Genomic DNA, 57671 nt, shown 5'->3' on the forward strand with positions numbered 1-57671 from the left:
ATATTTTTAAAGGTCTGGTGCCTGAAAGATATTTGTTATTTTTACTCGAAAAAGCCGAAATAGACGCCGATGAAAAAGGTGATCATATTTCTTCCGAGAAAATACGCCAGTTTGCAAAGCTGTTAAAGCAATTCACATTTACAGTGAACGGCACCCTCTCAATTGAGAAGGCGTTCGTGACAGGCGGCGGCGTTTCGGTGAAAGAAATTGAGCCGAAAACGATGGCATCAAAGAAAATGCACGGTCTGTTCTTCTGCGGTGAAGTCCTTGACATCCATGGATACACAGGCGGATATAACATCACCAGTGCACTTGTGACCGGCCGTCTTGCCGGCTATAACGCTGCACAAATATAAAAAAGAAAGGTTGATCGTCTTCCATTCAGACGCATCAACCTTTTTATTTTCGATAAATGACCATTGCAGAGAAACAGTAAATCTGTTCTTCCTCTTCTTCTGCCATCGCAGCGATATGATATTTGATATCGACGATTTTCTTTTCATCCACTTTACTCAGAAAATAATTCATATCCTTCTCCAAATCCTTCTCATGTTCATAATCAAACACCTTCACCTGAATCATTCCGCTCCCACCTTTCTAAAACTATCACTAGTATTGTCAGATAATTAAATTTTCAAACAACTCAACTAAAAAAACACATCCCCGCTTTAAAGGGATGTGTTTTTTGGGAGCTCTATTATTTCTTAGGCGCAGTCTCTCCAGCCCAGTTCATCATGCCGCCTTCCATGTTTACCACTTTGTAGCCTTGCTCCTGCATAAAATGAGCTACATTTCCGCTGCGGTTGCCTGAGCGGCAGATAAAGATATATTCTTTATCTTTATCGAATTTGTCCAGTGACTCAGGGATTTCACCCATTTTGATATGGCGTGCCCCGGGAATCATCCCTTCCGCTACTTCCTCATCTTCACGGACGTCTACCAATAATAAGTCTTCGCCATTTTGAATCTTTTTGTTCAATTCATCGGTTGTGATCGTTTTAATTTCAGTCATTTTCTTCACCCTTTCACGGTAATCAATTTTGATTATATCAAAGGAATTCCCTATCACAAAAAAATTACACTTGCAGGGGTATCTGGGATGGGGGGATGTACCAGGTACAAAGAGGCTGCTTTGTACCTGGTACACAACTCTCGACCGATTGGTGGTGCCACGATTTATGGTGCCAGGCACAAAACCCCTCTTTTGTGCCTGGCTCAAATCAACCTTTTTGTGCCTGGCTCAAATCAACCCTTTTGTGCCTGGCACAAATTACTCCAATTGTGCCTGGCACAATTCCACACTTCTGTGCCTGGCACCAGCTCTCCATCCTTATCCCCACTCCCCCAGAAAAAACAATTAAAAAGGAACGGACCCTTAAAAAGTCCGTTCCCTCCCATTCAACATCAGTTAGCTACAATATTCACTAGCTTGCCTGGTACGGCAATTACTTTGCGTACTGTTTTTCCTTCGATTTGGCTCTTGATGTCTTCATTTTCCATCGCTGTCTTCTCAAGGTCGTCTTTGTTCATGTCGCGAGGGATCATGACTTTCGCTTTCACTTTACCGTTCACTTGAAGGACGATTTCGACTTCGTTGTCCACAAGTTTTGATTCATCAAATGATGGCCATTCCACGTATGTGATGGAGTCTTCATGACCAAGTTTTTCCCAAAGTTCTTCTGTCATATGTGGAGCGATTGGTGCAAGAAGCTTCACGAAACCTTCTACGTATGCTTTTGGAAGAGTGTCTGCTTTATACGCTTCATTGATGAACACCATCAGCTGGGAAATACCCGTGTTGAATCGAAGTCCTTCATAGTCTTCTGTGACTTTCTTAACTGTTTGGTTGTAAATCTTATCCAGTCCAGGGTTGGCAGTGTCAGACACTTTTCCAGATAACGTACCATCTTCCTCGATAAGAAGGCGCCACACACGGTCTAAGAAACGGCGGGCTCCGTCAAGTCCGTTCGTACTCCATGCAACGGATGCCTCAAGCGGCCCCATGAACATTTCATAAAGGCGAAGCGTATCTGCACCGTGAGATTCGACGATTTCATCCGGATTGACGACATTTCCTTTGGATTTACTCATCTTTTCATTATTTTCACCAAGGATCATACCCTGGTTGAAGAGCTTTTGAAACGGCTCTTTCGTTGGCACTACTCCGATGTCATATAGGAATTTGTGCCAGAAACGTGCGTACAGAAGGTGAAGTACCGCGTGCTCTGCTCCACCGATGTACATATCAACCGGAAGCCAGTCATCCATCTTCTTCGCATCGGCAAGTGCTTCCTCGTTATGAGGATCGATGTAGCGAAGATAGTACCAGCAGCTTCCTGCCCATTGCGGCATCGTATTGGTTTCGCGGCGGCCTTTTTTGCCTGTTTCAGGGTCTTCTACATTCACCCATTCACTGATGTTGGCAAGCGGTGATTCGCCTGTGCCCGATGGCTTGATTTCCGTCGTTTTAGGAAGGACAAGTGGAAGTTCGCTTTCCGGAACACCCGATGTCGTGCCGTCTTCCCAATGAATCACTGGAATCGGCTCGCCCCAGTAGCGCTGACGGCTGAACAGCCAGTCACGAAGGCGGTAGGTCACTTTCTTCGTGCCGATTTCTTTTTCTTCAAGCCAGCTAATTGCTTTCGTGATCGCGTCTTCTTTTCCAAGACCGTTAAGGAAATCGGAATTGACGTGTTCTCCGTCACCAGTATAGGCTTCCTTCTCAACGTCTCCGCCCGCTACCACTTCAACGATTGGCAGGTCGAATTGTTTTGCAAACTCATAGTCTCTTTCGTCATGGGCAGGTACGGCCATGATGGCACCGGATCCGTAGCTCACAAGTACGTAATCGGCAATCCAGATCGACATTTTGCTTCCGTTTGCCGGATTGATGGCATAAGCCCCTGTGAACACACCTGTTTTTTCCTTTGCAAGATCGGTACGTTCAAGGTCGCTCTTGGTTTTCACTTTATCAAGGTACGCTTCAACCTTCTCTTTTTGTTCTGGAGTCGTGATTTTTTCAACCAGTTCATGTTCCGGCGCAAGCACTGCATAGGTTGCACCGAAAATCGTGTCCGGACGTGTAGTGAAGACATCAAATGATGCATCATGTCCGTCAATGTTGAAGACGACTTCAGCTCCTTCGGAACGGCCGATCCAGTTGCGCTGCATATCCTTGATGCTTTCCGGCCAGTCGACATCTTCAAGGTCTTCAAGAAGACGATCCGCATAAGCAGTGATCTTCAGCATCCACTGTTTCATCGGGCGGCGTTCGACCGGGTGGCCTCCGCGCTCACTCTTCCCGTCGATGACTTCTTCATTGGCAAGTACCGTACCGAGTGCAGGGCACCAGTTCACCGCTACTTCATCCACGTATGCCAAGCCTTTTTCATAAAGCTTAAGGAAGATCCATTGCGTCCATTTGTAGTAGCCCGGATCCGTTGTATTCACTTCGCGGTCCCAGTCATAAGAGAAACCGAGCGCCTTGATCTGGCGGCGGAAGTTATTGATGTTCTGCTCCGTGAATTCAGCAGGATCGTTCCCTGTATCAAGTGCATATTGTTCTGCAGGTAGTCCAAACGCATCCCAACCCATTGGGTGAAGGACATTATACCCTTGCATGCGCTTCATTCTGGACAGGATATCCGTCGCTGTGTATCCTTCCGGGTGACCTACGTGAAGGCCGGCACCTGATGGATACGGAAACATATCCAGCGCGTAGAAGTTCTTTTTCGACTCGTCTTCGGTCGTTTTAAACGTTTTGTTCTCTTCCCAATACTTTTGCCATTTCGTCTCAACACTTTTATGATTAAAACTCATATTGAGATCCTCCTTTAACTTGATGGTAGAAAAGGTCTTGATGCAGTCTGGTGTCTGTATACAGCCGCTTTTCTTTTAAAAAATAAAAAAACTCTCATCCCAAATAAATATTTGGGACGAGAGTTGTATTTACATTCTCCCGCGGTACCACCCACATTAGTGTACGCGCACTCAGCTTCATTCATCCTTAACGCGGAAAACGGCAAGTCTTACTAATTGTTCACACTTGCAACTCAGCAGGCGAGTTCATGATGCTCCCGGTTGACTTTCACCACCCGTCAACTCTCTAAGACAGAAAACATTCACTACTACTCCCGATCAACGTCTGAAATATAAGAATCATTATATGTATTCACTATTTTAGGAGAAATTATTCAGGAGCGCAAGCCCAATGTTGTGGAATTTGGTAAATTTGAGTGGGATTTTGACAGAGACGGTACTTTGTTGATGAAGGAATGATGATGAAAACAATGAAACGGCCCATCACTGAGCCGCTTCCAGCATTCCCAAAATCATTGAACTGTATAGCCCCCGTCAAGTACCACAGCCTGGCCCGTCACGCCTTTTGCTGCGTCACTGCATAGGAACATCGTATAATCGGCGATTTCTTTTACGTCGAGGAGCCTTCTTTGCGGCACCAGCGGGTAAATGACCTCCTCAAGCACTTTCTCCAACGGGACGTTACGCGTCTTAGCCAGATCGCCGAGCTGATTCTGCACAAGCGGGGTATCAACATACCCAGGACAGACAGCATTCACGGTGACGCCATGTGCCGCTGCTTCAAGTGCCGCCACCTTCGTCAGACCGATGACGCCATGTTTCGCAGAGTTATAAGCAGCCTTGCCTGAAAATCCAACCAGCCCATTGATGGAAGCCATATTGATGATCCTTCCAAACTTCTGCTCTTTCATGATGGGCAAGGCATGTTTGATTGCCACGAAAGGAGCGGTGAGCATGACTTTCACTAAGAACTCAAATTTTTCTGTAGGGAACTCCTCGATCGGCGATACATGCTGAAGACCGGCATTATTGATCAATACATCCAGCCTGCCATAATGATCTACCGTCGACGAGATTGCATCTTTTAAGTCTTGCTCCGATGTAACATCACAACGGATGCCCAGAGCTTCATACCCTTCTTTTTTCAGGGAGAGTGCAGCTTCCTGCACTCCATCTTCTTTAAGATCCGTTAGTACCACTTTTGCACCGTTTGCAGCGAATTCCTTTCCGATTTCAAAACCGATTCCTTGAGCTGCACCCGTTACAAACACGACTTTATTTTCAACCATGATGATACTCCTTTCTTAGATACCTACTCCCAAGCTGAATAATAAGATGGCGATGGCCAATCCGATCAGCGGAACAATGACAGTCAATGCTCCAACTGCACCATAGGCTTCTCCGTGAGTCTCATTACAAATCGATCGAATCGTAGTGACGACATATCCGTTATGCGGAAGGGAATCCAGTGCACCTGAAGAAATCGCAACAGTCCGGTGAAGAGCTTCAGGATTAACACCCATATCGACGTAATGAGGAGCCAGGATAGGAAGGGCGATTGCCTGACCGCCGGATGCTGAACCTGTCATACCGGCAATGACACTGACCGCAATGGCTCCGCCGATAAGAGGTGAACCAGGAATGCTGGTCATGACATTAACAGCCGTCTCAAATGCAGGGACTGCTTTCGCCACCCCGCCGAATCCAACTACCGCTGCCGTGTTACCGATGGCAATCAGGGCTCCGATCGTACCCTCTGAAACCGCACTCCAAAATCCTTTGAAATATTTTCGATTTAAAGCATATGCAGAGATGACCCCGCCCAATAACGCAATGATCAGAGCGGACTGCTTTAAAGAGTCGTGGAAAATAAACGAAAGGATCAGCACGACTAATAACGGGATCAGACCCAGTAATGGATTTGGTAACGGTCTGCCTTCATCAATGACAGGATCTTCTTCGCGTGCTTGGAATCTTTCTCCTTTGTTGACCGCTTTGGCAATCATTCGCTTTAACCACCAGTAGCCGAACACTGCCATGAACACTGCCACGATCAAGCTGACTTCCCAGCCGGCGTATGGCGTTGTCCCTAAATATTCAATCGGGATCCAGTTTTGGATTTCAGGCGATCCGGCTGACGTCATCGTAAAAGTAACGGAACCGAATGCAAGTGCAGCAGGTATGAACCGCCGCGGCAGATCTGCCTGCTTAAATAGACTGACAGCCATCGGATATACCGAAAAGGCTACAACAAATAAGCTTACCCCGCCGTAAGTCAAAACAGCACATGCCAATACAATCGCAAACACTGCAAATTTCATACCCAATTTATCAACGACAAAACGCGAAACACTGTCTGCCGCTCCGCTATCCTCCATTACCTTACCGAAAATGGCACCAAGTAAGAACATTAAATACCATGCGGCTACGAAGCTTGTAAACCCTGACATATAGTTGGAGACCAGATTCGCTTCCCCTTCAGCAGCCAGCTGTGGAAACAGCGGCATTCCGCTCAGTACAGCCACAAATAATGCAGAGATGGGTCCGACAATTAATATGTTCATACCCCGCATTGTTAAAAAGATTAATAAAATAAGTCCACCAATGAGACCAATCATACTTAACATCTTGTAATCCCCCTTTTTTCAATAGAAATATCTCTCTCACCCATTTTGCAATCGTTTACATTTTTCCGTTTGGAAAATGCCTGCTCCTTTCTGTACCATCGTTCACTTACTATACATGCAATAATTGTGCCAACTTTCAGATTAATGGAATCAGCATTTGAATGGAGTGACAGTCCGGAAAACCGGACTCTTTTTAAAATCATTCACAGGATGTACACAATTGCATATCCAAAATAAAAAGTCCGAAAAACCGGACTACTTTCCAGAAATCCGGACTAATCCAGAAGCTGATATTTGTTTAACTTTTCATATAGAGTCGATTTACTTATTCCGAGTGCCCCAGCCAACTCTCGCTTGTCATGGTGAAATTTTTTCAAACTTTGTTCCAGGACACTTTTCTCAGTATCATCCAGGATTTCTTTCAATGTCTTAGATTCTACATTGTAGAGTGTCCCCGCTTTCATATACTCAGGCAGGGAACTCATAGGAATCTGATTTTCGTTCGATAAATAGGTTGAAGCATTGATCACGTTTTCCAATTCCCTTAAGTTACCCGGCCAGCTGTAAGACGTGAAGACATCCAATACGTCCTGCTTGAATCCCTGAATCCTTTTGCCGGAGGACTTCATCGATTTCCCCAAAAAGAATTCAGCAAGCATAGTGATGTCATCTTTCCTTTCCCTTAGAGGAGGTATGACAAATGGCACCACATTGATTCGATAGTAGAGGTCGCTCCTGAATCTTTTTTCTTCCATCATTTTTTCAAGGGGCCGGTTGGTGGCCGCGATGATCCTGACATTTACCTGATGCACACGGGACGATCCTACCGCTTCCACTTCTCCTTCCTGCAGGACCCTGAGAAGTTTTGCCTGCATATTTAGCGGCATATCACCGATCTCATCAAGGAAAAGGGTGCCTTTATGGGCAAGTTGGAATTTCCCTTTTTTCCCGCCTTTTTTGGCTCCGGTAAACGCACCCTCTTCGTATCCGAATAACTCTGACTCGAGAAGCTGTTCAGGGATCGCTGCACAATTCACCTTGATGAAGGGTTGACCGCTCCTCTCACTAAGCTGATGTATGCTGTGCGCGAATAATTCCTTCCCCGTTCCGCTTTCCCCCCTGATAAGAATTGAAATATCACTGGGGGCTATCATTTGAGCCTTATCTTTCAACTCCCTTATCCCCTCGGATTCCCCGATGATGTCATTTAAGTTGTACTTCACACCAGTATTGATATCCTGTATGTAGCTTTGAATCTTTGACATCATGTTTTTCACATGCGAACTCATCTGCATCCATTCACTTGTATCACGGAAAATGACACTTCCGAATGCTCCGATCACCTCACCAGCCACAACGATCGGGATCCGGTTTGCAATCATATAATTTCCCTTGATGTACTGTAGATCGGCCACTTCTTCCTTACCGCTCTCTACGACCTTGTGCATTCTTGTATTTTCAATCACGTTTGTCACATGCGTCCCGATCGCTTTTTCACGGTCCACTTCAAGAAACTTGCAATAATTTTCATTGATGTAAATGATATTCCCATCTTTATCGACTACAACCAGCCACTCAAAGGCATTCTCCAAGATGATTTCAATCATCTCGGCAGAGACTTTCTTCAACAGACTGCTCATCCCAATCCCCTTCTTTCTTGCTGAATGATCCCTTCAATAATTACTATCTATTCAAAATATCCTAACTATTATAGTAGCATATCGATTTGCCACTTAGGGAATTTCCAGAATATACAAAACAGGAAGAATCGGGTTTATAATTAAGCACGAGAGGGAATCTTTTTATATAAATACGAGGAGGTGATGGAATGGAAATTGATCGTTTAAACATTTATTATTTAGAAGATGATGGAAGCATCCCAAATAATCCAGATCTGCCTGTTCTCATCTACCGGCATGCAGTGGAAGACACGGATGAGATGGAAAGAATCTTTAATCATAATGAATGGCTGAACAGCTGGGTGAACGGCATCCATGATTATCACCATTATCACAGCAATACACATGAAGTGCTGGGGGTCATGGAAGGCGAAGCACTTGTACAGCTTGGGGGCGGGAAAGGAGTGGAACTCACGATTCAAAAAGGTGATATCATCATACTTCCCGCAGGGACCGGCCACAAAAAACTGTCCTCCAGTCCAGGCTTTAAAGTAGTCGGGGCCTACCCTGGCGGAGCAGAATATAATATGAAAGAAGGGTCTTTGAAGGAACGGCCGCAAGTCCTGATTGATATCAAAAGTGTGCCTCTCCCCGAACGTGATCCCGTTTATGGTGACAAGGGCCCGATCATTAAATACTGGCTGCAAAAGAAGACAAAAGTGAGCGAATGAATAACTGTAAAAATCAACCAGGTTTTTATTTCATAATAAATGATTGTTTTTGGGTTCATTCCATGTTATTCTATACAAGCGATGAGCTGAATTGTGTAAGTCGGTGATCACGCCTTCAAGGCAGCAAACTATGTGGAGTTTGGATCATCCGCCTCAATTTTTTGCAAGTGGGCTTCCATAGGAAATGGGAGCCCTTTTATTATGTAGAAAAGTAAAAAGCCAATGAAAAATTCATTGGCTTTTTATTATTATTGTACAGGCAATGATACTGGCGATTCCTTTTTCAGCGGCCGGTCATAAAGGCTTGAAAGTGTCAGGGATATGATGAAGAATCCAATCAGTGTCATGAATAATATCTGCATGCTGAACAAATCAACCAGCACTCCCCCGATGAACGGTCCGATCATTCTTCCGCCGGTTGCCGTACTGTTTACAATTCCTTGATAAAATCCTTCACGACCTTTTGGGGCAAGTGAATTGGCAATCGTCGGCACAGCCGGCCAAATCAACATTTCCCCGATTGTCAGGATGATCATGGAGATCGCAAACCACTCAAACGTATCCGAAACAGAAGCCACTCCAAAGGAAACCATGAATATGACCGTTCCAATTATGATCTGAAGCTTCAGGTTATCTTCAAACCGTTTGATTGCTTTTGATAAGAGAGGCTGTGCAAGCACGATCAATGCGCCGTTGATCGTCCAAAGCAGGCTGTACTGCTTTAAACTGATATTGATTTCCTGTGTATAGGTTGCAATTGTCGACTGCCACTGGACATAACCTACCCAGCACAGTAAATAGGCAGCACATATGATCAGAAGCGCAGTCAGCTTTGATTTGTTCCGTATGACTTTTTTCTCGCTCAATACAGAGGTCTGTGTGGCTGAATCAACCGATATATGACGGTAGCCGAAAAGAGCAATCAAGAAGAATGCAACATACATAAGTAAATTCGCGAGGAATATATAACTGAATGAAAAAGATGCCACCAGCCCGCCTAATGCCGCACCAACCGCAACTCCGATATTTTGAGCCACGTAAACGGAATTGAACGCCTTCCGTCCTCCTTCTGGCCACACAGATCCAGCCATGGCATACATAGAAGGAAACACAATCCCGGACCCAAAACCGACAACAGTCAGAAACACCACATAATATGGCCAGCCCTGCCAAACATTCATCCCGATCAGCGCTGCCAATGTAATGATGATCCCAAGTAATATGGAGCGGTAGCCCCCAAATTTATCGAACAGGTTTCCGCCAATCAGATTCCCGATGACACTGGCACCTGCGTTGATCATCAACACAAGACCGGCAACAGATAATGACTTTCCAAGATGCTCATGAAGGTAAATCGTATTGAGAGGCCATAAGAAGGAAGAACCTGTGACATTCACCATCATCCCAATGACAAGCAACCATAAAGATTTAGGCATTTTCTTCTTCCCTTTCTACCATTTATTTCGAGTCCCAAAAGAATTTTACTCCTTTTGATCGGGAGGGGCAAGAACAATTTTTTTGAATTTTTTCGGGTGAATTTATGGAGATTAAATACAAGGGAAACAGGACGGTTGAATTGTGCCTGGCTCAATTCGACTGTTTCGGCCCAGGCTTGGATGCACTAATCTGAACCCGGCTCAAATGACTTTTTGTTCCTTACTCGATTACGTGTCTGCTTACGGCATCTCACAGCCAACTGCCAAAACCAACAAAAAAACTAGGCACCATGAAAGCACCTAGTTTCTAACATCATTTGCCATTATTCTGCTTTGATTTGACCGGCTGCCCCTGTTTTTCGTAGTTTTTCTTGGCTGTTTTGACAGGGTTTTGTTCAGCTCCGAATTCTGTATCTAAATTACGGAAATCGCTTCTTGTTTTTTGCTCAGGATTATTTTGTTTAGAACGTTTTTTCAATGTAATTTTCCTCCCACTACCGTTGGGTCGTGTTCTAATAAAATCATCTCATTCTGAAGATTTTGCAGCTGAAGTCTCATCCTGTGCAGTTGTTCGCGCTGCTGGGCATTCGCACTGTGTGCCAGGTCAGCCACATCATTGACCGACTCTTCAATCTGCTGCATCGCTTTCGTGTACTCCTGATCGTGATAATGCTCCTGCTCCATTCCGGATTTGTATTGCTCTTGAGCGTAACGAATGGCATCTTCACATTTCTGAATACAGTCTTCAATGGATTGTCTTGTTGCCATGTCGACTACCTCCTGCTTTCTATGGTCTAAAGAAGAGAATATGCCTGCTCTTCTTCTTCATTAGTTTTAACCTGTTGACCGCATTCAGAAGTGGTAATCTTCACCTATTTAAAGAGAGAGGATACATTCACGATGCCATTCATGTTAAAATCTTTTTGATGAGGGTTAACATACATAATAGATGAAGAAATTAGGAGGTGTTTGTCATCATGGCAAACCCATTTCCGTATGCAGCAGATAATAAACGATATCATACATGGAATTATCACTTACGTAATCATTTTGGTCATAAAGTGTTCAAAGTGGCACTTGATGGCGGTTTTGACTGTCCGAACCGCGACGGCACAGTGGCTTACGGCGGCTGTACGTTCTGCAGCGCAGCCGGCTCAGGAGATTTTGCAGGGGACCGTGTCGATTCGCTTGAAAAACAATTCAACGATATTAAAGATAAGATGCATAAAAAATGGAAAGATGGCAAATACATGGCCTATTTCCAGGCATTCACTAATACCCATGCACCTGTAGAAGTCCTGCGGGAGAAGTATGAGTCCGTATTAAAACAGGAAGGTGTCGTCGGAATCTCCATTGCCACTCGTCCCGACTGTCTCCCGGATGATGTTGTCGAATATCTTGCTGAACTCAATGAACGGACATATCTCTGGGTGGAGCTCGGACTTCAGACCGTCCATGAAAAGACAGCAGACTTGATTAATCGTGCACACGACTATCAATGCTATGTTGAAGGCGTGAACAAGCTTAGAAAACATGGAATCCGTGTATGCTCCCATATCATTAACGGCCTGCCGCAGGAAAATGCAGAAATGATGATGGAAACTGCACGTGAAGTGGCAAAATTGGACGTGCAGGGGATTAAAATCCACCTGCTTCACTTGTTAAAAGGCACACCCATGGTCAAGCAGTATGAAAAAGGGCTCCTTGAATTCATGGACTTTGATGAATACGTGAAACTGGTCTGCGATCAATTGGAAATCCTGCCTCCTGAAATGATCGTCCACAGGATCACCGGGGACGGCCCGATTGAAATCATGGTTGGACCGATGTGGAGTGTAAATAAGTGGAATGTGCTGAACGCAATTGATCATGAATTGAAGAATCGCAACAGCTGGCAAGGAAAATATTATAATGTGGATGTGAAAGCATGAAATTGGAAAGAATCTTACCTTTTGCCCGAAAGCTATTGGAAAATGCAGTGAAACCGGGCGATATTACAATAGATGCAACACTCGGAAACGGCCATGATACATTGTTTCTCGCTCAACTCGTGGGGGATAACGGCCGCGTTTACGGCTTCGATATCCAAGAGGAAGCCGTGCAGAATACAAGGGATCAACTCGCCACACATGAACTCGCTCACCGTGTGACGCTGTTTCACCAGGGACATGAGACAGTCATGAATGTCATCCCTCCCGTTCATCACGGAAAGATTACTGGAGCCATCTTTAACCTTGGTTACCTTCCAGGTGGAGACAAAACGATTGTCACCCGACCAAAGACAACCATTTCCGCAATGAATCAAATTCTTGAAATGCTGGCTCCTGAAGGTATCCTCATCCTCGTTATTTACCACGGTCACCACGAAGGAGCCGTCGAACGGGACTATCTGCTCCGTTATGTAGAAAAATTAGATCAGAATTACGTACACGTTTTACGCTATCAATTCGTCAACCAACTCAATAACCCTCCATTCATCCTTGCATTGGAGAAAAGATAAAACCAGGGACGGGCCTTTAGCATACTAAAGGCCCGTCCCTCACTGTTTTAAAGCAATGCATCAGCGATGAGCTGGAATGATTTGAGTTTGTCCTGGAAATCGTATGTGATGCTGACGAGCATGATTTCGTCGGTTTGATACGCTTCACTGAGCTGAATGATTTCCCTTTTTACTTTTTCAGGGTTTCCGACAATCATGCGCTTCCGGTTTTCCCTCACCCGGGCAAGTTCGAATGAGCTGTATTGATAGGTTGCCGCTTTCTCCGGACTTGGCGTTCCGTTCGAACGCATGCCCTGCTCGAGCATGATCAATGACAGATCAATACTTGATGCCACTCTTTCCGCTTCCTCATCGGTTTCTGCACAAATCGTGAAGACTGCCACAGTATTTTTGGGCTTATCGAGGTACTGAGATGACACAAAGTTATTGCGATACGCCTCCGTATACTGCGGACCGCCTTCGCCATTGATGAATTGCGCGAACGTGTATGGCAGCCCTTTTTGCGCTGCAAGCATGGCACTGGATGGACTGGATCCAAGCAGCCAGACCTCAGGCATCGTCTGAATCATGGGTGCTGCCGTAAGGCCTTGATATGGATGTGAATCAGGCAGAGAGTCTGTCAGATAACCGAGCAGTTCATCAATCTGCTCGGGATAACGGTGAACATCCCGGTGTTTTCCTTCACTGAGAGCCATCGAAGCCATCGGCATCCCTCCAGGCGCCCTGCCCAGCCCGAGATCGATCCGGCCAGGATTCAAGCCTTCAAGCAGCCTGAAGTTTTCCGCTACTTTATATGAGCTGTAATGAGGAAGCATGACACCACCGGAACCTACACGGATCTTCGCCGTGTTCTGCGCCAGATGGGCAATCAATACCTCCGGTGATGATCCTGCAAGGCTCGGTGAATCATGATGCTCCGATACCCAAAAGCGGGTGAAACCCAGCTTTTCAACAAACTGTGCAAGTTCTACTGTATGATTTAAAGCCTCTTTGGGGCTCATTCCTTCTGAAATCGGTGACTGATCCAAGACACTTAATTTGATCGTCAATATTGGACATCTCCTTTAATTGATGTGAGTATTATTATCAATTCCTCGATAAAAAATGTCCAATAACATGCTTAAAGGGTGACGGCACTAAAGCCGTCACCCTTTACAATATCATTCTTATTTGAAGATCAATACCTTACCGACAGTGCCGTCTGCACTTTCACCAGTTACACGGAATTTCAATCCGTAGTCCGGAACATCACGTCCTGCATCTACAAGACCTTTGTTGCTGTAGTCCAGACTATCATCGAATAGTGGTGTTTGAGCAGTTTGATTATCCTTCATCGTCACGCCTAACAGCTGAGAATAATCAAGGAACATTTTTTCTGATTTATTCAGGCTGAATGCCGCATCATGTACTTGGTAACGAGTTGAACCAACCGCTCCGTCACTCCAGTAGTTTGTGCTTTGATCGGCATCGACCACTCCTACAAATCCTTCTCCTGGATGAATTCCTGTCCAGTTTTCACTGAACTGTTTATCAACATACCAAACCACTAGACCTTTATTGAACTGCATCAAGCTTGCACCACGGCGGATGTTCGCAAGACCTTTATCCACCCCGTTGTGGCTGCGCCATTCAAGCAGGTAGTAGTGATCTGAACGTTTAATACCATCATTTTTCGTGAATCCGTTTAATGTGAATTTGGCGTCACCTTCGGCATTATCGAATAGAACCTCTTCTCCGTCGACTACAACAGATAAATCATCTGCGAAGAAACCTGGGTTGGATACAGCAGCATCTGTTACATATTCAATCGCCACTTCAACCTCTTGACCTGCATATGCAGAAAGATCGAATGAAGCGTCAATCCAGCCATTGGAAGAGCCTGTAATTCCGTTTCCAAGGTTAGAACCATGCGGGTTCGTATCAGTGGTGATGTCACTTGCTACCGACTCACCGTTCACTGTTACATATGCATAATCCCAATCTACTTCGATATCATACCAAGCCTTAAAGTTAAACTCTGCAGACGTCGCATTCGTCAAGTCCACTGTAGTGGATAATACATTGTGTAAGTCATCATCGCTTCCTGAGAAGTACTCATATTCACCGCTTGCCGGTTCATTGATTACTGTCTCTTTTTGTGGAAGAGTTACTTTCACAACGTCATTGTTCGTTCCTTTTGTGTTTGCCTGGTCTAGAAGGGCTTCAACACCTTTTGAAGTGACATCGTCTACATTGATTTCCGAACCAGTCAACCAGTTCCCTTGAGTCCCTTCATTGTCAACGACAGCAGATGCTTGCAGCATTTCCTTCATATACGGGCTGAAACCTGTCGGCATCGTTCCAGGGATATCACCAGCCCAGCTTCCGCTCGACATAATCGACCAGTAACTGACCGGCTCACCAGCACCAGTGTATTGAGTATCATATTCGTCCGGCAATCCAAGGTCGTGACCAAATTCATGGGCCATTACACCGACTGCACCATCTTCTGGCTCTATCGTGTAGTCATAAGCGGCCATCGCTCCACCCCAATAAGGGACAGTGGCAGCTGTACCAGGTAGCGCAAAGACGCCTCCAAGATTCCAGCGATGTGACCAAATGGCGTCAGAACCAAGAGAGCCTCCCCCTGCTTCTTCCCCTACTCCGGAATGAATGATCATCAAGTGGTCAACAAGTCCATCTGCTTCAAGGTAATTTCCATCTCCATCTAAATCATAACGGTCCCACTGATCGTAATCAGCAATGTTCACATTCGGATCTGCTGCAGCGGCTTCCAAAGCTTCTTTAACAAGTCCTCTGGCATTTACGTCACTGCCATCTTCTGTTGGATAGTTTCCTCCATATGCAGCAGCAGGTTGACTCGCCGTATACCATCCAGCAACTTCTCCTTCAACGGAATAGCTTCCACCGGATTGCTGTTCATAGTATTGCTTCATTGATACATAAGTTTTCCCGTCTGGGCCCGTCCAGCCGCCATCTCCAAACAGCATATCTTGATAATGTTCACGGGAGTATGCATCTTCATCTTCATAATACATATCGGTTTCGTCTGCCGTCATGGAGTTATGAGGCTTGTCCGGATAATCCACAAGAAGGACCAAAACCTTATCCGTGCGTTTTTCACCGTCCCAGGCTTCCTCTTTTACAGATCCAGGTGAGTTCTTCTTCGCCTGTCCTAATTTATTTCCTTTACCGGCTGTTAAATCATTATTCTTCATACTCTCTTGAAGCTTTGCTTTCGTCTTTGCTTCATCTTCATGAAGATCTCCGCTTACTTTTTCAGCAGCTTCAGACTTCTGCTGTAAAAACTTATTCAAAGCTTTTTCAGCCTGTGCTTGAGTTGCATTCTCTGAGATTTTACCATCTTTCTTTAACATCTCGATCAAACGCTCGTCATTTGCGATCCCGAGGTCAAATGGCCCCCCGTGACTATGTTCATGCTTTACCGTTGGCTTTGACAACACATTCTCTGGTACTATGGTCGATGCCGAAGCCGGTACAGCAAATGCACTGATACTTAAGGCAGCAGTCATCGCCATAGATAAAACTTTACGTGTTTTCAACACGTCATCCCCCCTTATGTACTATGTTTTTACAACTAATTACAATATACTAGATTTTTCAGAAAAATCCATATATTCTGACATAATTCGAATATTTCCTCCTATGAAAAATTTTTACAAGGGAATATCTTACTAATAAAAAATGTCACAAAACAACAAAAAGCTAGTCCTATGGTATTAGGACTAGCTTTTTGAATGGGACTATTTTATTTCGTGGTACGAAATAACTATGGTAATTATTTTGCTTTCTTCCATTTCCGATACATTCTTCCATTCCAAAAGAAGAACTTTGTCACCCATCCAGCTTCTCCGATGAATTCTTTCGAAAAAGCCTGGACCCTTTTTTGCCTGCTGGCTTTTTCATCGGACAGATAAACCCCGATCAATCCTTTGTTGATCAATCGGTGAAACCCTGAGTGTGGGAGATCGTTTGTATGTTCATCCGCTTTGCGCAGAAAATGAATGAGTCTCTCTCGCAAATGTTCATCATTTTCATAGTAAAAGCAGAAGTTCAAGTCCCCTCCCTCATGGTCTTCTTCCTGATCGATAAAATAATCCAAAAGGATATGAAGACCTTGTATGTAAGGAAAATAACCTGCCTTTATTTTTTCTGTATAAGAGGGATGAAAGTCCGGCCTGCTTGCATAGGCCACGAGGCAGAAGATTCCTAGTGTGGAACCGGAGCACGCCGAAAATTCATACCAATCCATCTCCGGAAGCCGTGAGCGGTGTCCTTCAAACCATGCCTGCAGCCTGCCCTCCCTTTCTTCTTCTTTCACGTGCTTATGTATTTGCAGATCACAATAATACTCGCATAGTTCCAGCAGTTCATTTTTGATACTTTGATAATGGGGTGTTTCAGCCAGCGATTCCTGACATGCCATAACCAGGTCACGTAAATATCCTCCATCATCCTGATCTTCTCTCAATGCATAATAGTTAACCGGCTCAGAGCCGACATTCAGTGAATCTTTCATCGACTGATGCAGGAGTCCAAAATCCTCAGGATCAAGGGATGTACTCCTGTCACAAAGATTATCCAGATAATCACTGATCGTCTGATAAGCAACTGTGAAGCGGATCGTTTCCTTCTTCTTTTCCAAAGAAAGAATGGAAAGAATCGAACCCCCTTCACAATGAAAGGTTTTATGCTCAATACTCGCTAATGCCTGTTTTCTTAACTCTTCGTTAGGGATTTCCTCCGCCCGCTTTTTCCAGTAATTCAGTTCTTGATGGACAAGCGGAAAGATATCCCGATATACTTTTGTCATTAATGAAAAAGGACTTGCAGGTACTGACAAGCTTACCACCTCGTTTATAAAATATATCCCAGCGCCTTCAGCCGGCTTTCTATAAAGATCTTTGAGTATTCGAAGATTTCTTCTCTTTCGGGTTCGTTATAAATTTCATGATAGCATTTCGGCCATTCTTTATAGTGCATTTCTGACAGCGACAGCTCATTGAACCATTTCTTGACCGCACTTTTGTCAACGATTTTATCGTCGCCCGCTTGCAGCACTAGAAGAGGGACATCCGGCAATTTATTTAAGTTCATTCTAGCAAGCTTGATCGCTTGAGCGAGCTCCCTGTACCAGCGGACAGAAACTTTTGTAATATAAAGCGTATCGTTGCTGTCTATCTCTCTGACATCGGCATTCCTCGTCGCCATATCAATCGTCAACCCTGATGGGAATTTGATCATCGGGGCGATTTTATTCAATCCATGGGAAAGCAATTCGATCGGCTTGGAAGGTCCGTTCACAAGACCGAGGCAAGGAGAGGATAATATGACCCCTGCCAATTTGACATGGGACTCCTGAAGCATCCGTACGGCAACCAGGCCGCCCATGCTGTGGCCAAGGAGAAATACAGGCAGTTCAAATCGATAGGCAGCCTGAACCCAGTCTTTCACCTCGATAATATATTCGTCGAACGAATCGATATGTCCTCTTTGTCTTCTCGACGTCATCCCCTGCCCCGGCAAATCACCCATGATGACATGAAAACCTGATGCACGCCACATTTCAATGAGCCAGCCGTATCGGCCATGATGTTCCATTGCTCCATGAATGATGACGATGACTGCTTTTGCCTCTTGATCTGTTTCCCATTTCCACATGGCAAATCCTCCTTAAATGTTTCTCAAATGGTTATCATCTGCTACCATTATTATAGTAAATATTATTGAAAGGGGTAGTGAAAAATGCTCTATCCATATCATGATAAAAAACCTATTATTGCAGAATCTGCTTTTATCGCCGATTATGTAACGATTTCAGGGGATGTTGAAATCGGGGAAGAATCGAGCATCTGGTTCAATACCGTCATCAGAGGGGACGTCGCGCCTACCAGGATTGGCAGAAAAGTAAATGTTCAAGACAATTCCATCCTTCACCAAAGCCCTGAAAATCCCCTGATCCTTGAAGATGAAGTGACAGTCGGCCATGGTGTCATCTTACATAGCTGCAAAATCAGAAAAAAAGCCCTCATCGGCATGGGATCAATCATCCTTGATAATGCCGAAATCGGTGAAGGTGCTTTCATCGGAGCCGGAAGCCTCGTCCCCCAGGGAAAAGTCATCCCTCCGAACACCCTTGCCTTTGGCCGACCGGCAAAAGTGGTGAGGGAACTGAACGAACATGATATCAGTGAAATGAAACGCATCTCAAGGGAATATGCGGAGAAGGGCCAGTATTATAAAAGCATCAAACCATTTTAACTCTTATATTTGTGATACCCAAAGCTGAGCGAGATTACTCGTGTTAAATTACGGGATGGGGATATAAGTGACGCAATTCCGTTGTATGTGCCTGGCTCGATTTGAGGATTTTGAGCCAGGGTCAACTCTTCTGACTTTTCCACGAAGATATCTACCGTTTTTTCATTTTATCTGCCGTTTTTTCATTTTATCTGCCGTTTTTCCGTTTTATCTGCCAAAATTCCAATATATCTTCCAAAAAAACGTTTTATCTGCCAAATTTCCGATATATCTGTCATTCTTCAAAATACGACAAATCCCGCGGGCATCATCCCCTAAAACTACAACTACCTATCCCCCCTCGACCGCAGCCCGCAATAAATCATAATACGTCCAACAAAAACATCCCAAATCAAAAAAGCCAACACCCCTAAAAGGAGTGTTGGTTTTCTCATATCTGTTATTACTTAAGAGCTTCGGCTTTCAATACTTCAGCTTTGTTGGTACGCTCCCAAGGAAGATCAAGATCGTTGCGGCCGAAGTGTCCGTAAGCAGCAGTCTGCTTGTAGATCGGACGGCGAAGGTCCAGCATCTTGATGATTCCGGCAGGGCGTAGATCAAAGTTATTGCGTACCACGTCAACCAATACATCCTCAGAAACTTTGCCAGTTCCGAATGTATCAACTGAGATGGATACAGGTTGTGCTACACCGATTGCATATGCCAATTGAACTTCACATTTTTCAGCAAGTCCGGCAGCAACGATGTTTTTAGCCACATAGCGGGCTGCATATGCTGCAGAGCGGTCAACCTTCGTCGCATCCTTACCGGAGAATGCGCCGCCGCCGTGACGTGCATATCCGCCGTATGTGTCAACGATGATTTTACGGCCTGTAAGACCTGCATCCCCTTGAGGTCCACCGATTACGAAACGGCCAGTCGGGTTGATGAAGTATTTTGTGTTTTCGTCGATCAGTTCTTTCGGAACAACCGGATCGATGACATACTCTTTCAGATTACGCTGGATTTGCTCTAGTGAAATCTCAGGATGGTGCTGAGTTGAAATGACGATTGTATCAATGCGCACAGGCTTATCGTTCTCGTCATACTCGACCGTAACCTGAGTTTTACCGTCCGGGCGAAGGTAAGGAAGAATTTCTTCTTTACGGACTTCAGTCAGCTGACGGGATAGTTTATGAGCAAGAGAAATCGGAAGAGGCATAAGCTCTTTCGTTTCGTTGCAGGCAAATCCGAACATTAGACCCTGGTCCCCTGCACCGATTGCTTCGATTTCTTTATCAGACATTTGTCCTTCACGTGCTTCAAGCGCCTGGTCTACACCTTGGGCAATATCAGCAGATTGCTCATCGATTGATGTCAGGACTGCACAAGTTTCAGCATCGAAACCATATTTCGCACGAGTGTATCCGATTCCGCGGATCGTTTCACGAACGATCTTAGGGATATCTACATAAGTATTTGTGGTGATTTCACCTGCAACAAGCACTAAACCTGTAGTAACAGACGTTTCACAAGCCACGCGGGCATTCGGGTCATTCGTTAAAATGGCATCAAGAATTGAATCAGAGATTTGGTCACAAATCTTATCTGGATGTCCTTCCGTTACGGACTCAGATGTAAACAGACGACGTTTTGTTGACATTAAGGTTCCTCCTCAAGCATATTTGCCGATATTAAATCGACAAAACCTATAAACAGATACGGTACTCATTTCCCTAAGTAGTATGAAGTAAACATGGTTTTTTTATAAGGAAGAGAAAGACGTCCTTATATAAAAACATGAGATTTAATCATTAATGCTCCACTATAAAATAGAAAAAACCCTTCCTCGGTAGAAGCACAAAGAGGAAAGGTTTCACATCATAGCCGCGCCTTTTCTCTCTTATCGTTCAAGGTTGTCCACCTTGCCTCAGTTTAGCACCTTCGCTTCATGGGATCCTTCCTGAATCAAGAAGGACCAACTATCTATTTAGCAGGTTGCTGGGTTTCATAGGGTCTGCTCCCTCCACCAGCTCAGGATAAGAGTATCCGTTCAAGGTACAATAATAACGTTAACACTAAAGGGTGTCAAATATTTTTTAGTATGTAAAGTTTAACAGCCCTTATCAATATTTTCCGGATAATCCTATACATTATTGTAGTAAGAAGTTTCTTTTATAGTTGGACAAGTCTCAGCGCCCCACACTGTTTTCCACTGGAGTCAAGTCCCTGCAGAGGAACGAAACGGTCTGCGTTTATACGCGAACACCTTTTTATAAGAAGAAACATGAAAACGTGGGTATATGAATGAGGAATTTCTCATGGACAAGCATAAACTGCTTAGATAGGGAAAAATAAGTTGCATTTTTCAAGGAATTTGTTACAAGTTTAAGTCACATTATAAAAAAGTGCTAAATAGTATAGACTAATAAATTAATTGTGTTATACTATTTTTGAAAAGATACAACAAAGTGGTAGTTAAATTTATATAAAGGAAGGGTTCTAATGAATTCAGTGAGCATGTCTAGTGAATTAACAGAGTTACTTAGCGGTCAAAATATCAAAAATCAACTGTCTGTTTCACAATTAGTGGAAAGAGTTCTTCATAGAAATGAAGGCGTTTTAACTTCTTCAGGTGCGGTCAGAGCTGAAACTGGCAAATACACAGGGCGCTCTCCTAAAGATAAATTTATTGTAGAGGAGCCTTCAACAAAAGATAAAATTGATTGGGGAGCTGTTAATCAGCCAATCTCTGCTGAATCATTCGATAAATTATACCATAAAGTCCTTGCATACTTAAAAGAAAAAGAAGAAGTATTTGTATTCAACGGATTTGCAGGTGCAGATCCCAAACATAGACTTCCGATCCAGGTAATCAATGAATTTGCGTGGCATAACTTATTTGCTCATCAGCTGTTCATTCGCCCGAATGCGGAAGAATTAATCTCACATAAGTCCGAATTTACGATCGTTTCGGCTCCTAACTTTAAAGCAGACCCTGCTGTTGATGGTACTAACTCTGAAACATTCATCATCGTTTCGTTTGAAAAACGCATCGTCCTGATCGGCGGAACTGAATATGCAGGGGAAATGAAGAAATCGATCTTCTCCGTTATGAATTACATGCTTCCTGAAGCAGATATCCTTTCCATGCACTGTTCAGCAAATGTGGGACGCGAAGGCGACGTCGCTCTATTCTTCGGTCTATCCGGAACAGGCAAAACGACATTATCGGCAGATCCGAACCGTCGTCTGATCGGGGACGACGAACATGGCTGGTCCCCGAATGGCGTATTCAACATTGAAGGCGGCTGCTACGCAAAATGCATCGGCCTGACTCGTGAAAAGGAACCTCAAATCTTTGATGCCATCCGCTTTGGATCAGTTCTGGAAAACGTTGTCCTTGATGAAGATTCGCGCATCCCGGATTACGAGGATAACAGTTTAACAGAAAACACGCGTGCCGCTTATCCGCTTCAAGCAATGGAAAATATCGTGGAACCGAGCGTTGCTGGCCATCCTAATACAATCGTATTCCTGACTGCTGATGCATTCGGCGTACTGCCTCCGATCAGCAAACTGACGAAAGAGCAGGCAATGTATCATTTCCTAAGCGGGTATACGTCTAAATTAGCAGGTACCGAGCGCGGCATCACTTCACCGCAGGCAACATTCTCTACTTGCTTCGGTTCTCCATTCCTGCCACTTGCTGCCACTCGTTACGCAGAAATGCTAGGAAAGAAAATCGATGAGCACAACGCAGAAGTTTACCTCGTAAACACTGGTTGGACCGGCGGAGAGTACGGTGTGGGTAACCGCATGAAGTTATCTTACACACGTGCAATGGTGCAGGCAGCATTAGAAGGTGAACTGACAAACGTCGAAACGGAAACAGACGAAATCTTCGGATTGAACATTCCTGTAAACGTACCAGGTGTACCTGATGAAGTGCTTCAACCAATTAAAACATGGTCAAATGAAGAAGCGTACAAAGTAAAAGCAACTGAACTTGCACGCCAATTCAACGAAAACTTCAAGAAATTCACAAACGTACCTGTCGAGATCGAAGCAAAAGGCGGTCCGGCTGTAAAATAATGAAAATGACCAGTCAAACACTGCAGGGTGTTTGGCTGGTTTTTTTGTTTTCATCAACGGGGTTCTCTGGTATCAACAAAAATTTGATTCAATCAGCGTATTTTGTTGTTATTAACGGATATTTTTTAAAAGACGTTCACATGGGGGTTATCTATTCAACGGCGAAATGCTGTGCATACCAACAAATATTTTAGGTTATCCACGAAATTCCATGCTTATCAACAAAAATTTCAGTTTATCAACATTTTTTCGAGATTACCGACAATTCTTCAATAATCGACAACTTCCGCAAATCCCCCGTTAAGACTAATCCCCCAAAGAATGCCCGTTCACTCCCATTCCACCCCAAATAAAAAAAGAGGATTTCTCCTCTTTTCAACATCTATAAGCCCTTCTTCCGGCCTGTAATCAGATTCCATAAGAACACGACCACGGCAATGACCAATAAAATATGGATGATGGCTCCGCCGATCTTGAAGATCAGTCCTAATAACCACAGGACAACAAGTATTCCAATGATGGTCCACAGCATGCTTACCGCCTCCTTCATCATGTATTGTTGCTAACTTTCCCTATATACCAACTTTTAAAACAACAACCACTAATTTTTGAAAATTCTTCTTTACTAAATATTAGAAATTTTGGTAATATATCAATTAAAACTTATAAAGGGGACAGGGACATGATCAGAGTATTGACCCGTGCTGATGACGAGCAATGTCAGCAGCTCATTCAAGGACAGCCTGCCGAGAATTTGTTCATCATCGGTGATATTGAGGCATTTGGATACGAACAGGACTTTCAGACCATCTGGGGTGATTTTGACGAAAATGGGAATTTGAGAGGGATCCTATTAAAGTATAGGGAAAATTTTATCCCTTATTCCAAAGGAGAGTTCGATGCAGAAGGATTCGCCGATATCATCAATACGTGCGATGATTTTAGTATCATGTCAGGACTAAAGGCGGTCACTTCAAAAGTAGAGCCTTTTTTAACCAAGGATTATCAATCAAAAAGGCAGTTGTTCTATGCAAAACTGGATAACGGGTACTCTTTGTCAAATCAGGAGCTGAATCATGTTGAAAAAGCATCTATCGAGAATCTTCCAAAGCTTGTCGAGCTCCTTAACTCTATCCCTGAGTTCAGCGGCGGAAGTTTCACTGTAGAGAAAAGAAAGCATGGGATGGAAAATGGGGTAGCGCGCAGCTACTATATTGAAAGAGACGGCCTATATGTATCCTCAGCTTCAACCACTGCCGAAAACAGCATGTCAGCGATGATTGTAGCTGTCTGCACTCATCCTGAGCACAAGAAAAAGGGCTATGCAACTGAATGCATGACAAAATTATGCCGTGATGTGCTGCAAGAAGGAAAGGAACTCTGCCTCTTTTACGACAACCCTGAAGCAGGCAGGATTTATAAAAACATCGGATTTGAGGATATCGGTTATTGGATGATGTATAAATTCTAAAGTGGTGCCTGCTTGATGTTGAACACCAAACCGGCCGGAGCTTCAATAATTTAAAAAAGCCGGACCTCTTTATCCATAGGTCCGGCCATTCTATTTACGCTGCCGCTTCAGGTCTTTCCTGTATCAATTTCGCCTGTACAAGACGTTTTCTAACAGTAATACCGATCCAGCTTGCCAGGAACGCTTTGATGAGCCCGACGACGATGAAAGGATATACCCCTGCTGCCATAGCCTGTGCCCAACTCAAATCGGCCACATATTTCAATTGAATCGTCCCAAGTAACAGGGTGACGACCATTCCTGCAGTGTTCGCAACCATGGCCATTGTAAGGTTGAATTTCGTCTTTTCTAAGATCAAGCCAGTAATGAATGCCGCTGCAATGAATCCGAAGATATAGCCTCCAGTAGGTCCGACAAGCACCTGAGCTCCCCCGCTGAATCCTGCAAACACCGGAACTCCAACCGCTCCAAGTGCCGCATAACCTACCATTGCAAAAGCTCCGTATCTACTGCCCAGAATCGTTGCTGTAAGCCCTACCGCCAAAGTCTGTCCGCTAATCGGGACAAGCGGCAGCGGAATTTCAATCTGCGCAAAGATCCCTGTTATTGCAGCAAAGATACTGCATTGGATGATCATTCTTAATTTTTCCCCATTCATTCATCTTTCTCCCCTTTTAAGTAAACTATCAATGAATTAAAGTTAACACAATTCTCATGTTTCGGGAAGAACATTCTTTTGGCTGAAAATTCTTTCTACGAACCAGCGGATCATATAGGAAACAATAAAATAAATCAAGAATGACCACCATGGATTCCAATAATAAGCTTTGTAATAATCAAGCCATCTGAAAAAAGGCTCACTGATGAATGATGCACCGCCTGCTAACACGATATTTGCTATAAAGAAAGCCTTTCCCCGTGGAAAATAATAATAAAGGAGCATATAGGATACCGGTATCATGGCATAATCGAATAAATAAGCTTTGGGGTAGATCGGCAAAAGCTCCGTCGGATATCCCCATAATCCCAATTCAAAGCCGAATCCATCCAGGTTGGCTGCAACAATGATCCATACGAGGCCGAAAAAAAGAATTTTAGGGAGATCATCCCGTTTCACCAACTTTAAAAATACCAGCCATAACAGAATCATCGCCGCAACAATCACCCACCACTTCAGCGTGAGAAAATTATATTCCAGCCAATAGTCGATGTTTAATTTCGAGGCTTTCAACAATTCACTATGTACTTTGTCATATTGTTCAATCATCCGTTTACCTCGTTTTTTTACTAGTATGAGATTTAATCCCTGCAATTATTAGCACATAAAAAAGAACCTGTAAAAGCAGGTTCCTAATTGGTCGTATTTAGTGATATCAGCTTAAAAGAAATCGTTGTCTTTCCTTCATGCCATTGGATTTTTTCAATACGTGCATATCCCCTCGAGTGGCTTTTTCTTGTCGTCCGTATTTCGATCGGAGTGTGCATTGGATATAAACGGTAGCCGTTTTTTTGCAATTGAAAAAGGTTGTCTTCCGTTCTGACCTCTCTTCCTTTTGTGACAAGCATGGTATTAAGCTCGAGCCCCATTCCCATGGTCATTCCCCTTTACTCCTGTTTTTTCATCCAATCACAGAGCATAGTGACGATTTCACGGTTTTTAAGAGGGGGAAAATAGTGTGTGTACTCTGAAAAGTAATAGGATTCAACGGATTTCCCGGCCTCTTTCATCCTTTTTTCTAATCTATATGCATGATCGATTGAAACGTTGTGATCTTTTTTACCGTGAATGATCAGGACAGGGGCTGAAAGTCCTTCAATATCATACAGAGGGGTACGCCACTCATACCGTTCGGGATATTTATTCGGGCTGCCGCCGATCACCCTTTTCATCATCCTGCGGAGATCTTTTCGTTCTTCATATGTCAGGAACATATCCGACACCCCTCCCCATGTGACGATGGAAGTGACCTCATTCATTTCGATGCCGGTGAAAAGAGCCATGACACCTCCCCTTGAAAAGCCGAATACGTGTATTCGCTCCTTATGTACCCGTTCATACTGCTTCAACAGCTGATAAGCTGACAAAGCATCTTCGCGGTCATCCCCTCCAAAGTCTTCATTTCCTTCCCCTCCGCGGTTTCCGCGGTAATATGGGGCGAACACAATGAACCCTTCTTGGGCAAATTGGGCGATGCGGGCAGGCCTCACCATCCCCACCCCTTTAATTCCGCCTCTTAAATATAGGAATCCATCATACTCACCTTCTTGCACCGGCTGTGCAAGAAGCCCTTTCACTCTCAGGCCCGCTGAGAAATAGACAATTTCATAAAGTTCGACATGCGGGTTGGGAGAAGGAAATAGCGTCTTTTTGACAATTGTTCCGTTCTTCATACTCTCTTCCTTTCAGTGAAATTGTTTCGCATACTGTTTTTATTTACTCTCTAAAGAAAATACCCATACTTGGGCTTCATTCGCAGCGTCTGCGTCCCATTTTTTGACGGATACGTGACGCATTTCGTCTGTCATTCTTACACAATGAACTCAACAGTCTTTTAGAAAAAACCCTTCAAAAATGGGCACTGGGTATTCACACATTTTTTACACATCACATAAACTATTCTATCAAAATTCACATTCAACTTATCATGGTTCTCTATAAGAGCATCCTTCCCCTCTATCATGATGAAAAACGTTTAGAGGGTATTAGTATGCACTCATGGTTCATTCAAAGGAGGAAAACATCTATGAAAAAATGGACTCGAATCGCCTTTACCCTTCTCTTGACCACGGTACTCACCATCGGCTTGACCGCATGCGGAGGCGAAAAAAATGAGCTGGAAAAAGTACGTGTGGCAGAAGTTACCCGCTCCATCTTCTATGCTCCCCAATATGTTGCCATTGAAAAAGGTTTTTTTAAAGAAGAGGGACTCAATATTGAACTCACTACAACATGGGGCGGCGATAAGACGATGACCACTTTACTTTCCGACGGTGCAGATATCGCTCTTGTCGGTTCAGAAACATCCATCTACGTCCATGCGCAAGGGGCAGATGATCCTGTCATCAACTTTGCCCAGCTCACACAGACAGACGGTACCTTCCTGGTATCAAGGGAAAAAGTGGAAAACTTCGATTGGAATCAGCTGAAAGGCTCCACTTTCCTCGGCCAGCGGAAAGGCGGCATGCCTCAGATGGTAGGAGAGTTTGTGCTTAAACAGCATGGAGTCGATCCTCACAACGATCTGAACCTGATCCAGAATATCGACTTCGCCAACATCGCGAACGCCTTTGCATCCGGCACAGGTGATTATGTACAGCTGTTCGAACCTACCGCATCAATTTTTGAAAAAGAAGGAAAAGGGCATATCGTCGCTTCCTTCGGTACAGAATCCGGCCATGTCCCGTACACCACCTTCATGGCCAAGGACAGTTATATGAAAGAGAACAAAGATGCCATCGAAAAGTTTACAAAGGCTCTATATAAAGCACAGAAATGGGTGGAAGATAGCTCACCTGAAGAAATCGCTGAAGTAATCGAGCCGTATTTCGAGGATACGGAATTAGACATCATCGAGACCGTGGTGGACCGCTACAAATCACAAGGCTCATTCGCCACAGACCCTATTCTGGATGTTGAGGAATGGAATAACCTGCAGAGCATCATGGATGAAGCGGGAGAACTCCCGGGGCAGGTGGACCATGAGACGCTCGTAAATACCTCCGTTGCTGAGAAAGTAAGTGAATAGCTCGCATTGTATTTGAACGTAACTGTTAGGTGGTGGTGCCTTAGATGGTGCCTGGCTCAAACCACAGCCATTCAAAATATGCTGCCACACAAAAGCAAAACAGGGCTGACAACGAGTCAGCCCTTCATTAATTGAGAAAGACTGGAGGCGCGTTACCGTGAATTTTTTGTCCATTGACACGATTCATCACACTTATTTTACTCCTAAAACGGCAACCAATGCCCTATCTAATATTTCATTCGATGTAAATGAAGGAGAATTCATCTCGTTTATCGGACCAAGCGGATGTGGGAAAACCACGCTTCTTTCAATCATCGCCGGGCTCATTGAGCCGACAGAAGGAAAGGTTCTATTGAACGGTAAACCAGTGAGTTCTGAAAAAAATCAGATGGGATATATGCTTCAGCAGGATTACCTTTTCCCATGGAAAACGATTGAAGAGAATATTTTCATAGGGTTGAAGATCATGAAGTTATTAACAGAAGAGAAGAAACGTGAAGCATATGAATTGCTGGAAGAACTGGGGCTTTCGGGAGTGGCACCCTCGTACCCGAGAGAGTTGTCAGGCGGGATGCGGCAGCGGGTCGCCCTGATCCGCACATTGATTACAGAACCGAAAATCCTGCTTCTGGATGAGCCATTTTCAGCACTTGATTATCAGACCAAATTAAAGCTTGAAGACCTTATCTTTACCACCTTGAAGTCACTGAATAAAACGGCATTGCTCGTCACTCATGATATCGGTGAAGCCATTGCGATGAGTGACAGGATTATTCTGTTTGCCGCGAAGCCGGGCAGGGTGCACAAGGTTTTCGAAGTGCCCCGTGAGTTAAAGGAATTAAAGCCGTTTACCGTAAGGAACCATGAAGCATATTCACCTTTTTTTCAAACCATATGGAAGGAGCTTGAGAACCTTGAATCAGGAAACCCTTAAACTGAAGCATGCCGAATACATTCAATCCTTGAAAAAAGAACAGCGGCGGGTGTGGTTCTATCAGGCCCTGATCTTCCTGGTGTTTTTCACCCTGTGGGAAATCTCGAGCCGGAACAGCTGGATCGATCCCCTTATTTTCAGTTCCCCGTCCAAGATATGGAGTCTTTTTTTGGATAAAGTCGCAGACGGCAGCCTCCTTGCCAATTTGTCGGTGACACTCGGGGAAACCATTCTCGGTTTCATACTCGGCACACTGCTTGGTACGCTATTGGCAGCACTTCTTTGGTGGTCGCCCTTCCTGTCAAAAGTGCTGGATCCTTACCTTGTCATCATGAACGCCATGCCGAAAGTGGCCCTTGGTCCGATTCTGATCGTCGGCCTTGGTCCGGGCTTCACTTCGATTATCGCGATGGGAACCGTTATATCCGTCATCATCACGACCATCGTCGTATATACCTCTTTTAAAGAGGTGGATCCGAACTACTTGAAGGTGATGAAGACATTTGGGGCAAAAAGGGGACAGATGTTCAAAGAGGTCATCCTGCCTGCTTCCTTCCCTACGGTCATCTCCACGTTGAAAGTAAATGTGGGACTATCCTGGGTAGGGGTCATTGTTGGGGAGTTCCTTGTGTCAGCAAAGGGACTTGGATACATGATCATCTATGGGTTTCAAGTGTTTAATTTCACCCTTGTCCTTCTCTCCCTGCTTGTGATCGCCGTTTTTGCCACCATTATGTATAAAGTTGTCGAACAGCTGGAAAAGAAGTGGATCAAGTCGTAAAGTTCAAACGTTTTAGAGCCAATTCCACCACTTTGTCTTTCATGATAAAACTGAATTCAGGGTGTGTCTGCATATCACCCAGCTCACCCTTCCATAATGTACACCCGTACGTTTCAAGGTAATCCTCTTTCCTTACCAATTCTTCGGCTTCCGCGTAGAATATGGTCTTAACAAACGGCGATTGATCGTACACTTTATATTCCCCTACGAAAACGGGGTCTTTTATCACTCCCCCTGTTTCTTCATACGTTTCGCGGATGGCCGCTTCCTCAAGCGTTTCTCCTTTTTCACGCTTGCCGCCGGGAAATTCAAGTCCCCGTTTTTTATGCTGCGTTAACAGCCAGTGATGATTGTATCGGCAAATGACCAAGACATGCTGTGACTCCTGACCAAAGTAATATTCCTGAAATGCAAGCTCCACTTTTACACCATTCGCATCGAAAAATTGTTCCATTGCAATTCCCCCCCTATCTAATCTAATCATAAATAAAAAGCATTGGTCCACAAGTTTCGCTTTGGAACCAACACTTTTATTTGAGATCAGGGAGCAGGATGATCGAGGATCCCCATACTTTCGATATGATTTTTAGCATCCTCATCGCCAAGTTCATGAATCATGGCATATACCCTATGAAGATTTTCATCGTAAGCATCATTTTCACGGTCAAAGTGGTACTGTATATATGGGACATGTGAACGGTAGAAATTTTGCCAGTCAATCGAGTGACTTGAATCAAAAATCTCCCTCAGTCTTGTGATTTCTTCATCCGTTGCCGAGATTTTAAAGTTCCATGGTGAATCCGTCGAGCTTCGTGAAATTTCACCTGTGGCTATTTCGATATAATAATCATGACGTTCGTCCAAACTTTCCAACCCCTTCAATTTTCTTACCCTTCTTTTTCCTCAATTGATGTATTTCTATACACTTTATGACATCGTCACCTTTTTTAAAAATTTCCCTTTATCATGAATATTGTCAGTATTCTTTAGTATAGTATCAATAAGAAAGATAAGATTTTCCGGTCGAAAGGCATATGAAGGGGAATTTCGGGTAAATAAAAAATAAACTGTGGAGTATTCAATCCTAATTCTGTTAAAATTAATAAAAGGGAGGTGAAGTGCATGAAGTTGATTGAAGAAATCTATGAAATGTACCGCGGCAGAATCAAAGGTACAGATGAAGACTTAGACCTCATTGCCCTTACGATTTTAGAAGATACATCCAGGAACGAAATCATCGAACTGATCCAAGAAATGGAGACAGAAGAGCTGGAATATTTCCTTCGACTATACATATTTGAAACGTTAAAAGAAAAATGGTCCAAAAGTGAGGAACGAGTAAGATTGGAACGGAAAAGCCTCCACTGATCAAGGAAGGAACACCATATAAAAAAGCCTTAAACACTCGTGTTTAAGGCTTTTCTCTTACCCTTTCACATCAATGGTAAGCCCCTTGCTCGGATGCGGTGCAGCATTTGCCTCCTGCATATCCTGAAGCATCACCGTCACATGCGCAGCCTGGGTGGACATCTGACTCTTCAGGAGATTCATACTTAGTGTCCGCTGAAGCTCTGCAACCTGTTTCCCCATTATGGATGATACATTCATGGAAATCCCCCCTTGTCTTCCCTGTTTCCTTCATCATACCAAAATTCACCAGATGAAAACAGAATATTTTCCGGCGGCAGGAGGACCTTTATACTATGGATTGTATTCACCAAATTGTACGGTTTACTGAATGACATTTATTTTTTCTATGATAAAATAAGGAAAAAAGGGGGTTAAACTGTGTCATTAACGCTCGTCATGATCATTGCAGTCGTCATATGCATATTAGTGATATTTGTGAGTGCCCTGACAACGTCCAAAGCATATACGACCGTTAAACATACAGTCGATCCGATTGAAAATAATCCACATCTAAAGCATATGGATGAAAAAGAGGACGACTCTGTAGATAAAAAAAATGAAATATAAGTAAAAAATCCACCGGGTAAAAACGCCCCCGGTGGATTTTTTCATATTAGGCAAATACCTGCTTCAAGTCTTCTTTACTTTGACTCAGCCAGTATCTCATCAATTTCTTTGCTCCCTCTAAATCATGAAGCTTTGCCTGGCCGCACTGTTTCTCGTTTGCTGCAGGAATTTCTTCGATTTCGACGGCTTCTTTCATAGTCGCTTCCAATAGATCGATGATTTCCTCCACTTTAGGCTCTCCGCTGACGACCAGGTAATAGCCGGTCTGGCAGCCCATCGGAGAAATATCGATGATATCAAAATGAGCATATGGCTCTGCATATTTACGGATGGTAAACGCGAGTAAATGCTCCAGCGTGTGAATGGAGTCAGGCTTCATAGCCTGTTTGTTCGGTTGACTAAAACGGATATCGAATTTATTGACAAGGCCGTCACTTCCTACCTTATGCACTCCACAATGTCTGACATACGGTGCCTTTACCGCATTATGATCTAATTCAAAACTCTCTACTGATGGCATCATTTATACCTCCCATTCATTTCTAACACTAGTATAACGTAAATTCATAGTAATTTCATCAACTTAATCCGATTTGAGCTATTTTTGCAGATATCCACTTTCCACACACTTCGCCATTCCTGTCTTCCAACCCTCTTTACAGTTATATTTCAATTCCAAATCAGGGTGCTTTTATGTCTTCCTCATTATTTGATATAGTAGAAGAAAACATTCTGGGAGATTATATAATGAAACGCGCAATCCTTTTACTGTTCCGGTTTTATCAAGTCGTGATTTCACCGATAAAACCTCCGACATGCCGCTTCTATCCGACCTGTTCTCATTACGGCATCCAGGCAGTTGGCAGGTTCGGTGCTTTACGCGGTGGTTTCCTTACCATTAAACGTATCCTCAAATGCCATCCCTTCCACCCTGGCGGAATCGATCACGTGCCGGAAGAATGGCCATCCAGGAATAAGCAGAACAGCGACTAGCTCCGAAGTTGGAGCTAGTCGTTTTATTTATGCCGTCTTTCTTTTGAAGAATAGGTAAAAATAAATAACGCATGTATAAAACTTTTGTCTTGCTTAATGTGCAGGAGGATAGTAAAATAACTTTTGTGCTAAATCGTAATCATTACAATTTATATCCGAACACTCAAAAGGAGGATTCTTCTTGAACTATATTCGTAATAGCTTCTTATTATTAATCGTTTTATTCCTATCAGCGTGCGGAGCTTCTACTGATGATAAGGGAGCCAAGGACGGTAAGCTCGATGTCTATACCACGGTTTACCCGCTGGAGGATTTCACAAAGAAAATCGGCGGAGAGCATGTAGATGTACACAGCATTTATCCGCCAGGTGCTGATGAGCATACGTTCGAGCCTTCACAAAAAGACATGATCAAGATGGCCGAAGGAGATGTCTTTTTTTATGTAGGCATGGGGCTTGAAGGGTTTGTCGAAAAGGCACAGACCATCTTAGAAAATGAAGATGTCACAGTTGTACCGGCAAGTAAAGGAATCGATATTGAACATGCTGAAGATGAACACGGGGAAGATGAGCATTCCGAAGATGAACATGGTGATGAGGAAGAAGCACATGCAGACGAGCATGGGCATCAGCATGAGGGAGATCCACATATCTGGCTGAATCCGCAATACTCCAAGCATATGGCCGAAACAATCGCTGATACGTTATCTAAAGAAATGCCGGAACATAAGGAAGATTTTCAAGATAACCTGAAAGAGTTGAATGGAGAACTCGATGCATTGGATGCTGAATTCATGAAGATGGCCGAGTCTGCACCGAATAAAACATTCTATGTTTCCCACGCGGCATACAGCTACTGGGAAGATCGATATGGCCTTCATCAGGAAGCCATCGCAGGCTTGAATACATCTGACGAACCTTCACAGCAGGAATTGAAAAAAATCATTGAAAAAGGAAAAGAAGACAATGTTCAATATATATTATTTGAACAAAATGTCTCCTCCCGTTTGACTGAGGTTGTTCAAAAAGAACTGGGAGCTGAGTCCCTTAAGCTTCATAACCTTTCTGTTTTGACCGAAAAAGATCGTGATGAGAACGAGGATTATTTTTCACTGATGAGAAAGAATATTGATACGTTGAAAAAAGCGCTGCAATAGCGTTTGAAAAACACCGCTCTTTTTGGGAGTGGTGTTTTTTTGTTGCTGTTCCTGATCGGAAGACGGGCATTTGTTCCCGTTACCGGCTGGTGTACCTGGTGCACATCGGCCTCGTTGTACCTGGTACACATCACACTCATCGTACCTGGTACAGTTCAAGTCCACTGTACCAGGTACGCACAGTTCCAGCTGTATGACGGAGCCCTGCACATATGATGGAAACTGTTCCTTGCACTGTTCAAACCAGTAACTCTGATAGGCAAATTCACTTGAAACCCATGCATATTATTTTCCATTAAGTGGACAATAAGGAAAGCTAATGACATGGTAAGGGAGAATTGGAAATGGATGAATTAGTACTTGCTCGATCTTTATTCGGTACAACAATGGCTTTTCACATTATCTTTGCAACGCTGGGAGTCGGTATTCCTTTGATGATACTGGTGGCGGAAATTATGTATCAGCGTACAAACGACCTGGATTACTCCGTGATGGCGAAGCGCTGGACGAAGGCATTTGCCGTGCTTCTCGGGGTAGGAATTCCGACGGGAACGATTGCAGGCGTGCAGTTGTCCCTTCTTTGGCCCGGTTTTATGGAGGTCATTGGACGAGTGATGGCTCTGCCTTTTCAAATCGAAATTTATGCCTTCTTCATTGAAGCTCTTTTCATGTCCATTTATGTGTATGCAGCAAATCGGATTGCGCCTTGGATGAGAATTGTCAGTTTGATCCTTGTCGCGATCGGCGGATTGGCATCTGCTGTCTTGATCACCAATGTACATGCATTTGAAGGGACCCCGGCCGGCTTCAATATCGTCAACGGGGAAATCACGGATGTCGACCCATGGAAAGCCTTTTTCAATCCAAGCTTTTTCGTAACGGCAGGGCATGTCGCCCTTTCCGCTTACGTCGTTGGTTCCTTCACGATTGCGTCAGTCGCTGCATTCAAAATGCTCCGTACTCCATTTGGATCGAGAGTCTATAAGTTTCATGGAAAAGCGCTGATGATTTGCTTATTCGTCGGTGGGGTCTTCTCGTTCCTCACCGCGATCAATGGGCATGAATCCGCTCAAATGCTCCATGAATATCAGCCTGAAAAGCTTGCAGCTGCTGAAGGGCTGTTCGAAACACAGACACATGCCCCGCTTGCCATCGGCGGCTTTACCGACCCGGAAGAACAGGAAGTCAAATGGGGAATCGAAATTCCTTGGGCATTGAGTTTCCTTGCAGGTAACAGTTTCGAAACAGAAGTGATCGGCTTGAATGATTTTCCTGAGGAATACTGGCCTCCGCTGTTTGTTCATACCTTATTCAACGCTATGGTCGGCATCGGTTCTTTGTTGATCCTTCTTGCGCTGGTTGCCTATGTTTGGAAAAAGCTGTTGAAGAAGGACCGTTATCCGAAGTGGCTGATGTGGCTGTTCGTGTCAGGTGGACCGCTTTCCATCCTGGCCATTGAATTCGGCTGGATATTTGCCTGTACAGGCAGGCAGCCTTGGACTATCTACAGGATTCTAAGCACTGAGGATTCGGTTACGACCACAGGAAACATTGCCGTTCTGTTTATTCTCTTTGTCACTGTCTATGCCATTTTAGCGGTTGCTGTCGTACTTGTACTTCTTTATTACTTCAAACGCAATCCGCCTCAAAAAGATATTGATAAAGCAGAGAGCAAGGAAATTCCGCTGTCTACTTAACTGATAAGGAGGGATGATCATGACTCAGGTGTTAATCGCGATCACGATCCTGTGGGGGTTCGTATTCATCTATGCCGTGATGGCGACGATGGATTTCGGGGCAGGCTTCTGGTCGATGCTTTACATCAATCATGACAAAACGAAAGCAACCAATATTGCGAATCGTTATCTGTCCCCTACGTGGGAAGTGACGAATACGTTCATTGTCGCCCTTGTCGTGGCGGTATACAGCTTGTTTCCGGGAGCGGCCTATTCGCTCGGCACCGTCCTCTTAGTGCCGGGGAGTTTGATCCTCCTCCTGCTTGCGATCCGAAGCGCATTTCTTGTCTTTTCGCATGTGGCAGATGATTACCGGAAACCTCTGACCTACATCACCGGCATAACAGGGCTCTTGATACCAGGCCTCTTGATCAGCGTTCTGCCGATTTCACACGGTCCTTATATTGATTTTGAAGACGGCCAGACGCTCCTCTTGGGCAAGCTTTTTACAAGCCCGCATGAATATGCGTTCTTCGGGTTTGCAGTAGCGAGTACATTGTTTCTATCATCGCTTCTCTTAGCTGACTACTCCAAAGCTTCGAGGGAATTTGAGGCATATAAGGTTTACAGACGCGATGCGATGATCATTGGTCCTATATCTGTAATGATGGCATTTCTCATCATGATTACGATGAAAAATGAAGCGAACTGGATTTATGAACGAATGATGGAGGATTTGACGATCCTGCTGATTTCCCTGCTCGGCTTTTTGATTGCAGGTGCGGCCCTGTTTCTGCCCACCAATAAGGAAGGGATGAAAGGGATGCCGCGTGTAGCTGTGGTTGCGGTTACGTTTCAATACGTACTCGCAAGCTATGTGTACGGTAACGCACATCTGCCTTATATCATTTATCCGGAAGTGACAATCCAATCCGGATTCACAGACCCGAATTCATTCAGAGCCGTGTTCATCACCTATATCGTCGGGTTCATCATCCTTTTCCCGGGGTTCGTATATTTCTGGAGCCTGTTCATGAACGACAAGAGGTATTTGCGGCAAAAAAGCTAGCATTTTGCCGCGGCTGTTTTCCATGCACAGCTGGAGCAGACTAACAAACAATTAAAAAGGACATGAATTCCTTGAAGAATTCATGTCCTTAACTGTTTATAATAAAAACTCTTCCCTATAATTACACACTTCATTAAGACGCTTCTGATTCAGGTCAACTCCGATACCCGGTCTGTCGAACCTCTTCACAAATCCATTCTCCACTACGATAGGAGCATCTATGATATCCTCCTCCCAATACTTTGACGAGGAAGAAATATCACCAGGAATCGAGAATCCCTCCAAGCTGGCAAGACTGATGTTATGTGCGCGGGAGACGCCGAATTCAATCATACCGCCGCACCACATTTTTATTTCATTCGTCTTACACAAACGGTATATTTCCAGTGCATGATTATAGCCGCCGACTCTGCCCAGCTTGATGTTGACGACACCGCAGCTCTTTAATTGAATGGCACTCTTCATATCGTGAGGCGATACGATGCTTTCATCAAGGCAGATCGGGGTAGAGATCTTATTTTGTAAAATGGCGTGTTCAACCAAATCGTCTATTCCAAGAGGCTGTTCAATCATTTTCAGCCTGAATTCATCAAGGGATTTCAGGTGCTCGGCATCATTCAGCTCATACGCAGAATTTGCATCTGCCAAAAGGGAAAGGTGAGGAAATTCTTCTCTCAATGCACGCACAACTTCGACGTCCGCTCCCTTCGAAATCTTGATTTTTATCCTTTCATATCCTTCATCGACCAGTTCGTGAGTCTGTGCAATCATTCCTGCAATCGAATCCGCTCCAACAACGGCCCCTGCCGGAACTTTTTCCCTCGTTCCCCCAAGCAGATTCCAAAGGGGCTTTTCCTGCTGCCTTGCATACAAATCCCAAATCGCCATTTCCAGGGAAGCTTTCGCCATTGCATTCCCCCTTACAGGCTCAAACAGCTTGCTCAGTTCTTCCGGATGGGTAATCGGGGAACGTTCAACCAGAGGAATCAATACATCTTTCAGCATGTGATAGCATGTTTTGATCGTTTCTTCCGTATACCACGGTGTTGAAAATGCCACGACTTCACCTAAGCCGACCGCACCTCTTTGATCCTCGGCCTCAATAATGATGCCTTCCCGTGTTTCCATTCGTTGAAGATGCGTGACAAATGGTTTCTTCAAGCTCATCGATATGATGTGGAGCCTGATTTTTTTAATGTTCACTTTGGTACACCCCCTGCTCCCAACGATCTCTCAGTACCCTTCTCAGAATCTTATTGGATGCATTACGTGGAATTTCATCCACAAAGACCACCTTTTTGGGCTGTTTGTAGGAAGCGAGTTTATTTTTACAGAATGAATGGACATCTTCCTCAGTAAGCAGATGCTTGCTGCCTTTTACGATAAATGCACAAGGAACCTGTCCCCACTCATCGCTCATAATGCCGGCTACACCCACGTCTTCAATATCTTGGTGGGACGTGAGCACACTTTCGATCTCAGCCGGGTACACATTTTCACCACCGGAGATGATCAGATCAGAACGGCGGTCCAGGACGAATAAAAAGCCTTCATCATCGATGTAGCCGATATCACCTGTTGAAAGCCACCCATCTTCAAAGCTCTTCCTGTTCGCTTCTTCACGCTTATAATATCCGACCGTCACATTCGGGCCTTTTACTAAAATCTCTCCCTCTTCATACGGTGCCGCAGGTCTTGTTTCTTTCATGATCATCAGTTCGGAAGGAAACAGCGGTTTACCTGCCGAACCGAGCTTTGACAAGCTGTATTCAGGGGAAAGCGTGACAATCTGCGAGGATGTCTCCGTCATGCCATATGTTTGAAAAACAGGGATATCCTTATCCCTGCAGATTTCAAGTAATGGCAGCGGAGCAGGCCCTCCGCCAAGCAGCATACAGCGGAAATTGGCATGATAGGATTCATCACCTGCATCCTTCAGCATCCGCTGCAGCATATTGCTGACTGCCGACATGATGGTGATGGAACCGCTCATCAGCTCTCCATTGATCCGTCCAACATCGAAATGTTCAAAGAGACGGACGCCCATCCCATAAATGACGCTTCTCATCAAGATTGAATAGCCGCTAATGTGGAACAACGGTACAGAACACAGCCATGTATCATTTTCATTTATACCAAGATTCAATGATGAACCAATCGCACTCCACCAATGATTTCCGTATGTCTGAAGCACCCCTTTTGGAGCTCCTGTCGTACCCGAAGTGTACATGACTGAACAGATTTGGTCTAACTGAAAATGATCCTTGATTTCAAAGCTTGAAGGAGGCACCTTTTGCAAATCAGACAGCTTCACCTTTTGGACATGATGAAGTTGAATCTTCTCATGAAAATCATCTTCAAAAAGGACAGTGGACAGATTCATATCTTCAATCTGAAATGTCAGTTCAGCAGGACTTAAGCGATGATTAAGAAGTACAGCTGACATACCGAGCTGTTGGACGGCATGAATCACCGTGACCGATTCAACCGTGTTCTTAATCATCAAACCGATGAATTCAGGTTGAGAATCTTTTAGTTGACTATGTATCTTTTCCGCTGTTTCAATCGTCATGTTCCACAGTTCTTTAAACGTATACTCATGGTCATCGTTTCTTATTGCGATCCGGTCGGGGGTCAAATATGTTCTTTGCTTGAGCCAATTCGGCAGCTGTTGGGATGTCATAACGTCACTTCTCCAATTCATGAATGGTATTTACATAAAAAGCTCTGTCAAACGGGGTTATTGACTTCCGCTGAAAAAATCAACAATCGCCTTTAACAGAGAAAAATAAAAGCCTGATGAATCCGTCGAGATTCATCAGGCTGCCCTCTATTAAGGGAAACGAGGGAATTGACCGAAGTCAGGTTTGCGTTTTTCTTTAAACGCGTCTCGACCCTCTTTTGCTTCTTCAGTTGTGTAGTAAAGTAGTGTAGCATCGCCTGCAAGCTGCTGCAGTCCTGCTAAACCATCTGTATCCGCATTGAATGCAGCCTTGAGGAAACGAAGTGCTGTCGGGCTCTTCTCAAGCATTTCAGAAGCCCATTGTACAGTTTCTTCTTCAAGTTTTTCGTAAGGTACGACCGTGTTTACAAGACCCATTTCAAGTGCTTCTTCGGCATTGTACTGACGGCACAGGTACCAGATTTCTTTCGCTTTCTTATGTCCGACGATGCGTGCCAGATAGCCTGCTCCGTAACCTGCATCAAAGCTTCCCACCTTAGGTCCTGTTTGACCGAAGATCGCATTGTCTGCTGCGATTGTGATATCGCATACGACATGAAGGACGTGTCCGCCGCCGATTGCGTACCCTGCAACCATTGCGATGACAGGTTTAGGGATGACACGGATCAAACGCTGTAAGTCTAATACGTTCAGACGTGGAATTTCATCTTCACCTACATAACCGCCGTGTCCGCGTACACTTTGGTCTCCACCGGAACAGAATGCTTTTTCACCTGCACCAGTCAAGACGATCACTCCAACTTTAGAATCGTCACGTGCATAGGCAAATGCATCAATCAATTCCATTACCGTCTTAGGACGAAACGCATTGCGTACTTCCGGGCGGTTAATCGTGATTTTGGCAATCCCATTATATGTTTCATATAAAATATCTTCGTAGTTTCTTTCTGAAACCCATTCAAAAGCCATGTTAGACATCCTCCTTTATGTACTTGAATAAAACTTCCTCTATCATTGTACCAAACTTTCGAGGTTCTTCCACATGAATTGCATGCCCTGTGTCGAAAAAAGTGATAATTTCAACTTCAGGAATATACTTCCCCATTTCTTCCGCGATGGCAGCAAATTTGCGGTCAAGCTCCCCTATCATCAAAATCACTGGAAACGAAAGTTCATGAAGGCTCCCCCACCATGACGGCTGGGCTCCGGTCCCCATTCCTTTCAAACTGTTCGAAAGTCCGACCGGGGTTTGTTGAAGCCTCTGCCGGCGGATCGACTCCTGAACTTCTATAGGCAACCTTTTTTGAGTGGAGAACAAGGGGATTTCCTCCCAAAAATTCACGAAGGCATCCACTCCTTCATCCATGATCCTTTCAGCAAGAGCATGATCCCTCTTCCGTCTCTCTATCTGCTCCTCTTCCGTTTTCAAGCCCGGGGAAGCACTTTCCAATAAAAGAGCACTGACACATTCCGGATAAAGATTAGAAAAGTGAAGAGCCAGCCTCCCTCCCATCGAATAACCGATAAAGGCTGCACTCTTAATGTCCAGTTGAATCAATATCGTTTTGATATCGCGGGATGCTTGATCCATCGTATACCTGGCAGAATCTGAGGGTGACCCACTTTTTCCATGGCCGATGATATCGATCGCAATACATTGATACGATTCCTTAAGCCGTCCGGTGATTTCATCCCACGTATGCGTATCACCTGTGAACCCATGAAGAAATACGAGCGGGAATCCTTCTCCCTTAACATCTACAAAATAATCAATCTCATTCACCCGAAGGATCATTGGGCATTCCCCTTAATCTTCGCCACTATTTCCTGGGAAACATATTTCCACAATTTACGATGAATTGCTACATTTTCTTCACGATTCGTCAGGACTTCAATGATTTTGATTCCTTTATGCTGCTCAGCATTTTTAAGGGCTTCGACAAACTCGCCCTCTTCTTTCACCAATGAAAAATGTGCACCGTAAAAGGCTGCCGCTGATGAAAAGTCAAGATCCATCGGTGTACCGAATAATTCCTCGAAGTAGGTTCCTTCACTTGCCTGTGGCAGGAAGGAGAAAATTCCTCCCCCGTTGTTATTCATCACGACGATGGTTATATCCAACCCATATTTCTTTGCAACAAGAAGACCGTTCAGATCATGGAAAAACGCAAGGTCGCCAATCAGCAGATACAGCGGGGTATTCCCCGTGCTCATACCGAGTGCAGTGGAAACGACACCATCAATCCCATTCGCTCCACGATTGGCCTGTACGGAAATCTTCCTGTCAGTATTGAAGAAGAACGTATCGATATCCCGTATCGGCATCGAGTTGCTCGCAAAAATGGAAGCCCCTTCGGGCAGCTGTTCAATCAGCTGCTTGACAGCTTTTCCTTCATTCCAAGGCTGATCGTCAGTCTGAAGGATGTGTTTCGACAGGTCATTTACCGTTTTCCAAAGCTGTAACCATCCTGCATCCTTATTTTGAGCGCCTGCCTTCAGGTCCGTACAGAACAATCGCTCATCGCAATAGATAAATTCAGTGGCTTTCGCGATTGGATCCTGCCATTCCTCGCCGCTGCTGACAACCCAATACGGAACCTCAGGCAGTCCTTTTAGGAAAAGGGTCAGGGGCTTGGAAACAGGCATGGCCCCAAAGCGAATGATCAAATCAGGCTGTAGATCATCGTTTATCTCTTTTGCTTTCAGAAATGCATCATACGTTTCGATTACATTTTCCTTGGAATGCTCTCCGCTCCTTACTTGCGAAAGAGGATCTGCGACGATTGGAAATCCGTGAAGTTCTGCAAAATCCGTAATCGAATCAATTGCGGATACATCCAGTCCAGGACCGCAAATGATCAGCCCTTTTTGTTTTTCCATAAGGACTCCGGTAAGGTCATCACGCATGTCGGAAGATAATCCGCGGACACCTCCCATTACGCGTTTCTGCCTGGTGCTGCTTTCAGAAAACTCCACCTCATCCAAAGCGGGAATTAACGGTTCCCTGATCGGAAAGTTGAAATGGACCGGTCCGGCTGGAGCTCCCTTGGAGAGGCTTGCACCCCTTGCAGCAGAGGACTTTGCATACTGTAAAATGCCAGGCGACGATTCTGGGAGTGCCATATCGACACTCCAATTTACGTGCTTTCCGTAAAGATCGAGCTGATTGATCGCCTGCGGAGCTCCCACTTCCCGGAGTTCATGAGGCCGGTCTGCCGTCAGCACGATGAGCGGAACCTTTGCATAACGCGCTTCAATTACAGCCGGATAATAGTTCGCTGCTGCCGTTCCCGACGTACAAAGAATCGCAACAGGCTTATTCTTGGCCTTTGCGATCCCTAGTCCAAAAAATGCAGCGGAGCGTTCATCGACGTTAATGTACGTTTTCACGCCTGGGTGATGCGCAAATAACAACGCCAAAGGAGTAGAACGAGAACCCGGGCTGATCACCACCTCGTCTACTCCATTTCCGACTAATTCATCGATAAATGCCGCTAAATAACTTGTTAATCGTTGTTGATGTTCATCCATGGATGTTTCCCCCTAATGCCCTGAGCATCGGTCGAAATTTCATTTGCGTTTCTTTGAATTCACTTTCCGGATCTGAGTCTGCTACAATTCCACAGCCCGCATATAAATACGATCCCTCATCATGAAGGAGACCTGAGCGTATCGCCACTGCAAATTCCCCGTTATCGTATGCATCCATCCAGCCTACAGGACCTGCATATAACCCTCTGTCCATCTTCTCTTCCTGACGGATGACATGAAGTGCCTTATCTCTCGGGACTCCTCCCAAAGCAGGTGTAGGATGCAGCTTTTCAACCATATTAAGCAGAGAGGTCTGCCGGGAAGCCCTTCCCACTACAGGGGTATATAAATGTTGAATATCTTTCATTTTCATCAATCCCGGCTTTTCTGGAAGTAAAAGTTCATTGCAGAAAGGCTCGAGGGCATGTTGAATGGTCTCTACAACCAAATGATGTTCATACCGATTCTTCTCATCATTCAGAAGCTCTTCTCCAAGTTTCTCATCCTCTTCGAGCGTACGCCCCCTTGCAATAGATCCGGCTAAACAAGTGGACAGTACTTCTTCTCCGGTCTTTTTGACAAGCCGTTCCGGGGTAGCGCCGATAAAGCAGCTCTTATTCTGTTCAAAGCTGAATATGAAGCTGTCAGGCTGCTGCTTCCACAGGTTGTCCAGAACAAAGTCAGAAGTGATCGGATCATCAAAGGTAACTTTACATTTACGCGCAAGCACCACCTTCTCCATATCGCCAGCCTGAAGTTCTTCGACAACGTTTTGTACGGACTTCTTCCACTCTTCCGGATTGAAATCCTCAACATTCCTCACAGCCGCTTCTTCAGGTAAAGAAGGATATTGGGAATTTCTGATGATTTCGTTTTTCATACGGATCATCTCATTTAATGATTCTTCGCCATCTTCCGGACCGCATAACATATTCAGTGTCAGATAGTCCGCTTCTTTTGATTTTGTCAGCATGAAGGATGGAACCTGAAGTGTACCGTTCTCAAAATCATTCCATTCCCCGCCTCTTTGATTGAACGGATCAAACCGGAAGCCTCCGAATAACAGCGGTCCCGTACCGATCCAGTTTTCTTGTGAAAGAATGACGCCATCATTGATGAAGCGCTTCCACTCTTTCTCAACCGCAAAGAATTGATCCCGGTCATCTTGAGTGGAAATCGTGTATGCAGAACCCAGGCCTGCGAGCGTAATCGTATGATCCCGGTCCTTCCATAAAAAGCGGGTTCCCTTAAATGCTGAGTTCCCCTCATTATAGAAAGAAAGCGGATCGACTGAATCGATTTCCTCCACGATGCTGAACAGGACGGGGTGTTGATATTGTTTAGCCTTTTCCCTGGCTGTATCATATGCTTTTTCAATATTGGTTTTATGGATGGTAACCAACCCGAATTCCCCCAAACAATCACGTACATGATTCAAAACTTATTATAAGATACACCTCACTGTAAGGTGTGTCAACGTTGTGAATGACAATAAAACATTTTTATCCTTATTATATATAATAAACCCTTTTTACGGATTTGAGAAACCTAAAGGGTTGTAAAAGTGCTCAAATAATGGAAAACACCATCTTTCTGCAGAATAGAAATCTTTTCAAGCGGAATTTGTTAAAGGCATAAATAGGAAAGCACTGCACAGAAAAAAAGATTGACACTCCCTCCTCCATTACCTACACTTTTATCTGTAAAGGAATTGTAATGTTTTCAGAAAAATTCCTTGAATGTTAGGAGAGAGATGAATGGCACATGGAATGACAAATACAATAGAAGCAGATAAAGGGTGGAAAATCTGGTGGCAGCTCACGAGACCCCATACCCTGACTGCAGCATTCGTTCCGGTATTGCTCGGGACGGTACTTGCTCTTCAATATACAAACATACAATTTTCGCTGTTTATTGCGATGCTTGTAGCATCTTTGCTTATCCAGGGAGCCACGAATATGTTTAATGAATACTACGACTATAAACGCGGCCTAGATACGGAACACTCCGTAGGGATCGGCGGCGCGATAGTCCGGAATGGCGTGAAGCCTTCGACGGTCATGACCATCGCTTTTTCATTTTACGGAATCGCTCTGCTGTTAGGGTTCTATATCGTTGCAAACAGTACGTGGTGGCTGGCAGTGATCGGCCTCGTGTGCATGGCTGCCGGATACTTCTATACGGGAGGACCGATGCCGATTGCATACACCCCGTTCGGTGAAATCGTAGCTGGATTGTTTATGGGGCTGATCATCATCCTGATCTCTTTCTACATCCAAACAGAGACGATCACTGCTGAGAGCATCCTGATTTCCATCCCGGTATCGATTTTGGTCGGTCTCATATTACTGGCAAACAATATCCGCGACCTCGATGGAGATAAAGAAAACGGCCGTAAAACCGTCGCCATACTACTTGGTAAAAAAGGAGCCATCGTACTTCTCGGCAGCATGTTTTTCTTAACGTACGCATGGGTTGCCGGATTGGTACTGGTTGGTGACATGTCTCCTTGGATTTTTGTTTCTTATCTTAGTATTCCAAAAGCAGTGAAAGCTACGAAAGGCTTTATTGGAAAATCACAACCGCTTGAAATGATGCCTGCGATGAAAGCGACTGCTCAAACAAATACCATTTTTGGATTTTTGCTGTCGATTGGATTGCTGATTGCATATTTCTTTTAATCAGGTCAGCAGTTAGATTGGAAAACCGGACCATTGGTGTCCGGTTTTTTATTTGATGTAATGGCAGAAGCCGCCTTCACAAAAAGTACTCTCTCATTCCAAGAGTGCTCTTTTTTATGTTTTAATCAGACCACTTTCGGATAAAGTATGATTAGACCATAAAAAAGTGGTCCGGCTATCGAAGCCGGACGTCAAAATGAAGGATGTGAGAAGATTGCTTACAAATAGTCAGCAAGAAACACTGAAGAAAGAACTGCTTCAACAACAATCTCAATTAAATGAGCATCTGCATCGGGATCTTGACAGTCTTCATCATACAAACGAACGAGATAATTCAGGAGAGCTGTCCCTTTATGACAACCATCCTGCCGACATGGGTACAGAGCTTTATGAGCGCGAGAAAGATTTCGCGATTGATGATCATTCAAAGATCGAATTAAACAAGATAGATCATGCATTGAAGGCTATGGAAGATGGCACTTACGGCGAATGCAAGGAATGCGGAGCAGAGATTCCTTATGAACGCCTTGAAGTGATTCCAACGACACTCTATTGCAAGGATCATTCTCCGGAACAGTCCAAAGCAGGAGACCGCCCGGTAGAGGAGGACGTACTGCAGCCGCCGATCGATAATGAATTCAGGCATCGCACGGACGGCAATGTCCGGGATGATGAAGACAGCTTCCAGGAGGTTGCCCGCTACGGAACGTCCGAAACCCCATCGGATTTCGAAGGCGAGTACGAAGACTACTCTGAATTGTACCAAGGAGATGACTCCTCTGAAGGATTCACGGAGGATTACGAAAGCTTCGCAGCAACGGATATCGACGGGTCAAACCGCAAGACCTATCCGTCCAAGAAGCACGAGGAATATGAGGAAATGCTCGATGACAATGATTTGGAATCCCCGATAGGAGATATTCCTTATAAAGATGGGGACGGTTATGTTTCTAATAAGAAAAAAGACTAAATAAAATTTAAAATCCCAAGGCCAATTGGCCTTGGGATTTTATTATGGAACTTATGTTATCTAATAAATAATCACCATAAATTCGATCCTACAATTACTTGCCCCAATCCTTTTTCTAACAGTTTTTAAACTTACTCTTTTTTATCTTTCAGGTTATATTCAACGCGACTGAGGCTCATCACAGCTTCCATTTCAATCTCTGCTATGCGTTCTTCATACTTTTTCGTTCTTTTCCTTAAAAGGATTAGTAAACCGAAGATCACTGTCATTAAAACTATGATGGTCGCTGCCAGCCATACAGTATGATTCATTCAAAACTTCTCCTATTTTTGGGTTCTTGTGATAAGTCAATTCCATAAACTTAAAACCTGTGAAATTAATCAGTTATGTTTTCGATCGTTTTCATACAGTTCTTCCACTTTAACAGGTGCGTAGCCCCTGGCTTCAATCCACTCTACATGAACCCTGTAATTCGTTGTTTGAGCTTTATTCGTCACAGTAGCCATGACTTGATTTATGCCTTTACCTTCCACCCACCAAAGAATCATATCATTTGTTGACAAGTCCGCGCCTTTTGCTATTGCTGCGGTCATTTCTTTCCAGTCGAGGGACCCCTCTTCGAACGTCACCTTGGTATGGTTGGTTTGATCGGTCGGTACCGGCATCCAGTCTTTATTGACTTCTCTTTTAACATTCGGCTGGTCGCCGGTTTTATTTACATATTTGTCTGTCGCTTCTTCATCAGGAGAATGATCTGCTGCTTCAGAAGAACTTTCCTTCTGAGGATCTTTTTCTTGCTCCGTTTTTGAACGTTCCTCTGCATGATTTGATGGCTTACTGGTATCCGTTTTCTCTTCACCTGAACCTTCCGTTTTGCCAGAACGATTTTGACCGGCATCCGGACCATTCGATTTCAGGTCTAAATGCTGTTTCAGGGTCTGTGAAATTTGGCTGAGATTCTTTTTATCCGGCATGTAATAGTAAGTACCTTTTAATGTTTTATCTTTGCCCTCTATCTTGTGTGCCTTGATGGAACTGCGTGCACCCTTGTAATTCGCTTGAATATTCCACATTTCGATTGGATTCATGTTTGTTTTAACGTTGTGTTGAAGTACATTGATAATTTCATTGAACTTGGTAAAGGAAGCAATGCTCTCCCCCTTCTGCATCAAATCTTCAATCACTTGGCGCTGGCGCTTCTGACGCCCAAAGTCACCCCTGGGATCCTTCTTTCTCATTCGGGCATAAATCAGTGCTTCTTTCCCATTCAGTTTAATTTCGCCTTTTGGAAAATGTACTCGTTTGTCTGTGAATTCCAAGTCATTGTTCACTTCTACTCCACCATATGCATCGACAATCCCTTCAAATCCCTTCATGTTTACCTCGATGAAATAATCGACAGGGACATCAAGGAGTGTTTCAACGGACTGAATCGCCATCCCGGCTCCACCGACTTGATAGGAGCTGTTTATTTTGTCTAATCCTCCAGCAATCTTTATATGCGTATCCCTTGGTATGCTGACCATATGGATGGATTTTGAATGAGGATTGATGGTCATCAATACCATCGTATCGGCCCTCCCGCTCACTTCACCCGGACGGGAGTCAACCCCCATCAGGAGGATGGAAATGGGATCACCATCGATCAGGCTGAGATCGTCCTTCCGCTCTTTATATTTTCCGTTCTGTTCAAAATCTTCATTCAAGCTTGCTCCCGTTGAAGTCACAAACTGGAAGGTCAGGCTCACTAACCCCAGGATTAAAACCGTTACAGAGGTCATCATTATCAGCAGAATTTTTTTGCCCATTTTCTTCCCTCCTTCAAGGACTGTTCTTTACAATTAGCACGGGGCTATGCGGCAGGTTTGGTCCCTTCTTGATTGTACTTTCTGCCCGTCCTCGATACCTTGTTCCACTTTTTATTAAAAAAGTACGAAATACTTCCATACATGACAAAATACATCGTGACAAATCGATAGATGAATATATCAAAAAGAATAGCTCCAGCTAAACGGAAGCCATCTTTCAGTGAAAATGTAAATCCATAATGCTTTGCTTGACGAATCGCCGACAGGTCGTAAACCACTCCGAAAACAAAAATCCAAAACATATAGAAAAACAAATAGTTCAAGTATGTATCCTGAGGATCGTAAAACATATTGAAGATAACAATCCCTGTCATGATGTAAGAAGCAACCGTTCCTATGAGAAACGCTTCAAAGATATAAAAAAAGGATACAGTCTTGGAAAATAATGTCTTCCCAAAGAAGGAACTAAAATGAATGACACAGTCTATGTACGCTTTCTGCCAGCGTAGACGCTGCTTTGTGAGATCTTTCCATGTCTCCGACAATTCCGTATATCCGACTGCCTCAGATATAAAACGAATACGCAAATTTTTATTCTTTGCTATTAATCTGTGAATGCGCAGGGTGATATCAATGTCTTCCCCTATCGTGTTCCGGTAACCTCCAACATCAAGAATGGCTTGCTTTCTAAATATGCCAAAAGCTCCGGATATGACTGCCAGTGCTTTAAAACGGACCAGCGATAACTTTGAAATATAGAATGCTTTCAAGAAATCCAATACCTGGACCCGCAGCAACATATTTGCATGTCTAAGTGACAGACGTTTGGAAGAGTCATCAGGCTTTGTTTGAAGCACATGGACCATTCCGCCTGCAGCAACAACATGCTCGTCTTTAAATGTATCATTAACGGCGTGTAAGGCACGATCGTCCAAAATCGTATCAGCATCCAATGTAATGGTGATATCATGATTCGAGTACTCTATACCAGCATTTAAAGCGTCCGCTTTACCGCCGTTCATCTTATCAACAACATAAAAGTGGGGGTAGAGGCGAGACCTGTATGTCCCCTTCACTTCTTCGTGTGTCAGATTGCCGTCAGGAATCATTGACCAAGGTTCCAATTCCAGCAATCGGTCCAAATAGGCGATTGTGTCATCTGTTGATCCGTCATTGATATAGATGACCTCTAGTTCGGAATAAGGCAAAGATGCCATACTCTGAATCGAAGTTTCTATAATCCCTGTTTCGTTAAAACATGGGATTAAAATGCTCAAACCTTGTTCCTCTTCATGCCCGTGTTCGATCATCCATTTCTTTATTGCAGGATTCCGTTTAGACCTTTCGTCAGCCTCTCGGAAGATCGGCAGGCAATGATATAAATGAAGAACTGGAAACGTAACACTTAGAATGAAAAATACGGTAATTAGTATGTCCAAAACGTACACTCCTTTCAAAACGAAACGGTTGGATCGAAATAAATGAAAGTTTTCTTTATGACTTGATAATCGTTTCCCTCCGATTGAAACGTACAAGGTTCTTAGAGCTTAATGATTGTGCGAAATATCGGGATTCCCAACAACTATATTCTCCTCATAAAAAAGAAAAAGTCCCCCATAAAAGGAGGACGCACTACTATTCATTAATAAAATCATAACATATGTAATTCATGAACCAACACGGGCTATATATTCAAAAATCAGCCTGCCCTATGTGGTAGATACTATTTATGTAACAGAATAGTTTTCCTGTTTGCGTTTTCAAAATGGGCCTATTACAACATTAGAATAAACCTATCAGTTACATGTCAGCCGGTAAGATACTATTATTTTGCCAAAGATTAATGTACAACCAAGAAATTTTAGAAAAAGGAATAATTGCATCTGATGATAGCTATATGTCGCTTATATAAGTTTTGATTATGTGCATTTCAAAAATCATATTTACTGCTGCATACAACCCATTTTGACATTATAATTGTAAAAACCAGGGTAATTGCATGCATTTTCCAAATGACCCGTTAAGTAAAACAAATATCCTGATATATAGGGCAGTCCTTTTTATATCGATAGAAATTAGATTTTCTGAGTGAAAGATCAATCGGTAATGAATATTTATCATTCTTTTGTTTGGTGTCACAAAATCACTTCATATCTCGTTATATTTGTAAAAAGATTATGGAGTTGATGAGAATGAAAGTATTAACATGCATTGTTATAGGCGGGGGATACGCTGGCATTAATACAATCAAAAGTATTCAAAAATCCTTTAGGAGTGAAGTACTCCAACGCCAAATCAGGATTGTTTTAATTGATAAAAATCCGTACCACTTACGAAAAGTATTACTTTTTAAACCTGCCGCAAGGAATAAAGAAATAACGATCCCACTAAACAAACTGTTTTCAGAAGAGGTTGAGTTTGTTCAGGCAACCGTAACAAAAATAGATCCAAAAGAAAAAAAGCTTCTTCTTCAAGATTCATATGGAAATATGAATTCTATGAACTATGACCTTCTTACTTTGGCGGTTGGCAGCTCGATGAGAAGACCAGATAACTCTCAAGGTGGAATAGCCTTGGCAAGCTTGGACGAAGCAATGAAGATCCAAGAGAAGTGGCAGTCCAATTTAAAGAAAGCCAAAACTGAAGTAAATGAGACAGAACGCCGTAGATTAATGACAATAGCTGTAGCTGGAGCAGGTATAAGTGGAATAGAAACAGCTGCTGAATTGTCTCATTATGTTCGTGAAGAAGCTAATCAGTTGGGGATTGACCCAAGTCTTGTAAAGATATATTTAATCAACTCGAAAATGAGATTATTTCCGGATGGCCCTGAAAAGGTAGGAAAAAAAATAGAACGCAAACTTGAGAGTAAAGGAGTTAAAGTCCTACACGGAACCAAAGTACTGATGGAGAAAGAAGGGATACTGACATTATCGAATAGAGAGACAATGTCTGTTGGAATTTGTATATGGACAATAGGAATGTTGCCTAACCCCATGCTCCGTACCATCGGTTTACCGACCACTTTTGAAGGCTACGTGGACGTAGATGATAGCTATAGGGTTCAAGGTGCCCAAGGTGTGTACAGTATCGGTGACTGCGCTCAAATCCAAGACCCCAAAACCGGGAAGAATGATGGGAAAACTTGTAAAGAAGCGATAGCCCAAGCTGAAAGGTTAACAAAGATTATGTTAGCAGACCTTGAGGGACTTCCATCACCGGTCCATAAGGAGTTTATTGATTTTTTCTGCTTTGGATTAGGCCCTGAGGATGGAATGACATGGATACGGAAATGGGGAATAGATATTATATTAACTGGTAAGCTTGGCTGGGGAATAAGGAAATTGACATGGAATTCGGCAAGTTTAATCAGTAATGTAAAAGAGGACAGTCAAAACGAAAGGATTGGTTAGGTGAAAGAACTATATACACAATATAAAGGGTTGCTGTTTACTCTTGCCTACCAGCTGACGGGATCGGCAGTAGATGCTGAAGACGTTGTACAAGACGTATTCTTGAAGATTTATGACGTTGACTTGGATCGTCTGCTTGAACCAAAATCTTACCTATGCAAAATGGTGACGAATCGGTGCAGGGATTTACTAAAAAGTGCACAAAATCGGAAGGAACAGTATGTTGGTGAATGGCTTCCTGAGCCGATCGTTAACATGAAAGACCCCCTTGAAATGGTTGTCCGTAGCGAGCGGTTATCTTACGCTTTGCTTGTGTTACTTGAAAAACTGTCCCCTACTGAAAGAACGGTGTTTGTTCTTCGAGAGGCTACGGGGTTTAAGTATTCCGAAATTGCAAGTATTATTGGTAAAAGTGAAGTTAATTGCCGTAAGCTGAACAGTCGAGCTAGAGAAAAAATGGGAGTTACCGCTGATACGTCAATACAATCTGAAACAGAGAGTGAAAAGTGGGTCGAGCGATTCCTAGAGGCGCTAGAGCATGATAATGTTGACCAGATTATCTCCTTGCTGGCAGAAGATGTAGTGCTGGTTTCAGATGGAGGAGGGAAAGCAGTTTCAGCCATTCATCCTATTAGATCACGCAATATCGTTGCCAAGTTTCTTGTTGGTCTGTATCGCAAAGCTTCATTTAAAAAAGATTTTTTCAACATGGAGATAAAAGTTATAAATGGGCAAACAGGGCTCATTATCCGATCGAAAGAGGGAATTGATAGCGTAGTTCTGCTCCATGCTGAGAGAAATTCAATTCGCAATATCTATTTTATCAGGAACCCAGATAAGCTAAAGTATCTTTAAATTATTCAGCTCAGAAAACTTTGGAAAGGTGAAGCAGGAGATACTTTTTTAATCCTATAAATTCCCCTATTCTTAAATAGGCAATAGATGAATATTGAAGCGGTATAACCAATTATCGTATTGTGCCTTGTTGGATTTCACTATTAAGGGTAACTAAAAAAAGCTGAAGATCACTTGGCTGATCTTCAGCTTTTAGCGCGTTTTAACGGAGTAACTACTCGACTAAGTTTCCTCCCCTTAACACCTTAATCACTTCGATACCTCTAACTTATTTTCACCCAAGACAGCACAGTAGGAACTACAGTTGAAAATAGCAAAAATTTGAGATTAAAACAATGTTTCAGGATTACTATACGTTTGATATAAGGAAGAACAACTTCCCCCTTTATCTCATCAAACTCCCCTGCCCAATCTTCCAAATATCCCTCGAATATTCCTCAATCGTCCGGTCACTCGAAAAATAGCCGGAATTGGCGATGTTGTGCAGGCACATGCGCGACCAATCTTCCCTCTTCCCGTAAGCTTTTCCTGCTTCTTCCTGAATGCGGACATATGAGTCAAAATCGCGGAGGACAAAAAATTGGTCGTTCTCCCCCAGAAGGGAATCATAAATCGTTTCAAAGTGGTCATCGGCATCCGGCAGCGAGTCGTCTATAAGCTGATTCAGCACCTTCTTGATGCGGGGATCGTGATGGTAATATTCCATTGCATAATAGCCGCCCTGCTTCTGATAATTCATGACTTCTTCCGCCGTCAAGCCAAAGATGAAAATATTGTCTTCCCCGACTTGCTCAAGGATTTCGATATTTGCACCGTCGAGAGTCCCCAGCGTAAGTGCACCGTTCATCATGAATTTCATGTTCCCTGTACCGGATGCTTCCTTGCTCGCAGTTGAAATCTGCTGCGACAAATCAGCGGCAGGAATGATCTCCTCAGCCAGCGAAACCCGATAATTTTCCAAAAAGACGACCTTTATCCGGCCTTTCACAACAGGGTGATCGTTTACAAGGTCCGCGACCGAATGAATGAGCTTGATGATTTTCTTCGCATAAAAATAACCGGGGGAAGCCTTGGCTCCAAAAATAAACGTTCGCGGATGGAAGTCAAAATGCGGATCCTCCAGACAGCGGTTATAAAGATGCAGGATATGAAGCACATTCAGCAGCTGCCGTTTATATGCATGAAGCCTTTTTACCTGGATATCAAAGATGGAATCAGGGTCGACTTTCATCCCGTTGCTTTCAAGAATGCGCATGGCCAGCCTTTCTTTATTCATCTGCTTCAATTTATAGAGATCCTGGAGGAAGGAAGCATCACTCTTATATTTCTCAAGATTCTTAAGTGCTTCCGGCTGGTGGACCCATTCGTTTCCAATCGCCGAAGTGATCAGTTTCGATAAAGGAGGGTTGCTGTTCAGCAGCCACCTTCTATGCGTAATTCCATTGGTTTTACTGTTGAATTTATCAGGATAATATTGATAAAATAAGTTCATTTCCCTTTGCTTCAGGATTTCTGTATGGATCTTTGCCACCCCATTGACACTGAAGCTGCCGACAATGGCCAAGTGAGCCATCTTCACCTCGCTGTGTGAAATGATTGCCATGTCCTCGATCCGCTTCCATTCCCCGGGATATTCCTGCCACAACTCGCGGCAGAATCGCTCATTGATTTCATTGACAATCATAAAGATGCGCGGAAGCAGCGGCTGAAAAATCCGGACCGGCCATTTCTCAAGCGCTTCCGAGAGGGTCGTATGGTTCGTGTAGGCGAACGTCTTCGTCGTAATGTCCCATGCATCTTCCCAATCGAATTCATACTCATCCACGAGTACCCTCATGAGTTCAGGGATGGCAAGAACCGGGTGGGTATCATTAATGTGAATCGACACGTATTCATGAAGATCTTTTAAATCTCCGTATCTGTAAATATACGAGTCTATGATGGAACGGATACTTGCTGACACCAGGAAATACTGCTGTTTAAGACGGAGGATCTTCCCTTCATCATGGGTGTCATCAGGGTATAGGAATTCAGTGATCGCCTCTGTTTCCCGCTTATACTTCATCAGGTCTTTTCCGGCTTTGTATGCTGCAGGCTCGGCGCTCCAAAGACGCAGGGTATTGACCGTAGAAGTTTCATGGCCGACGACCGGCATATCATAGGGAACCGCAGAAACCAGCTCTGCATCCACATGGCGAAACTTCAGGACACCATTTTCGTCAAATGATTCGACCCTGCCCCAAAAAGGGACCTCCACCGTTAAATCAGACTTTCTGACTTCCCATACGTGACCATGGCGAAGCCACTGCTCCGGGAGCTCCATTTGAAAGCCGTTGACTATTTTTTGTTCAAACAATCCATGCTTATACCGGATGCCATAACCGTGTCCAGGCAAATTAAGAGAGGCTAAAGAATCCAGGAAACAGGCAGCCAGGCGCCCGAGTCCCCCATTCCCTAACCCCGCATCATGCTCGATTTCTTCAATGTCGGAAAGATCAATCCCGAGGTCCTTAAGCCCCTGATCGACAACCTCATAAATCCCCAGATTCATCAGGTTCTGCCTCAGGAGCCTGCCCAGCAGGAATTCAATCGATAAATAATACACCTGTTTCCTTTTATTGAAACGATACTGCTCATTCGTATGAATCCAGTTCATGCTGATGTACTCCCGGATCAAATGACCCAGGGCGAAGTATTGATCCTGAGAGGTAGACTCTGGAAATGTCTTCCCGTACATCATTTCAAGTTTCTTTAAAAACATCTCTTTAAATTCGTTATGATCAGAAAACATGGCTTTCACTCCTCGATACAAGGTCAGCATATAATTGATTGTATTTAAAGGCCGATTGAGCCCAACTATAATCCTTATTCATGGCAGTTTGTACGATATGCTTCCATGTTTCCTTGTCTTTGTGGTAGAAATCAAGCGCTCGTTTATACGTATGAAGCATGTCATGCGCGTTAAAGTTTTTAAAGGAGAAACCGTTTCCTGACTTCGTTTCTTCGTTATACGATTGAACGGTATCGTTCAGGCCCCCTGTTTCCCTTACAAGCGGCAGTGCACCGTATCGTAAAGCGATCAACTGTCCGAGTCCGCATGGTTCGAATTTAGATGGCATGAGGAAGAGGTCAGAAGCTGTGTAAATCTCTTTCGCCAATTCTTCATTAAACCCGATCGTCACCCTTACCTTATCTGGATACTGCGATTCCATCTCCCGGAAAAACTGTTCGAATTCCCAGTCACCAGTCCCCAGTAAAACAAATTGAACATCCTCCCGAAGCATTTCATGGAATACGCCCCTGACCAATTCCAGCCCTTTTTGGACCGTCAAACGGGAAATGATCGATACAACCGGGATGTCTTCATTCACTTCCAGATTCAGTCTCTCCTGTAGCTCAAGCTTCGTTCTCACTTTGCCTTCAAGACTTTCGCTCCGGTAAGGGAATCGTCCTTCACCGGGATTGTACACTTCATCATCGATTCCATTCAGAATGCCCTGCAGCTGATTATATCGCTGCCTTAAAATCCCATGGAGTTTTTCCCCGTAATAAGGAGTCAAAATCTCCTCCTTATATGTCGGGCTGACAGTAGTGATATAGTCTGATGAAATCAGCGCACCCTTTAAGAAATTAATATTGTCATAAAACTCAAGATATTCAGGGTGGAAGTAGCGCTCCGGAACACCCAGTAACTCCGTCATCACCGACTTAGGGAATATCCCTTGAAACTGAAGATTATGGATGGTAAAAACACTCCGGATAAACGCGTATCCCGGGTTATCCTGATACTCTGTCCTTAATAAGAACGGGACCATTCCGGTATGCCAATCGTGACAATGAATAACATCAGGGTAAAAATCAAGCGCCTCAATGGCATCCAATACAGCTCTCGTAAAAAACGAAAACCGCTCGCCGTCATCGAAATAACCGTACATACGGTCACGGTTGAAATAATACTCGTTATCAACGAAGTAATATGTAATTCCGTCGTGATGTAGCTCTTCAATCCCGCAATATTGATTTCTCCATCCGACGGAAACAAAAAACTCTTTCTTCTTCTTCATTCTCCCGCGGAATTCAAGGGGTATCCCCCCGTACTTCGGGAGAATGACCCGTATATCCGTCCCTAAGCTTCGCAGCTCTTTCGGGAGTGCCCCAGCAACGTCCGCCAAGCCTCCTGATTTAACAAAAGGCACACATTCAGAAACAGTAAACAATACCTTCACGAATTCATCAGCGCTCCTTGAATCATCCCTTTACGAATGACAATCGGGTTATCGGGGTCTCCTGTAAGCTTTACTCCGTCTTCGATTCTCACATCTTTATCCAGGATGACATTCTCTAGTACACAGTTATCTCCAATTTGACTCTTTTGCATAATGATACAATTTGAAATACTTGTATTCTTCCCTACCCTCACCGCTCTGAACATGGTTGAATTGCGTACTTTCCCTTCAATATAACACCCATTGGCGATGATACTGTTTTTGACGCTGGCCCCCGAAGTATAGCGCGCAGGAGGCTCATCTTTCACTTTCGTGTAGATCGGCATCTCTTTTTTGAACAACTCTTTCCAGGAAGAGACATTCAACAGCTTCATACTGGTTTCATAATACTTTTCGATGCAATCGACGGTTTCCACGAACCCGATATGTTCATATCCACATACCTTATAACCGCTGTCCATGTCTTCGACCACGTCCTGCATGCACGTATAGCCGGTTTCTTCCCGCGTTTCGATCAGTTCTCTTAACAGTGACGTTTTCACAAGATACATTTCGAGGGATTTTCCTTTATGGCGGATCTCAGTAATATCGCATCCGATTGTCGCGTGGCGTT

Annotated in this window: 55 protein-coding genes, 1 riboswitch and 1 other annotated feature (2 of these 57 running past the window's edge); of the genes, 20 read left to right on the forward strand and 35 right to left on the reverse strand. The window is 44.0% G+C overall.

Annotation, left to right across the window (positions count from 1 at the left end):
• A protein-coding gene (locus tag ACUXV2_RS14950; protein ID WP_446243976.1) for an NAD(P)/FAD-dependent oxidoreductase crosses the window boundary here: on the forward strand, positions 1-356 show its 3' portion. It extends 904 nt beyond the left edge of the window; the window shows 356 of its 1260 coding nt (coding positions 905-1260); the start codon falls outside the window, past its left edge; it ends in the stop codon at positions 354-356.
• Between the two features lie 43 nt (positions 357-399).
• Here the strand turns inward: ACUXV2_RS14950 and ACUXV2_RS14955 are convergent, their stop codons facing one another.
• The 6 genes from ACUXV2_RS14955 to ACUXV2_RS14980 form a co-directional block, all read right to left on the reverse strand.
• Positions 400-582, reverse strand: a complete 183-nt coding sequence (locus ACUXV2_RS14955) for a sporulation protein Cse60 (RefSeq protein ID WP_446243977.1) — start codon at positions 580-582, stop codon at positions 400-402.
• A gap of 115 nt (positions 583-697) precedes the next feature.
• Positions 698-1012, reverse strand: coding sequence for a rhodanese-like domain-containing protein (locus tag ACUXV2_RS14960; protein WP_446243978.1), 315 nt, complete (start codon positions 1010-1012; stop codon positions 698-700).
• A gap of 392 nt (positions 1013-1404) precedes the next feature.
• Positions 1405-3819 (reverse strand): leucine--tRNA ligase, encoded by a 2415-nt coding sequence (gene leuS / locus ACUXV2_RS14965; protein ID WP_446243979.1) that lies wholly within the window; start codon positions 3817-3819, stop codon positions 1405-1407.
• A 109-nt stretch (positions 3820-3928) separates the two neighbouring features.
• Positions 3929-4150: a binding site (T-box leader), on the reverse strand.
• Positions 4151-4331: 181 nt separating this feature from the next.
• Complete coding sequence (locus tag ACUXV2_RS14970; protein WP_446243980.1) at positions 4332-5108, reverse strand: 3-hydroxybutyrate dehydrogenase; 777 nt, start codon at positions 5106-5108, stop codon at positions 4332-4334.
• A gap of 15 nt (positions 5109-5123) precedes the next feature.
• Positions 5124-6446 (reverse strand): GntP family permease, encoded by a 1323-nt coding sequence (locus tag ACUXV2_RS14975; RefSeq protein WP_446243981.1) that lies wholly within the window; start codon positions 6444-6446, stop codon positions 5124-5126.
• A gap of 275 nt (positions 6447-6721) precedes the next feature.
• Positions 6722-8086 carry a sigma-54 interaction domain-containing protein gene (locus ACUXV2_RS14980; RefSeq protein WP_446243982.1) on the reverse strand — a complete coding sequence of 455 codons (1365 nt, stop codon included), beginning with the start codon at positions 8084-8086 and terminating at the stop codon, positions 6722-6724.
• 188 nt (positions 8087-8274) lie between these two features.
• On the opposite strand from ACUXV2_RS14980, the gene ACUXV2_RS14985 reads away from it, so the two are divergent.
• Entirely contained in the window at positions 8275-8796 is a 522-nt protein-coding gene (locus ACUXV2_RS14985; protein WP_446243983.1) for a cupin domain-containing protein, read from the forward strand.
• A gap of 248 nt (positions 8797-9044) precedes the next feature.
• Here the strand turns inward: ACUXV2_RS14985 and ACUXV2_RS14990 are convergent, their stop codons facing one another.
• The 3 genes from ACUXV2_RS14990 to ACUXV2_RS15000 all read right to left on the reverse strand — a co-directional run bounded on the left by ACUXV2_RS14990 (position 9045) and on the right by ACUXV2_RS15000 (position 11000).
• Positions 9045-10232 (reverse strand): MDR family MFS transporter, encoded by a 1188-nt coding sequence (locus tag ACUXV2_RS14990; RefSeq protein WP_446243984.1) that lies wholly within the window; start codon positions 10230-10232, stop codon positions 9045-9047.
• Between the two features lie 313 nt (positions 10233-10545).
• Positions 10546-10710: a glycogen biosynthesis protein GlgD gene (locus ACUXV2_RS14995; protein WP_446243985.1), complete on the reverse strand. Its 165-nt coding sequence runs from the start codon at positions 10708-10710 to the stop codon at positions 10546-10548.
• On the reverse strand, positions 10707-11000 hold the full coding sequence (locus ACUXV2_RS15000; protein WP_446243986.1) for a YtzC family protein: 294 nt from the start codon (positions 10998-11000) through the stop codon (positions 10707-10709). The genes ACUXV2_RS14995 and ACUXV2_RS15000 overlap by 4 nt, the downstream gene beginning before the upstream one ends.
• A gap of 209 nt (positions 11001-11209) precedes the next feature.
• On the opposite strand from ACUXV2_RS15000, the gene ACUXV2_RS15005 reads away from it, so the two are divergent.
• Entirely contained in the window at positions 11210-12163 is a 954-nt protein-coding gene (locus tag ACUXV2_RS15005; protein WP_446243987.1) for a TIGR01212 family radical SAM protein, read from the forward strand.
• Entirely contained in the window at positions 12160-12732 is a 573-nt protein-coding gene (locus tag ACUXV2_RS15010) for a class I SAM-dependent methyltransferase (protein ID WP_446243988.1), read from the forward strand. The genes ACUXV2_RS15005 and ACUXV2_RS15010 overlap by 4 nt, the downstream gene beginning before the upstream one ends.
• A 47-nt stretch (positions 12733-12779) precedes the next feature.
• Here ACUXV2_RS15010 and ACUXV2_RS15015 read toward each other — a convergent pair whose 3' ends face one another.
• From ACUXV2_RS15015 to ACUXV2_RS15030, 4 genes are all read right to left on the reverse strand, one after another.
• The gene (locus ACUXV2_RS15015) at positions 12780-13781 is read right to left on the reverse strand and encodes an LLM class flavin-dependent oxidoreductase (RefSeq protein ID WP_446243989.1); all 1002 of its coding nucleotides are present in this window, start codon (positions 13779-13781) and stop codon (positions 12780-12782) included.
• Positions 13782-13898: 117 nt separating this feature from the next.
• Positions 13899-16295 carry an immune inhibitor A domain-containing protein gene (locus ACUXV2_RS15020; protein ID WP_446243990.1) on the reverse strand — a complete coding sequence of 799 codons (2397 nt, stop codon included), beginning with the start codon at positions 16293-16295 and terminating at the stop codon, positions 13899-13901.
• 236 nt (positions 16296-16531) lie between these two features.
• Positions 16532-17596, reverse strand: coding sequence for a tetraprenyl-beta-curcumene synthase family protein (locus ACUXV2_RS15025; RefSeq protein ID WP_446243991.1), 1065 nt, complete (start codon positions 17594-17596; stop codon positions 16532-16534).
• Between the two features lie 14 nt (positions 17597-17610).
• Positions 17611-18414, reverse strand: coding sequence for an alpha/beta hydrolase (locus tag ACUXV2_RS15030; RefSeq protein WP_446243992.1), 804 nt, complete (start codon positions 18412-18414; stop codon positions 17611-17613).
• Between the two features lie 84 nt (positions 18415-18498).
• Here ACUXV2_RS15030 and ACUXV2_RS15035 point away from each other — a divergent pair, with 84 nt between their 5' ends.
• Positions 18499-19014 (forward strand): gamma carbonic anhydrase, encoded by a 516-nt coding sequence (locus tag ACUXV2_RS15035; protein WP_446243993.1) that lies wholly within the window; start codon positions 18499-18501, stop codon positions 19012-19014.
• A 442-nt stretch (positions 19015-19456) separates the two neighbouring features.
• Here ACUXV2_RS15035 and metK read toward each other — a convergent pair whose 3' ends face one another.
• Positions 19457-20656, reverse strand: a complete 1200-nt coding sequence (metK, locus tag ACUXV2_RS15040) for a methionine adenosyltransferase (RefSeq protein ID WP_446243994.1) — start codon at positions 20654-20656, stop codon at positions 19457-19459.
• A 237-nt stretch (positions 20657-20893) separates the two neighbouring features.
• A riboswitch (SAM riboswitch) is annotated at positions 20894-21039 on the reverse strand.
• A gap of 459 nt (positions 21040-21498) precedes the next feature.
• Here metK and pckA point away from each other — a divergent pair.
• Positions 21499-23088: a phosphoenolpyruvate carboxykinase (ATP) gene (gene pckA, locus ACUXV2_RS15045; protein WP_446243995.1), complete on the forward strand. Its 1590-nt coding sequence runs from the start codon at positions 21499-21501 to the stop codon at positions 23086-23088.
• 382 nt (positions 23089-23470) lie between these two features.
• Here pckA and ACUXV2_RS15050 read toward each other — a convergent pair whose 3' ends face one another.
• The gene (locus ACUXV2_RS15050; RefSeq protein WP_446243996.1) at positions 23471-23620 is read right to left on the reverse strand and encodes a lmo0937 family membrane protein; all 150 of its coding nucleotides are present in this window, start codon (positions 23618-23620) and stop codon (positions 23471-23473) included.
• Positions 23621-23770: 150 nt separating this feature from the next.
• On the opposite strand from ACUXV2_RS15050, the gene ACUXV2_RS15055 reads away from it, so the two are divergent.
• Positions 23771-24559: a GNAT family N-acetyltransferase gene (locus ACUXV2_RS15055; RefSeq protein ID WP_446243997.1), complete on the forward strand. Its 789-nt coding sequence runs from the start codon at positions 23771-23773 to the stop codon at positions 24557-24559.
• A gap of 94 nt (positions 24560-24653) precedes the next feature.
• Here the strand turns inward: ACUXV2_RS15055 and ACUXV2_RS15060 are convergent, their stop codons facing one another.
• The 4 genes from ACUXV2_RS15060 to ACUXV2_RS15075 form a co-directional block, all read right to left on the reverse strand.
• Positions 24654-25217, reverse strand: coding sequence for a biotin transporter BioY (locus tag ACUXV2_RS15060; RefSeq protein ID WP_446243998.1), 564 nt, complete (start codon positions 25215-25217; stop codon positions 24654-24656).
• Positions 25218-25271: 54 nt separating this feature from the next.
• Entirely contained in the window at positions 25272-25826 is a 555-nt protein-coding gene (locus ACUXV2_RS15065; protein ID WP_446243999.1) for a CBO0543 family protein, read from the reverse strand.
• 83 nt (positions 25827-25909) lie between these two features.
• Positions 25910-26152, reverse strand: a complete 243-nt coding sequence (locus tag ACUXV2_RS15070; RefSeq protein ID WP_446247084.1) for a DUF2584 family protein — start codon at positions 26150-26152, stop codon at positions 25910-25912.
• 12 nt (positions 26153-26164) lie between these two features.
• Complete coding sequence (locus ACUXV2_RS15075) at positions 26165-26950, reverse strand: alpha/beta hydrolase family protein (RefSeq protein ID WP_446244000.1); 786 nt, start codon at positions 26948-26950, stop codon at positions 26165-26167.
• A 353-nt stretch (positions 26951-27303) separates the two neighbouring features.
• Here ACUXV2_RS15075 and ACUXV2_RS15080 point away from each other — a divergent pair, with 353 nt between their 5' ends.
• The 3 genes from ACUXV2_RS15080 to ACUXV2_RS15090 all read left to right on the forward strand — a co-directional run bounded on the left by ACUXV2_RS15080 (position 27304) and on the right by ACUXV2_RS15090 (position 30020).
• A complete protein-coding gene (locus ACUXV2_RS15080) occupies positions 27304-28305 on the forward strand; it encodes an ABC transporter substrate-binding protein (protein ID WP_446244001.1) in 1002 nt (333 codons plus the stop codon).
• Positions 28306-28462: 157 nt separating this feature from the next.
• A complete protein-coding gene (locus tag ACUXV2_RS15085; RefSeq protein WP_446244002.1) occupies positions 28463-29239 on the forward strand; it encodes an ABC transporter ATP-binding protein in 777 nt (258 codons plus the stop codon).
• The gene (locus ACUXV2_RS15090; RefSeq protein WP_446244003.1) at positions 29220-30020 is read left to right on the forward strand and encodes an ABC transporter permease; all 801 of its coding nucleotides are present in this window, start codon (positions 29220-29222) and stop codon (positions 30018-30020) included. Before ACUXV2_RS15085 ends, ACUXV2_RS15090 begins: the two co-directional genes overlap by 20 nt.
• Here ACUXV2_RS15090 and ytkD read toward each other — a convergent pair.
• Positions 30010-30474 (reverse strand): RNA deprotection pyrophosphohydrolase, encoded by a 465-nt coding sequence (gene ytkD, locus ACUXV2_RS15095; RefSeq protein ID WP_446244004.1) that lies wholly within the window; start codon positions 30472-30474, stop codon positions 30010-30012. The two genes, ACUXV2_RS15090 and ytkD, sit on opposite strands and share 11 nt — an antisense overlap.
• Positions 30475-30560: 86 nt before the next feature.
• Entirely contained in the window at positions 30561-30884 is a 324-nt protein-coding gene (locus ACUXV2_RS15100) for a hydrolase (protein ID WP_446244005.1), read from the reverse strand.
• 258 nt (positions 30885-31142) lie between these two features.
• On the opposite strand from ACUXV2_RS15100, the gene ACUXV2_RS15105 reads away from it, so the two are divergent.
• Positions 31143-31388, forward strand: a complete 246-nt coding sequence (locus tag ACUXV2_RS15105) for a DUF6154 family protein (RefSeq protein ID WP_032087259.1) — start codon at positions 31143-31145, stop codon at positions 31386-31388.
• A gap of 57 nt (positions 31389-31445) precedes the next feature.
• Here ACUXV2_RS15105 and ACUXV2_RS15110 read toward each other — a convergent pair whose 3' ends face one another.
• Complete coding sequence (locus tag ACUXV2_RS15110) at positions 31446-31628, reverse strand: polyribonucleotide nucleotidyltransferase (protein WP_446244006.1); 183 nt, start codon at positions 31626-31628, stop codon at positions 31446-31448.
• 180 nt (positions 31629-31808) lie between these two features.
• Here ACUXV2_RS15110 and ytzI point away from each other — a divergent pair, with 180 nt between their 5' ends.
• Complete coding sequence (gene ytzI / locus ACUXV2_RS15115) at positions 31809-31997, forward strand: YtzI protein (protein ID WP_446244007.1); 189 nt, start codon at positions 31809-31811, stop codon at positions 31995-31997.
• Between the two features lie 46 nt (positions 31998-32043).
• Here ytzI and ACUXV2_RS15120 read toward each other — a convergent pair whose 3' ends face one another.
• Entirely contained in the window at positions 32044-32517 is a 474-nt protein-coding gene (locus tag ACUXV2_RS15120; protein WP_446244008.1) for an S-ribosylhomocysteine lyase, read from the reverse strand.
• Between the two features lie 227 nt (positions 32518-32744).
• Here ACUXV2_RS15120 and yidD point away from each other — a divergent pair, with 227 nt between their 5' ends.
• The 4 genes from yidD to ACUXV2_RS15140 all read left to right on the forward strand — a co-directional run bounded on the left by yidD (position 32745) and on the right by ACUXV2_RS15140 (position 36891).
• Positions 32745-32990: a membrane protein insertion efficiency factor YidD gene (gene yidD, locus ACUXV2_RS15125; protein WP_446244009.1), complete on the forward strand. Its 246-nt coding sequence runs from the start codon at positions 32745-32747 to the stop codon at positions 32988-32990.
• Between the two features lie 181 nt (positions 32991-33171).
• A complete protein-coding gene (locus ACUXV2_RS15130; RefSeq protein WP_446244010.1) occupies positions 33172-34146 on the forward strand; it encodes a metal ABC transporter substrate-binding protein in 975 nt (324 codons plus the stop codon).
• 344 nt (positions 34147-34490) lie between these two features.
• On the forward strand, positions 34491-35843 hold the full coding sequence (locus ACUXV2_RS15135; RefSeq protein WP_446244011.1) for a cytochrome ubiquinol oxidase subunit I: 1353 nt from the start codon (positions 34491-34493) through the stop codon (positions 35841-35843).
• Between the two features lie 19 nt (positions 35844-35862).
• Complete coding sequence (locus ACUXV2_RS15140; RefSeq protein ID WP_446244012.1) at positions 35863-36891, forward strand: cytochrome d ubiquinol oxidase subunit II; 1029 nt, start codon at positions 35863-35865, stop codon at positions 36889-36891.
• A 96-nt stretch (positions 36892-36987) separates the two neighbouring features.
• On the opposite strand, the gene menC is transcribed toward ACUXV2_RS15140, so the two are convergent.
• The 6 genes from menC to ACUXV2_RS15170 form a co-directional block, all read right to left on the reverse strand.
• The gene (gene menC / locus ACUXV2_RS15145; protein ID WP_446244013.1) at positions 36988-38094 is read right to left on the reverse strand and encodes an o-succinylbenzoate synthase; all 1107 of its coding nucleotides are present in this window, start codon (positions 38092-38094) and stop codon (positions 36988-36990) included.
• Positions 38084-39574, reverse strand: coding sequence for an o-succinylbenzoate--CoA ligase (locus ACUXV2_RS15150; protein WP_446244014.1), 1491 nt, complete (start codon positions 39572-39574; stop codon positions 38084-38086). Before ACUXV2_RS15150 ends, menC begins: the two co-directional genes overlap by 11 nt.
• A 150-nt stretch (positions 39575-39724) precedes the next feature.
• Entirely contained in the window at positions 39725-40543 is an 819-nt protein-coding gene (menB, locus tag ACUXV2_RS15155; protein WP_446244015.1) for a 1,4-dihydroxy-2-naphthoyl-CoA synthase, read from the reverse strand.
• Between the two features lies 1 nt (position 40544).
• Positions 40545-41369 (reverse strand): 2-succinyl-6-hydroxy-2,4-cyclohexadiene-1-carboxylate synthase, encoded by an 825-nt coding sequence (gene menH / locus ACUXV2_RS15160; RefSeq protein WP_446244016.1) that lies wholly within the window; start codon positions 41367-41369, stop codon positions 40545-40547.
• Complete coding sequence (menD, locus tag ACUXV2_RS15165) at positions 41366-43105, reverse strand: 2-succinyl-5-enolpyruvyl-6-hydroxy-3-cyclohexene-1-carboxylic-acid synthase (RefSeq protein ID WP_446244017.1); 1740 nt, start codon at positions 43103-43105, stop codon at positions 41366-41368. Before menD ends, menH begins: the two co-directional genes overlap by 4 nt.
• Entirely contained in the window at positions 43098-44507 is a 1410-nt protein-coding gene (locus ACUXV2_RS15170) for an isochorismate synthase (RefSeq protein WP_446244018.1), read from the reverse strand. The genes menD and ACUXV2_RS15170 overlap by 8 nt, the downstream gene beginning before the upstream one ends.
• A 355-nt stretch (positions 44508-44862) precedes the next feature.
• Between ACUXV2_RS15170 and ACUXV2_RS15175 the strand changes: the two genes are divergently transcribed.
• A complete protein-coding gene (locus ACUXV2_RS15175; RefSeq protein ID WP_446244019.1) occupies positions 44863-45786 on the forward strand; it encodes a 1,4-dihydroxy-2-naphthoate polyprenyltransferase in 924 nt (307 codons plus the stop codon).
• Positions 45787-45991: 205 nt separating this feature from the next.
• Entirely contained in the window at positions 45992-46756 is a 765-nt protein-coding gene (locus ACUXV2_RS15180) for a TraR/DksA C4-type zinc finger protein (protein ID WP_446247085.1), read from the forward strand.
• A 131-nt stretch (positions 46757-46887) separates the two neighbouring features.
• Here the strand turns inward: ACUXV2_RS15180 and ACUXV2_RS15185 are convergent, their stop codons facing one another.
• The 3 genes from ACUXV2_RS15185 to ACUXV2_RS15195 all read right to left on the reverse strand — a co-directional run bounded on the left by ACUXV2_RS15185 (position 46888) and on the right by ACUXV2_RS15195 (position 50003).
• On the reverse strand, positions 46888-47067 hold the full coding sequence (locus ACUXV2_RS15185) for a hypothetical protein (RefSeq protein WP_446244020.1): 180 nt from the start codon (positions 47065-47067) through the stop codon (positions 46888-46890).
• Positions 47068-47136: 69 nt separating this feature from the next.
• Complete coding sequence (locus ACUXV2_RS15190; protein ID WP_446244021.1) at positions 47137-48564, reverse strand: DUF1510 family protein; 1428 nt, start codon at positions 48562-48564, stop codon at positions 47137-47139.
• A 44-nt stretch (positions 48565-48608) separates the two neighbouring features.
• The gene (locus ACUXV2_RS15195; RefSeq protein ID WP_446244022.1) at positions 48609-50003 is read right to left on the reverse strand and encodes a glycosyltransferase family 2 protein; all 1395 of its coding nucleotides are present in this window, start codon (positions 50001-50003) and stop codon (positions 48609-48611) included.
• Between the two features lie 753 nt (positions 50004-50756).
• On the opposite strand from ACUXV2_RS15195, the gene ACUXV2_RS15200 reads away from it, so the two are divergent.
• A complete protein-coding gene (locus tag ACUXV2_RS15200; RefSeq protein ID WP_446244023.1) occupies positions 50757-51977 on the forward strand; it encodes an NAD(P)/FAD-dependent oxidoreductase in 1221 nt (406 codons plus the stop codon).
• Positions 51978-52832, forward strand: a complete 855-nt coding sequence (locus ACUXV2_RS15205) for an RNA polymerase sigma-70 factor (protein ID WP_446244024.1) — start codon at positions 51978-51980, stop codon at positions 52830-52832.
• Between the two features lie 385 nt (positions 52833-53217).
• Here ACUXV2_RS15205 and ACUXV2_RS15210 read toward each other — a convergent pair whose 3' ends face one another.
• The 3 genes in view from ACUXV2_RS15210 to ACUXV2_RS15220 are tightly spaced (each overlapping or abutting the next) and all read right to left on the reverse strand, a layout consistent with a single transcriptional unit that may run on beyond the window.
• Positions 53218-55623, reverse strand: coding sequence for a glycogen/starch/alpha-glucan phosphorylase (locus ACUXV2_RS15210; protein WP_446244025.1), 2406 nt, complete (start codon positions 55621-55623; stop codon positions 53218-53220).
• Entirely contained in the window at positions 55613-57058 is a 1446-nt protein-coding gene (glgA, locus tag ACUXV2_RS15215) for a glycogen synthase GlgA (protein ID WP_446244026.1), read from the reverse strand. The genes ACUXV2_RS15210 and glgA overlap by 11 nt, the downstream gene beginning before the upstream one ends.
• Positions 57055-57671, reverse strand: partial view of a glucose-1-phosphate adenylyltransferase gene (locus tag ACUXV2_RS15220; RefSeq protein ID WP_446244027.1) — the 3' portion only. It continues 412 nt past the right edge of the window; only the last 617 of its 1029 coding nucleotides appear in the window; the start codon falls outside the window, past its right edge; it ends in the stop codon at positions 57055-57057. Before ACUXV2_RS15220 ends, glgA begins: the two co-directional genes overlap by 4 nt.

Source organism: Rossellomorea sp. NS-SX7 (genome assembly GCF_052828565.1).

Bases quoted from the DNA above. Each gene is read 5' to 3' on its own strand.
- ACUXV2_RS14955 (WP_446243977.1), bottom strand. From the start codon at position 582: ATGATTCAGGTGAAGGTGTTTGATTATGAACATGAGAAGGATTTGGAG.
- ACUXV2_RS14960 (WP_446243978.1), bottom strand. From the start codon at position 1,012: ATGACTGAAATTAAAACGATCACAACCGATGAATTGAACAAAAAGATT.
- leuS (WP_446243979.1), bottom strand. From the start codon at position 3,819: ATGAGTTTTAATCATAAAAGTGTTGAGACGAAATGGCAAAAGTATTGG.
- ACUXV2_RS14970 (WP_446243980.1), bottom strand. From the start codon at position 5,108: ATGGTTGAAAATAAAGTCGTGTTTGTAACGGGTGCAGCTCAAGGAATC.
- ACUXV2_RS14975 (WP_446243981.1), bottom strand. From the start codon at position 6,446: ATGTTAAGTATGATTGGTCTCATTGGTGGACTTATTTTATTAATCTTT.
- ACUXV2_RS14980 (WP_446243982.1), bottom strand. From the start codon at position 8,086: ATGAGCAGTCTGTTGAAGAAAGTCTCTGCCGAGATGATTGAAATCATC.
- ACUXV2_RS14985 (WP_446243983.1), top strand. From the start codon at position 8,275: ATGGAAATTGATCGTTTAAACATTTATTATTTAGAAGATGATGGAAGC.
- ACUXV2_RS14990 (WP_446243984.1), bottom strand. From the start codon at position 10,232: ATGCCTAAATCTTTATGGTTGCTTGTCATTGGGATGATGGTGAATGTC.
- ACUXV2_RS15000 (WP_446243986.1), bottom strand. From the start codon at position 11,000: ATGGCAACAAGACAATCCATTGAAGACTGTATTCAGAAATGTGAAGAT.
- ACUXV2_RS15005 (WP_446243987.1), top strand. From the start codon at position 11,210: ATGGCAAACCCATTTCCGTATGCAGCAGATAATAAACGATATCATACA.
- ACUXV2_RS15010 (WP_446243988.1), top strand. From the start codon at position 12,160: ATGAAATTGGAAAGAATCTTACCTTTTGCCCGAAAGCTATTGGAAAAT.
- ACUXV2_RS15030 (WP_446243992.1), bottom strand. From the start codon at position 18,414: ATGTGGAAATGGGAAACAGATCAAGAGGCAAAAGCAGTCATCGTCATC.
- ACUXV2_RS15035 (WP_446243993.1), top strand. From the start codon at position 18,499: ATGCTCTATCCATATCATGATAAAAAACCTATTATTGCAGAATCTGCT.
- metK (WP_446243994.1), bottom strand. From the start codon at position 20,656: ATGTCAACAAAACGTCGTCTGTTTACATCTGAGTCCGTAACGGAAGGA.
- pckA (WP_446243995.1), top strand. From the start codon at position 21,499: ATGAATTCAGTGAGCATGTCTAGTGAATTAACAGAGTTACTTAGCGGT.
- ACUXV2_RS15050 (WP_446243996.1), bottom strand. From the start codon at position 23,620: ATGCTGTGGACCATCATTGGAATACTTGTTGTCCTGTGGTTATTAGGA.
- ACUXV2_RS15055 (WP_446243997.1), top strand. From the start codon at position 23,771: ATGATCAGAGTATTGACCCGTGCTGATGACGAGCAATGTCAGCAGCTC.
- ACUXV2_RS15060 (WP_446243998.1), bottom strand. From the start codon at position 25,217: ATGAATGGGGAAAAATTAAGAATGATCATCCAATGCAGTATCTTTGCT.
- ACUXV2_RS15065 (WP_446243999.1), bottom strand. From the start codon at position 25,826: ATGATTGAACAATATGACAAAGTACATAGTGAATTGTTGAAAGCCTCG.
- ACUXV2_RS15070 (WP_446247084.1), bottom strand. From the start codon at position 26,152: ATGGGAATGGGGCTCGAGCTTAATACCATGCTTGTCACAAAAGGAAGA.
- ACUXV2_RS15075 (WP_446244000.1), bottom strand. From the start codon at position 26,950: ATGAAGAACGGAACAATTGTCAAAAAGACGCTATTTCCTTCTCCCAAC.
- ACUXV2_RS15080 (WP_446244001.1), top strand. From the start codon at position 27,304: ATGAAAAAATGGACTCGAATCGCCTTTACCCTTCTCTTGACCACGGTA.
- ytkD (WP_446244004.1), bottom strand. From the start codon at position 30,474: ATGGAACAATTTTTCGATGCGAATGGTGTAAAAGTGGAGCTTGCATTT.
- ACUXV2_RS15105 (WP_032087259.1), top strand. From the start codon at position 31,143: ATGAAGTTGATTGAAGAAATCTATGAAATGTACCGCGGCAGAATCAAA.
- ACUXV2_RS15110 (WP_446244006.1), bottom strand. From the start codon at position 31,628: ATGAATGTATCATCCATAATGGGGAAACAGGTTGCAGAGCTTCAGCGG.
- ACUXV2_RS15120 (WP_446244008.1), bottom strand. From the start codon at position 32,517: ATGCCATCAGTAGAGAGTTTTGAATTAGATCATAATGCGGTAAAGGCA.
- yidD (WP_446244009.1), top strand. From the start codon at position 32,745: ATGAAACGCGCAATCCTTTTACTGTTCCGGTTTTATCAAGTCGTGATT.
- ACUXV2_RS15135 (WP_446244011.1), top strand. From the start codon at position 34,491: ATGGATGAATTAGTACTTGCTCGATCTTTATTCGGTACAACAATGGCT.
- ACUXV2_RS15140 (WP_446244012.1), top strand. From the start codon at position 35,863: ATGACTCAGGTGTTAATCGCGATCACGATCCTGTGGGGGTTCGTATTC.
- ACUXV2_RS15150 (WP_446244014.1), bottom strand. From the start codon at position 39,574: ATGACATCCCAACAGCTGCCGAATTGGCTCAAGCAAAGAACATATTTG.
- menB (WP_446244015.1), bottom strand. From the start codon at position 40,543: ATGGCTTTTGAATGGGTTTCAGAAAGAAACTACGAAGATATTTTATAT.
- menH (WP_446244016.1), bottom strand. From the start codon at position 41,369: ATGATCCTTCGGGTGAATGAGATTGATTATTTTGTAGATGTTAAGGGA.
- menD (WP_446244017.1), bottom strand. From the start codon at position 43,105: ATGGATGAACATCAACAACGATTAACAAGTTATTTAGCGGCATTTATC.
- ACUXV2_RS15175 (WP_446244019.1), top strand. From the start codon at position 44,863: ATGGCACATGGAATGACAAATACAATAGAAGCAGATAAAGGGTGGAAA.
- ACUXV2_RS15185 (WP_446244020.1), bottom strand. From the start codon at position 47,067: ATGAATCATACTGTATGGCTGGCAGCGACCATCATAGTTTTAATGACA.
- ACUXV2_RS15190 (WP_446244021.1), bottom strand. From the start codon at position 48,564: ATGGGCAAAAAAATTCTGCTGATAATGATGACCTCTGTAACGGTTTTA.
- ACUXV2_RS15200 (WP_446244023.1), top strand. From the start codon at position 50,757: ATGAAAGTATTAACATGCATTGTTATAGGCGGGGGATACGCTGGCATT.
- ACUXV2_RS15210 (WP_446244025.1), bottom strand. From the start codon at position 55,623: ATGTTTTCTGATCATAACGAATTTAAAGAGATGTTTTTAAAGAAACTT.